Source organism: Companilactobacillus keshanensis (assembly GCF_003946205.1).
In the GTDB taxonomy this organism is placed as follows: Bacteria; Bacillota; Bacilli; order Lactobacillales; family Lactobacillaceae; genus Companilactobacillus; species Companilactobacillus keshanensis.
On sequence record NZ_RHOS01000007.1, the window covers coordinates 1 to 57,671 of the forward strand.

The 57,671-nt window shown below is 35.2% G+C and carries 58 protein-coding genes (1 of these 58 running past the window's edge); 37 read left to right on the plus strand and 21 right to left on the minus strand.

What is annotated here, in order from left to right; genetic code table 11:
- Positions 1-180: 180 nt before the first annotated feature.
- Positions 181-1,020: a MurR/RpiR family transcriptional regulator gene (locus tag EKM64_RS05330; protein ID WP_125676362.1), complete on the plus strand. Its 840-nt coding sequence runs from the start codon at positions 181-183 to the stop codon at positions 1,018-1,020.
- Positions 1,021-1,109: 89 nt separating this feature from the next.
- Positions 1,110-2,096 carry a Gfo/Idh/MocA family protein gene (locus EKM64_RS05335; protein WP_125676364.1) on the plus strand — a complete coding sequence of 329 codons (987 nt, stop codon included), beginning with the start codon at positions 1,110-1,112 and terminating at the stop codon, positions 2,094-2,096.
- Between the two features lie 104 nt (positions 2,097-2,200).
- Here EKM64_RS05335 and EKM64_RS05340 read toward each other — a convergent pair whose 3' ends face one another.
- The 8 genes from EKM64_RS05340 to hflX form a co-directional block, all read right to left on the minus strand.
- Positions 2,201-3,526 carry an MFS transporter gene (locus EKM64_RS05340; RefSeq protein ID WP_125676366.1) on the minus strand — a complete coding sequence of 442 codons (1,326 nt, stop codon included), beginning with the start codon at positions 3,524-3,526 and terminating at the stop codon, positions 2,201-2,203.
- Between the two features lie 9 nt (positions 3,527-3,535).
- Positions 3,536-4,048 carry a DUF1440 domain-containing protein gene (locus EKM64_RS05345; RefSeq protein ID WP_125676368.1) on the minus strand — a complete coding sequence of 171 codons (513 nt, stop codon included), beginning with the start codon at positions 4,046-4,048 and terminating at the stop codon, positions 3,536-3,538.
- A gap of 1,239 nt (positions 4,049-5,287) precedes the next feature.
- Positions 5,288-6,211 (minus strand): ABC transporter ATP-binding protein, encoded by a 924-nt coding sequence (locus EKM64_RS05350; protein WP_125676370.1) that lies wholly within the window; start codon positions 6,209-6,211, stop codon positions 5,288-5,290.
- The gene (locus EKM64_RS05355; protein WP_125676372.1) at positions 6,211-7,254 is read right to left on the minus strand and encodes an ABC transporter ATP-binding protein; all 1,044 of its coding nucleotides are present in this window, start codon (positions 7,252-7,254) and stop codon (positions 6,211-6,213) included. The genes EKM64_RS05350 and EKM64_RS05355 overlap by 1 nt, the downstream gene beginning before the upstream one ends.
- Before the next feature lie 23 nt (positions 7,255-7,277).
- A complete protein-coding gene (locus EKM64_RS05360) occupies positions 7,278-8,297 on the minus strand; it encodes an ABC transporter permease (RefSeq protein ID WP_125676374.1) in 1,020 nt (339 codons plus the stop codon).
- Positions 8,297-9,229 (minus strand): oligopeptide ABC transporter permease, encoded by a 933-nt coding sequence (gene opp3b, locus EKM64_RS05365; RefSeq protein ID WP_125676376.1) that lies wholly within the window; start codon positions 9,227-9,229, stop codon positions 8,297-8,299. The genes EKM64_RS05360 and opp3b overlap by 1 nt, the downstream gene beginning before the upstream one ends.
- 21 nt (positions 9,230-9,250) lie before the next feature.
- Positions 9,251-10,885 carry a peptide ABC transporter substrate-binding protein gene (locus tag EKM64_RS05370; protein WP_125676378.1) on the minus strand — a complete coding sequence of 545 codons (1,635 nt, stop codon included), beginning with the start codon at positions 10,883-10,885 and terminating at the stop codon, positions 9,251-9,253.
- A 567-nt stretch (positions 10,886-11,452) separates the two neighbouring features.
- Entirely contained in the window at positions 11,453-12,727 is a 1,275-nt protein-coding gene (gene hflX, locus EKM64_RS05375) for a GTPase HflX (RefSeq protein WP_125676380.1), read from the minus strand.
- A gap of 237 nt (positions 12,728-12,964) precedes the next feature.
- Here hflX and EKM64_RS05380 point away from each other — a divergent pair, with 237 nt between their 5' ends.
- The 18 genes from EKM64_RS05380 (at position 12,965) to EKM64_RS05465 (ending at position 27,337) form a co-directional block, all read left to right on the plus strand.
- Complete coding sequence (locus tag EKM64_RS05380; protein WP_125676382.1) at positions 12,965-13,666, plus strand: DUF975 family protein; 702 nt, start codon at positions 12,965-12,967, stop codon at positions 13,664-13,666.
- Positions 13,667-13,737: 71 nt separating this feature from the next.
- Positions 13,738-13,950, plus strand: coding sequence for a hypothetical protein (locus tag EKM64_RS05385; protein ID WP_125676384.1), 213 nt, complete (start codon positions 13,738-13,740; stop codon positions 13,948-13,950).
- Positions 13,951-14,051: 101 nt separating this feature from the next.
- Positions 14,052-14,804, plus strand: coding sequence for an ABC transporter ATP-binding protein (locus EKM64_RS05390; RefSeq protein ID WP_125676386.1), 753 nt, complete (start codon positions 14,052-14,054; stop codon positions 14,802-14,804).
- Between the two features lie 27 nt (positions 14,805-14,831).
- Complete coding sequence (locus EKM64_RS05395; RefSeq protein ID WP_125676388.1) at positions 14,832-16,619, plus strand: FtsX-like permease family protein; 1,788 nt, start codon at positions 14,832-14,834, stop codon at positions 16,617-16,619.
- Between the two features lie 504 nt (positions 16,620-17,123).
- Entirely contained in the window at positions 17,124-17,855 is a 732-nt protein-coding gene (locus EKM64_RS05400) for an amino acid ABC transporter ATP-binding protein (protein WP_191988521.1), read from the plus strand.
- A gap of 15 nt (positions 17,856-17,870) precedes the next feature.
- Positions 17,871-18,698, plus strand: coding sequence for a glutamate ABC transporter substrate-binding protein (locus tag EKM64_RS05405; protein ID WP_125676392.1), 828 nt, complete (start codon positions 17,871-17,873; stop codon positions 18,696-18,698).
- Entirely contained in the window at positions 18,695-19,333 is a 639-nt protein-coding gene (locus EKM64_RS05410) for an amino acid ABC transporter permease (protein WP_125676395.1), read from the plus strand. The genes EKM64_RS05405 and EKM64_RS05410 overlap by 4 nt, the downstream gene beginning before the upstream one ends.
- Before the next feature lie 13 nt (positions 19,334-19,346).
- Positions 19,347-20,000 (plus strand): amino acid ABC transporter permease, encoded by a 654-nt coding sequence (locus EKM64_RS05415; protein ID WP_125676397.1) that lies wholly within the window; start codon positions 19,347-19,349, stop codon positions 19,998-20,000.
- A 125-nt stretch (positions 20,001-20,125) separates the two neighbouring features.
- A complete protein-coding gene (locus EKM64_RS05420) occupies positions 20,126-20,389 on the plus strand; it encodes an AbrB/MazE/SpoVT family DNA-binding domain-containing protein (protein ID WP_125676399.1) in 264 nt (87 codons plus the stop codon).
- A 22-nt stretch (positions 20,390-20,411) separates the two neighbouring features.
- Positions 20,412-20,777, plus strand: a complete 366-nt coding sequence (locus EKM64_RS05425) for a type II toxin-antitoxin system PemK/MazF family toxin (RefSeq protein ID WP_225420963.1) — start codon at positions 20,412-20,414, stop codon at positions 20,775-20,777.
- Between the two features lie 403 nt (positions 20,778-21,180).
- Positions 21,181-22,590 (plus strand): Na+/H+ antiporter NhaC, encoded by a 1,410-nt coding sequence (nhaC, locus tag EKM64_RS05430; RefSeq protein ID WP_125676403.1) that lies wholly within the window; start codon positions 21,181-21,183, stop codon positions 22,588-22,590.
- A 189-nt stretch (positions 22,591-22,779) separates the two neighbouring features.
- Complete coding sequence (locus tag EKM64_RS05435; protein WP_125676405.1) at positions 22,780-23,685, plus strand: efflux RND transporter periplasmic adaptor subunit; 906 nt, start codon at positions 22,780-22,782, stop codon at positions 23,683-23,685.
- 11 nt (positions 23,686-23,696) lie between these two features.
- Complete coding sequence (locus EKM64_RS05440; RefSeq protein WP_125676407.1) at positions 23,697-24,368, plus strand: ABC transporter ATP-binding protein; 672 nt, start codon at positions 23,697-23,699, stop codon at positions 24,366-24,368.
- Positions 24,368-25,522 carry an ABC transporter permease gene (locus EKM64_RS05445; protein ID WP_125676409.1) on the plus strand — a complete coding sequence of 385 codons (1,155 nt, stop codon included), beginning with the start codon at positions 24,368-24,370 and terminating at the stop codon, positions 25,520-25,522. The genes EKM64_RS05440 and EKM64_RS05445 overlap by 1 nt, the downstream gene beginning before the upstream one ends.
- A gap of 8 nt (positions 25,523-25,530) precedes the next feature.
- Complete coding sequence (locus EKM64_RS05450; RefSeq protein WP_125676411.1) at positions 25,531-25,986, plus strand: hypothetical protein; 456 nt, start codon at positions 25,531-25,533, stop codon at positions 25,984-25,986.
- Between the two features lie 63 nt (positions 25,987-26,049).
- Positions 26,050-26,715 carry a hypothetical protein gene (locus EKM64_RS05455; protein ID WP_125676413.1) on the plus strand — a complete coding sequence of 222 codons (666 nt, stop codon included), beginning with the start codon at positions 26,050-26,052 and terminating at the stop codon, positions 26,713-26,715.
- 36 nt (positions 26,716-26,751) lie between these two features.
- Positions 26,752-26,967, plus strand: coding sequence for a hypothetical protein (locus EKM64_RS05460; RefSeq protein WP_125676415.1), 216 nt, complete (start codon positions 26,752-26,754; stop codon positions 26,965-26,967).
- A gap of 154 nt (positions 26,968-27,121) precedes the next feature.
- Complete coding sequence (locus tag EKM64_RS05465) at positions 27,122-27,337, plus strand: P8 family protein (RefSeq protein WP_125676417.1); 216 nt, start codon at positions 27,122-27,124, stop codon at positions 27,335-27,337.
- A gap of 55 nt (positions 27,338-27,392) precedes the next feature.
- Here EKM64_RS05465 and EKM64_RS05470 read toward each other — a convergent pair whose 3' ends face one another.
- Positions 27,393-29,087, minus strand: coding sequence for a phosphoenolpyruvate carboxykinase (locus tag EKM64_RS05470; protein WP_125676419.1), 1,695 nt, complete (start codon positions 29,085-29,087; stop codon positions 27,393-27,395).
- 340 nt (positions 29,088-29,427) lie between these two features.
- Between EKM64_RS05470 and EKM64_RS05475 the strand changes: the two genes are divergently transcribed.
- Complete coding sequence (locus tag EKM64_RS05475; RefSeq protein ID WP_125676421.1) at positions 29,428-30,150, plus strand: NrtR DNA-binding winged helix domain-containing protein; 723 nt, start codon at positions 29,428-29,430, stop codon at positions 30,148-30,150.
- A gap of 105 nt (positions 30,151-30,255) precedes the next feature.
- On the plus strand, positions 30,256-31,440 hold the full coding sequence (locus EKM64_RS05480; protein ID WP_125676423.1) for an MFS transporter: 1,185 nt from the start codon (positions 30,256-30,258) through the stop codon (positions 31,438-31,440).
- Positions 31,441-31,911: 471 nt separating this feature from the next.
- Here the strand turns inward: EKM64_RS05480 and EKM64_RS05485 are convergent, their stop codons facing one another.
- Positions 31,912-32,571: a histidine phosphatase family protein gene (locus tag EKM64_RS05485; RefSeq protein WP_125676425.1), complete on the minus strand. Its 660-nt coding sequence runs from the start codon at positions 32,569-32,571 to the stop codon at positions 31,912-31,914.
- 144 nt (positions 32,572-32,715) lie between these two features.
- Between EKM64_RS05485 and EKM64_RS05490 the strand changes: the two genes are divergently transcribed.
- The gene (locus tag EKM64_RS05490; RefSeq protein ID WP_125676427.1) at positions 32,716-33,336 is read left to right on the plus strand and encodes an NAD(P)-dependent oxidoreductase; all 621 of its coding nucleotides are present in this window, start codon (positions 32,716-32,718) and stop codon (positions 33,334-33,336) included.
- 8 nt (positions 33,337-33,344) lie between these two features.
- Positions 33,345-33,788, plus strand: a complete 444-nt coding sequence (locus EKM64_RS05495; protein WP_125676429.1) for a flavodoxin domain-containing protein — start codon at positions 33,345-33,347, stop codon at positions 33,786-33,788.
- 58 nt (positions 33,789-33,846) lie between these two features.
- On the opposite strand, the gene ilvA is transcribed toward EKM64_RS05495, so the two are convergent.
- Both ilvA and EKM64_RS05505 read right to left on the minus strand, forming a co-directional pair.
- Positions 33,847-35,118: a threonine ammonia-lyase IlvA gene (gene ilvA / locus EKM64_RS05500; RefSeq protein ID WP_125676431.1), complete on the minus strand. Its 1,272-nt coding sequence runs from the start codon at positions 35,116-35,118 to the stop codon at positions 33,847-33,849.
- Positions 35,119-35,219: 101 nt separating this feature from the next.
- On the minus strand, positions 35,220-35,465 hold the full coding sequence (locus EKM64_RS05505; protein ID WP_125676433.1) for a hypothetical protein: 246 nt from the start codon (positions 35,463-35,465) through the stop codon (positions 35,220-35,222).
- 444 nt (positions 35,466-35,909) lie between these two features.
- On the opposite strand from EKM64_RS05505, the gene ilvB reads away from it, so the two are divergent.
- The 5 genes from ilvB to EKM64_RS05530 all read left to right on the plus strand — a co-directional run bounded on the left by ilvB (position 35,910) and on the right by EKM64_RS05530 (position 41,861).
- Positions 35,910-37,613: a biosynthetic-type acetolactate synthase large subunit gene (gene ilvB, locus EKM64_RS05510; RefSeq protein WP_125676435.1), complete on the plus strand. Its 1,704-nt coding sequence runs from the start codon at positions 35,910-35,912 to the stop codon at positions 37,611-37,613.
- A gap of 44 nt (positions 37,614-37,657) precedes the next feature.
- The gene (gene ilvC / locus EKM64_RS05515; protein ID WP_125676437.1) at positions 37,658-38,689 is read left to right on the plus strand and encodes a ketol-acid reductoisomerase; all 1,032 of its coding nucleotides are present in this window, start codon (positions 37,658-37,660) and stop codon (positions 38,687-38,689) included.
- 79 nt (positions 38,690-38,768) lie between these two features.
- Positions 38,769-40,517, plus strand: a complete 1,749-nt coding sequence (gene ilvD, locus EKM64_RS05520) for a dihydroxy-acid dehydratase (RefSeq protein WP_125676439.1) — start codon at positions 38,769-38,771, stop codon at positions 40,515-40,517.
- An 8-nt stretch (positions 40,518-40,525) separates the two neighbouring features.
- A complete protein-coding gene (locus EKM64_RS05525; protein ID WP_125676441.1) occupies positions 40,526-40,861 on the plus strand; it encodes a metal-sulfur cluster assembly factor in 336 nt (111 codons plus the stop codon).
- 31 nt (positions 40,862-40,892) lie between these two features.
- Positions 40,893-41,861 carry a bile acid:sodium symporter family protein gene (locus EKM64_RS05530; protein ID WP_125676442.1) on the plus strand — a complete coding sequence of 323 codons (969 nt, stop codon included), beginning with the start codon at positions 40,893-40,895 and terminating at the stop codon, positions 41,859-41,861.
- 245 nt (positions 41,862-42,106) lie between these two features.
- Here the strand turns inward: EKM64_RS05530 and EKM64_RS05535 are convergent, their stop codons facing one another.
- A complete protein-coding gene (locus EKM64_RS05535) occupies positions 42,107-43,012 on the minus strand; it encodes a proline-specific peptidase family protein (protein ID WP_125676443.1) in 906 nt (301 codons plus the stop codon).
- A 106-nt stretch (positions 43,013-43,118) separates the two neighbouring features.
- Positions 43,119-44,336: an MFS transporter gene (locus EKM64_RS05540; protein WP_125676444.1), complete on the minus strand. Its 1,218-nt coding sequence runs from the start codon at positions 44,334-44,336 to the stop codon at positions 43,119-43,121.
- Between the two features lie 103 nt (positions 44,337-44,439).
- Here EKM64_RS05540 and EKM64_RS05545 point away from each other — a divergent pair, with 103 nt between their 5' ends.
- The 5 genes from EKM64_RS05545 to EKM64_RS05565 all read left to right on the plus strand — a co-directional run bounded on the left by EKM64_RS05545 (position 44,440) and on the right by EKM64_RS05565 (position 49,126).
- The gene (locus EKM64_RS05545) at positions 44,440-45,309 is read left to right on the plus strand and encodes a LysR family transcriptional regulator (RefSeq protein ID WP_125676445.1); all 870 of its coding nucleotides are present in this window, start codon (positions 44,440-44,442) and stop codon (positions 45,307-45,309) included.
- A 186-nt stretch (positions 45,310-45,495) separates the two neighbouring features.
- Complete coding sequence (locus EKM64_RS05550) at positions 45,496-47,394, plus strand: heavy metal translocating P-type ATPase (RefSeq protein ID WP_125676446.1); 1,899 nt, start codon at positions 45,496-45,498, stop codon at positions 47,392-47,394.
- 56 nt (positions 47,395-47,450) lie between these two features.
- Positions 47,451-47,681: a heavy-metal-associated domain-containing protein gene (locus EKM64_RS05555; RefSeq protein WP_125676447.1), complete on the plus strand. Its 231-nt coding sequence runs from the start codon at positions 47,451-47,453 to the stop codon at positions 47,679-47,681.
- The gene (locus EKM64_RS05560) at positions 47,681-48,232 is read left to right on the plus strand and encodes a ferritin-like domain-containing protein (protein ID WP_125676448.1); all 552 of its coding nucleotides are present in this window, start codon (positions 47,681-47,683) and stop codon (positions 48,230-48,232) included. The genes EKM64_RS05555 and EKM64_RS05560 overlap by 1 nt, the downstream gene beginning before the upstream one ends.
- A 201-nt stretch (positions 48,233-48,433) precedes the next feature.
- On the plus strand, positions 48,434-49,126 hold the full coding sequence (locus tag EKM64_RS05565) for a Crp/Fnr family transcriptional regulator (RefSeq protein ID WP_125676449.1): 693 nt from the start codon (positions 48,434-48,436) through the stop codon (positions 49,124-49,126).
- Between the two features lie 34 nt (positions 49,127-49,160).
- Here the strand turns inward: EKM64_RS05565 and EKM64_RS05570 are convergent, their stop codons facing one another.
- The 4 genes from EKM64_RS05570 to EKM64_RS05585 form a co-directional block, all read right to left on the minus strand.
- Positions 49,161-50,039, minus strand: a complete 879-nt coding sequence (locus tag EKM64_RS05570; RefSeq protein ID WP_125676450.1) for an agmatine deiminase family protein — start codon at positions 50,037-50,039, stop codon at positions 49,161-49,163.
- Positions 50,040-50,300: 261 nt separating this feature from the next.
- Complete coding sequence (locus EKM64_RS05575) at positions 50,301-50,732, minus strand: GNAT family N-acetyltransferase (protein WP_125676451.1); 432 nt, start codon at positions 50,730-50,732, stop codon at positions 50,301-50,303.
- A 2-nt stretch (positions 50,733-50,734) separates the two neighbouring features.
- On the minus strand, positions 50,735-51,178 hold the full coding sequence (locus EKM64_RS05580; RefSeq protein ID WP_125676452.1) for a MarR family winged helix-turn-helix transcriptional regulator: 444 nt from the start codon (positions 51,176-51,178) through the stop codon (positions 50,735-50,737).
- A gap of 130 nt (positions 51,179-51,308) precedes the next feature.
- On the minus strand, positions 51,309-51,770 hold the full coding sequence (locus tag EKM64_RS05585; RefSeq protein ID WP_125676453.1) for a VOC family protein: 462 nt from the start codon (positions 51,768-51,770) through the stop codon (positions 51,309-51,311).
- A 195-nt stretch (positions 51,771-51,965) separates the two neighbouring features.
- On the opposite strand from EKM64_RS05585, the gene helD reads away from it, so the two are divergent.
- Positions 51,966-54,272, plus strand: coding sequence for an RNA polymerase recycling motor HelD (gene helD, locus EKM64_RS05590; RefSeq protein WP_125676454.1), 2,307 nt, complete (start codon positions 51,966-51,968; stop codon positions 54,270-54,272).
- Positions 54,273-54,284: 12 nt separating this feature from the next.
- On the opposite strand, the gene EKM64_RS05595 is transcribed toward helD, so the two are convergent.
- The 3 genes from EKM64_RS05595 to EKM64_RS05605 form a co-directional block, all read right to left on the minus strand.
- The gene (locus EKM64_RS05595; protein WP_125676455.1) at positions 54,285-54,671 is read right to left on the minus strand and encodes a hypothetical protein; all 387 of its coding nucleotides are present in this window, start codon (positions 54,669-54,671) and stop codon (positions 54,285-54,287) included.
- Positions 54,672-54,758: 87 nt separating this feature from the next.
- The gene (locus EKM64_RS05600; RefSeq protein ID WP_125676456.1) at positions 54,759-55,394 is read right to left on the minus strand and encodes a GPP34 family phosphoprotein; all 636 of its coding nucleotides are present in this window, start codon (positions 55,392-55,394) and stop codon (positions 54,759-54,761) included.
- 10 nt (positions 55,395-55,404) lie between these two features.
- A complete protein-coding gene (locus tag EKM64_RS05605) occupies positions 55,405-55,989 on the minus strand; it encodes an SGNH/GDSL hydrolase family protein (protein WP_125676458.1) in 585 nt (194 codons plus the stop codon).
- A gap of 92 nt (positions 55,990-56,081) precedes the next feature.
- On the opposite strand from EKM64_RS05605, the gene coaA reads away from it, so the two are divergent.
- Together coaA and guaA are read left to right on the plus strand one after the other, a co-directional pair.
- Positions 56,082-57,008, plus strand: coding sequence for a type I pantothenate kinase (gene coaA, locus EKM64_RS05610; RefSeq protein WP_125676459.1), 927 nt, complete (start codon positions 56,082-56,084; stop codon positions 57,006-57,008).
- 65 nt (positions 57,009-57,073) lie between these two features.
- Positions 57,074-57,671, plus strand: partial view of a glutamine-hydrolyzing GMP synthase gene (guaA, locus tag EKM64_RS05615; protein WP_125676461.1) — the 5' end (the start) only. Its footprint extends 953 nt past the window's final position; only the first 598 of its 1,551 coding nucleotides appear in the window; the start codon lies at positions 57,074-57,076; its stop codon lies off the right edge, out of view.

Genomic DNA, 57,671 nt, shown 5'->3' on the forward strand with positions numbered 1-57,671 from the left:
GTATAGAAATTTGTCCATCAAAGTATTCATTTACTAGTTTGACTTTGAATTCTGAAGAGTATTTGGTCATAAAAAAAAGTGCCCCCAAAGTTGTTAGATTATGTCTAACAATTTTAGGGCACTTCAGTTGACAGTCTTTTTTTGTTCATTTCTGATAAGATGACTGTAAAGAGGATAAATATGAAAAACGAAAAGAATATTATTGATGTAATTTATGAAAAATTACCTAAAATGTCATTAACTGATAAAAAAATTGCTCAAATTATTATTGAAAATTCTCAATTAGTTGTTAATTTTACAATTGCCCAATTAGCAAAAAAGGCTGATGTCAGTGAAGCATCTGTTTCTAGATTTTGTAAAAATATTGATATAAGTGGATTTCATCAATTAAAAATAAAATTAGCCCAAATTTCTAATCAAGATGATGGATATAAATCAGTGGACGAATCTGATCTTAAAAAGTCGTTATCAAATATTATCGACAATAAATCTTTAGAAATAAAAAAGACCATAGAAAACTTACCAGAGGAAGAATTGAAACAAATTCTACAAATTTTGACTAAGGCAAGAATAATTCAATTTACAGCTGAAGGTAATACATATCCGGTAGTTGAAGATGCTATATATAAATTTAATCAAATAGGAATGTTAGCCATTGGTGATGCCGCATGGGAAACATCATTGGCTCAAACTATGAATTTGACTGATCAAGATATTCTAGTAGTTATTTCTAATTCAGGAGAATCTAGGGAACTTTTAGAGCAAATAGAAGTAGCTCATCAAAAAAAGCTTATAGTTATTTCTATGACTAATCGAGCTGATTCACCAATTGCAAGAAAATCTGAATATCATCTAACTACGGCTGTACGTCAAAGAGTTTTTCAGTCGGAATATTATTTTTCAAGAATAGCGTCAGCTAGTCTAATTGAAACATTATTTCTATTATTAGTGTCTAAAGATGAAAAGCGACGCTCTCAAATTATTAAACACGAGGGAATTATTGCTGATAGAAAAATTTAGATGTATTGACAAATTTCATGGAACGGCCTATTATGAAATTAAATTTCATTGATGTTTTAGATATGAAATAATTTTTCTAAGGAGACCGCATAATGACATATAATTGGGGAATGATTGGAACTGGTTGGATAGCACATGAAATGGCCGATGCCTTAAATAAAGTTAATGGAACTATTTATGCTGTTGCAGATTTGAATGAAGATAAGTTGCAAAAGTTTGCTTCTGAAAAAAATATTTCCAAAACTTATAAAGATCCGGACGAAATGATCAAAGATCCTGATATTGATGTTATTTATATTGCCACACCACATACTTATCATTTTGAATATATCAAAAAAGCTTTAAATGCCGGTAAGCACGTTTTTTGTGAGAAGGCAATAACTGTTAATGCCACACAATTTGATGAAGTAAAAGAATTGGCAACTAAAAATAACTTGATTTTAACTGAAGGATTCACACTTTTACATATGCCAATTTATGATCAAGTCAGAGATTTAATTAATTCTGGAGAAATTGGTGATGTTAAATTAGTACAAGTGAATTTTGGTAGTTTAAAAGATTATGATCCTAAAAATCGTTTCTTTAATAAAGAACTAGCAGGTGGAGCCTTATTAGATATTGGAGGTTACGCAACGGCATTTGCCAGAACTTTTCTTAAAGAACAACCCAATAATATTTTGACGACTGTTAAATATTTTGAAACAGGTGTGGATGAGCAATCAGGTATTATTTTAAAAAATTCATCTGAACAAATGGCAGTTATGGCTTTATCTATGCGAGCTAAACAGCCTAAACGAGGAATTATTTCAGGTACTAAAGGATATGTTGAGATAAACAACTATCCTCGAGCAACGTCTGCAGAAATAACTTATACCGAAGATGCTCATAAACAAACGACTCATACGATTACGTCTGGTAATGCTGAACAAGCCTTGGAATATGAGGTATCTGATATGCAACGTTATATTAAAGAAGGCCATGATGATGGACAATTAGCTTTATCTGGTGATGTCGCTCATATTTTAGACAGTGTCAGAAATGAATGGGGAATGAAATATCCATTTGAATTGAAATAGAAGAAATAATGCTATTAGTATATTAGCTAAACGAGTTTAAAAGAATTCTTACATAAAATAAAAACTACAAGAAATTAATGATTTCTTGTGGTTTTTATTTTGTTTTATTCTGTAATTTCGTTAATTTTAGCTTGGATCTTACTTTCATTATAGGCAAGCAAGATTAAGAACATGATTATATATAATCCCAGTGGGATTAAAGCAAAGTTTAAATTAATTGCTGAAATGGTGGCGGCCGATTGTGACTTATTAGATACATAACCTGTTAACTGTAAAGACTCGGCGGTAACTAAACCACCTAATCCCAGTCCCAGGTTAACGCCAAAGTCATCAGTTGAAGCCAAGACACCTTCAGCTTGAATTCCCATGGCAGTACCATAGCGAATCGTGTCTGCAATCATAATTGAAACTAATCCAATTATAAAGCCGTTACCAATGGAATTGACAAGAATGCCAAAGAACAACACTGGCATATTCTCACTATAGGCAGCATAAGTAATGATCAATTGACCAATAAATGCCGTGCCAATCCCCGTCAGCATGGTATTTTTCTTGCCTAAATGTTCGGAAACAAAATAAATTGAAACAACTCCGATCAGAGCGGTCAAAGTAAAACTATTAGCTAGCGAGACTAAATTTTCCTCACGGATTACGTATTTAAAATAATAAATAATCGTTTGATTCTTGATGGCGGTAGTCATCCAATATAGGAAGATAACGATTGAAATAACCATCCATGGCTTATTCTGCTTTAACATTTTCCAGACGGCGCCGAGTGGTTGATGATTTATTTCTTCATTAGTAAAACGTTCACGGACGTGGAAAAAGGTATTTAAAATTAAAGCTAGAGAAATAAATCCGAATAGTATGATCGTCAGTAGGAATCCCTTTTGTTGATCACCTTTCCCAAATAAAGCCACTAAAGGAATCGTAAAAGTAGCAACGATAATTTGAACTGAACTTCCAAAAAATTGTCTGATAACACCCAATAGGGTAGTTTCTTTTTCGTTTTCAGTCATAGTTGGTAAGATCGACGTTATTGGTAAATTAACCGCCGTATAGAAGAAACCAAGCCCAAGATAAGTTACGTATGCCCAGACTAGTTTACCAGCATGAGGTAAAAAATTTGGTGTGACAAAGGTTAGAACGGCGAAGATAACATAAGGGAATGAGAACCAGAGAAAGAATGGTCGGCTTTTACCCCATTTTGAGTGTGTATTATCGATCATTACACCAATGATCAGACTTTCAAAAACATCTGCTGCACGTGCCACCACGAACAAAACAGCGGCTTCATTAGGAGTTAGTCCAAAAACATCAGTATAAAAAAACAGCAGATACATGGTCATCATTTGGAATACTAAGTTATCTGCTGCATCGCTCAGCCCATAGCTGAGTCTTTCTGGGATAGACGTTTGCCATTTATTCATAGATAGCGCCTACTTTTTTGACGTTAAACGACGATATAATTCTTGTCCGACAACGTCATTAGTCCACATCCAAGCAATGTGTCCTAATGCTTCTGAAATATGTTCTTCTGTTGGTTGATCTTTGGCTGAAGGGACAGTCTTCATCATAGGCATGATACCAAGATGGAATGCGGCCCAAATGGCCAATCCAAAAATACTACCAGCACCCTTTCTGATAAAAGGTTTATATTCAGCTAAAACTTCATAAATGATGGCAAAAGAAGTTGAGAATCCAAAATGAACTAAATAACTGACCCAAGGTAATTTATGTCCAGAATATGTGTAAGTAGCATGAGTCCATTTGCTAGGGATGCCGAATTGTTGAAGTAGAGTCTGGGGTGGGTTAGTTTCGTCACGTTCTGCAGTTCTAGGAGGTAAAACATTTTCCCAACCTAGTTTAACAAATCCAGATGCTACTCCAGCAAGAGTTCCAGCGAGTATAGCTGATTTTAAGTTACTCTTTTGATCCTTTGATAGTTTCATAAAATTACCTCCTTAAGAATGTTTTCTTCATTATTATAGAACACCAATAATAATATCGCTGTAATTTAGTATTCTAATATTACGAGAACCTCACAATTTCTTCACAAATTATTATTTTTTTATTCGTAATTTGGCAATTAATTATTCATAAATGAAAGCTATTATTTAAGCATAGTCAAAAACAAAGAAGAGGTGACCGGATGAAATATTAGACTCCCTATCAAGTTTTAATCCCCCTTAAAACAAGATAATGTTTTTCTTAAAACTCACTTACAAAAATACAATATAAATGATTAATCCCCTATAAAATTTAATCCCTAAAAAATCCTTATTTATTATTTAATCCCCCAATTAAATAATCCTGATATAAGAGATTACACAAGTGAAAATATATTTCCCCCCCTGATATATATTTTCGAAATAAAACAGGATCTGCCTACAGCAGGTCCTGTTTTTCTGTATATTTACTGATCACCTCACAATTTCTTCACAAATTGATTGATAATTATTCCTACTTTAGGAATTAATTCTTCATAGATGAAAGCTATTATTTAAGCATAGTCAAAACAAAGAAGAGGTGACCGAATGAAATACGAGATCCTAGGTTTTAATCCCCGTTAAAGCTTAGATAGATACTTTTACTTATAAATTTAATCCCTATAAAAAATCCTTATTATTTAATCCCCTGATATAAGAAAAAACAATTACAATATATCCTCCCCAGATATATTTACAAGATTTGATTACAAGAATGAAAATAAGAGCTTGCCTTCAGGGCATGCTCTTATTTTTTTATTTGAAGATAATGAAAAATTTTTAGATAAGTATCAAATGAATTTGTGTAATTGTATATACGACATCTAGGCATAACCTCGTCCTCACAGTTTCTTCACAGATTGTTAGTTAATTAGTCGCAGTTTCAAAATAACCTCTTCATATTTTGACGTTATTATTTAAGCATAGTCAAAAAGCAAAGAGGTGAACGACCTAGTTTCTAAATGATCCCTGAAAAAATTTTCTTCATAAATTGAAAAATCCTTATTTAATCCCCTAATTAAATAATCCCCTATATATACGAATAAAATATATTTCCTCCCCAGATATATATTTTAAAAAATAATCCCGCATCGTCTAAAGATGCGGGATTTTTGTGTCATCTGGTTAATAATGATCATAGAACACTATGATAAATGGAGCTTCAAAAAAGCGTATGATCTTAAATTGATCACACGCTTTTTTTTATTTAAAGGTAGCAGCTTTTGTATCATCACAATATAGGAAATGTCCAGGTATAACTTCTTGCAACTTTTGTCCTTTGTGGAAAGAACTCTTATGGTCAAAGTCGATTCTTTGACGAGTTTTTTCTATTTCAGGATCAGGGACAGGGATTGCCGAAAGTAAACTTTTTGTGTAAGGGTGAAGTGGATGAGAATAAATCTCATCAGCATCAGCCAATTCAACGATTTTTCCTTGATACATAACAGCAATTCTATCACTGATATATTTAACCATTGAAAGATCATGAGCAATGAACATATAAGTTAATCCTTGCTCTTTTTGAATGTCCTGCATCAAGTTTACGACTTGAGCTTGAATCGACACATCAAGGGCTGAAATTGGTTCATCAGCAATAATGAATTGAGGATCAACTGCTAAAGCTCTGGCAATACCGATACGTTGTCTTTGACCACCAGAAAATTCATATGGATAACGAGTCATATGTTCTGGATTTAGATGGACCATATCGAGTAATTCACGAACACGTTTGTCACGTTCGTCATCGTTTTTGACTAATCCATGCACATCGAGACCTTCAGCAATGATATCTTTAACCTTCATTCTAGGATTCAAAGAGGCATAAGGGTCTTGGAAGATCATCTGCATTTCACGACGGAATTTCTTCATCTGTGGGCCATGGCTTTTGATCTTACTGATATCTTTACCATTGAACATGATCTGTCCGCTAGTTGGATCATAGAGCCTGATTATACTGCGTCCGGTAGTACTCTTACCAGAACCAGATTCACCAACTAATCCGAAAGTTTCACCTTTATAGATATTAAATGAAACGTCATCGACAGCTTTTACTTCGTTAGGTTTGCCAATATTAAAATATTGTTTTAAATGTTTGACTTGGACAATTGCTTCTTTATCTTCGGCCATTATTTACTGTCTCCTAACTTTTTAAATTTTTCAAAGCGTTTTTGAATACCCTTTGGCGGTGTTACTTTCGGTGCATCTGGATGTAAGAGCCAAGTTGCGGCGTAATGAGTCTTTGATATTTTAAAGAATGGTGGTTGTTCCTCGAGGTCAATTTGCATGGCGTATTCATTACGTGGTGCAAAAGCATCGCCCTTTGGAGGATCGAGCAGGTTAGGTGGTGTACCAGGAATTGAATTCAAATGATCGTCTTCACTTGTATCCAAGGTTGGCATTGAGTCTAATAAGCCCCAAGTGTAGGGATGTTGAGGATTGTAGAAGACTTCATCAACGGAACCATACTCCACAAATTTACCAGCGTACATAACAGCTACACGATCAGCAATACCAGCCACGACTCCAAGGTCATGGGTGATAAAGATGATTGCAGTACCGATTTTTTGTTGTAATTCTTTTAATAAGTCGATGATCTGAGCTTGAACAGTAACATCCAAAGCTGTTGTTGGTTCATCGGCAATTAAAATTTCTGGATAATCAACGATGGCAATCGCAATAACGATACGTTGTCTTTGACCACCAGAGAATTGGTGAGGGTAGTCATTCATTCTCTCTTTAGGGTTAGGGATGCCAACTAAACGTAGAACTTCTTCGGCACGTCCTAAGGCCTCTTTTTTGGAAACTTTGTTGTGGATCAATAATGGTTCAGCAACCTGTTTTCCGATTGTCATTGTTGGATCAAGCGATGTCATAGGATCTTGGAAAATCATAGAGATCTTATTTCCTCGGATGTTATCCATTTCTTTTTTACTTTTTTTGAGAAGGTCCTCACCATGATAGAGGATAGTTCCCTTATTTATGTCTGCGTTTTTTGCAAGTAACTGTAAGATAGAACGAACAGTGATCGACTTACCAGAACCAGATTCACCAACAATAGCTAAGGTTTCACCGGCGGAAAGATCGAAATTCACTCCTCGAATAGCTTGGACAGTACCATTATAGGTAGCAAAGTTAACATGCAGATCTTTTACTTCTAGAATTTTATCCATTGCTTATTCTTTCTCCTTAGTTATTAATCTGATGATTGTGGGTCAAAAGCATCACGTAGACCATCACCTAGTAAGTTGGTAGCAATCATGATGATACTCAAGATAATTGCTGGAGCCCACATTTGATATGGTAGGAATCTGAAGGCTTTTTGACCATCAGATAACAATGTACCTAATGATGCATTTGGTGCAGGGATACCAATACCAATGAAACTCAAGAAGGCTTCAAAGAAGATCGCATTTGGAATTGTAAACATTGTCTGAATAATGATTGTTGAAGATAAGTTAGGGATCAGATGTTTTGTAGCAATTTTAGTTGATGACTCACCTAGTGTACGTGCAGCTAGAACGTATTCTTGCTCTTTAAGCTGGAATGTCTGTGCACGGATCAGACGGGCCATTGTGACCCAATCAGTAATAGCGATAGCTAGAACAATTGAGATAAGACCAGGTTTTAAGATGATCATCATCAAAATAACCACGATCAAGTTAGGAACTGAAGAAACTATTTCAACGATACGTTGCATAACGTTATCAGTCATTCCACCTTTCCAACCTGAAACGATACCGTAAGGGATACCGATCAATAGATCAACTAAAGTAGCCAAGACAGCAACGATAAGTGAAAGACGAGTACCATAGATAATTCTTGATAAAAGATCACGGCCAAGATAATCAGTACCAAGCAGATAGTGGGTACCTTTAGGAGCGTGAACCTGGGCATAGGCATCGACCATTTTTCCACCCATGTTTTGATAACCGTTAAATCCTGGAATATTCAAGTTACCTAATTTTGGAGGAAGGTTAGATAGGGTAGCATGTTGAGCATTAGGGTTATATGGTGCAATTATTGGAGCAAAAACAGAGATAAAGACAATAATTGTTAGCAGTGTTAAACAAACGACAGCTACTTTATTTTTGAAAAGACGACGACGAACATCTTGCATATAAGTTAGAGCGGGTGTGCCGATCTTTTCTTGTTCCTTATTACCCGCATTATTTAAGAATTTGAATTTATCCTTGGGTATTTGAGGAATTTCCATTAGTCATTACCTCCATTTCCTAGTCTGATTCTTGGATCAATAAGTACATATAAAATATCAACAACTAAGAAGACTAAAATCAATAAGAATGAATAGAAGATCGTTAGTCCCATGATAGTTGGGTAGTCATTAGTTGTAATTGATTTAACGAACTGTTCACCGATACCAGGGATTGAGAAGATATTCTCAACAACCATTGAACCAGTCATAGTTGAAACAGCCATAGGTCCAATAATAGTAACGATTGGGATCAATGAATTACGTAGGGCATGTTTGATAACGACTTGCCATTCAGAATTACCTTTTGACTTAGCAAGTTCGATATAGTCACTACTCAAAACATCAACCATTTCAGTTCTCATAAACCGAGCAACATTACCTAAAGGCAACGCAGCCAAAGCGATTGTTGGTAGAACACTTGATTGGAAATTGTCCCAGAGAGCAACTGGGTAAATGTGCCATTTGTAGGCTAGATAAAATTGTAGTAAAACGGCCAAAACAAATGATGGAATGGAGATTCCTAAAATTGATACAAAAGTTGCTAGTGTATCGACCCATGAATTTTTTCTGATGGCAGCAACGGCACCAAGTAAGATACCAAGAATAGTACCAAGTACCATAGCTTGAGCACCAATTTGCATTGAAGGTGCTAAACGTTGGCCAATTAGTTGTGTAACAGGTTCGTTGTTAAATTGGAATGAAGTTCCAAGATTTCCTTGGAATAATCCACCTATATAACGAATATATTGAATAAATATTGGTTGATCCAATCCATATTGTGCTTTAACGATTGCTAATTGATCTGGTGAAAGACGATTCTGATTAGAGAACGGTGTACCAGGTAGCATCTTCATTAAAAAGAAGGTGATCGAAGCAATTATGAATAGGGTCAAAAACAGGTAAAGAATTCTTTTGAGAATATATTTTGCCATATTTAATCTCCCTAACTTTAGTTATTTTTTATAGACGGTAACAAGGTTATAACCGCCATTTGGTGAAATACGATAATTTTCAACATTAGATTTAGTCAAGTTTGCCTGGTTTAGTTGATAAAGAACAACTGCACCTTGATCTTCAGTTAAGATCTTAGTTGCATCAAGCATATCTTGCCATCTGGCACTTTCATTGTTTGCATCAGTAGTGGAACTCTTCTTAACTAAGGCATCGTAAGCTTTATTAGAGTACTTACCATCATTAATTGAACTATCAGATGTAAAACAGTCTAAGAAGCTGACAGGATCTGGGAAGTCAGCTGTCCAAGCTGAAACGACCATGTCAAAGTCACCGCTGATTGATTTATCTAAACGTGACTTGAATGGAACATTTTGCAAGGAAACTTTAATTCCAGGTAGGTTCTTTGATAATTGACCTTGAAGGAATTCATCTTGTTTCTTAGCTGCATCAGTATCATCACCCAAAATAGTAAAGCTGAGATCTTTTTGACCAGTCTCTTTTATTCCTTCTTTCCAAAGTTTCTTGGCAAGTTTAGGATTATATTCTGAATATTTATTTACTGAGTCTAAGGTCTTTTCCTTAGTAAAATCTGTACCAGTCTTAGGGTTGTAAGACATCTTCTCTGGTACTAGTGTATCCTCGATACTACCGGTCTTACCTAAGATGTTTTCAGTTAATTGTTTACGGTCGATCGACATTGAAATGGCTTGTCTGATCTTTTTATTTCTAAAGAATTTATATTTCTTTTGATTTAATTCCAAATAATAGTTACTTGCGGTTTGTTCAGAGCTGAATGATTTATAACTTGAAACCTGACGAGCAGTGTCACCACTGATTTGTTGAAGACGGTTGATACGGTTAGTATCGTAAAGATTCAAACCAGTATTTGCATCTTTTACAACGTAGTATTCAAGTTTATTCAATCTAACTTTTTTAGCATTCCAATATTTATTATTTTTAACTTCAGTCCAGTTGTTGTCAGAAACATTCCATTTAATTAACTTAAATGGACCATTTAAGACCATACCAGTACTCTTTAAACCATATTGTTTACCAGCCTTCTCGACAGCTGGCTTATATAATGGTAGGAATGGTGAATTTACCACCAAGGTATTGAAGTATGGAATTGGTGAATCTAGATCAACTTGGATCTTATATTTATTTAGTGCCTTTATCCCCAAAGTGTTGACCGGTTTCTTACCGGCACTAATTTTATCAGCATTTTTTATTCCACTATAAATGTAGGCATATTCAGAAGCTGTTTTTGGATCAACAGTTCTGCGCCATGCGTAAACGAAATCCTGGGCCGTTACGGGTTTACCGTTAGACCATTTGGTATGTCGCAGTTCAATCGTATAGGTTTTACCATTATTAGTTGGTTTAACGATCTTTTTTGCAACAGCGGGTTGCAATTTTTTACCGTCAAATCGGTATAAACCTTCCATTGTATTGGATAGATTTTGCGAACCGATGACATCGGTATTCATTGATGAGTCCATAGTTGCGATAACATCATTTGAACTGATGGCAAGTGTTTTCTTGTCATCTTTTTCGGTATTAGAACCGCAGCCAGACAAAATCAGCGCTATCGCAAAGAGCGGAAATAGTGCTAACAAATACTTTTTAAATTTCATTACTTAACCTCCCTAAAAGCATCACAATAATTAGAGTACACCATAAAACATTAAATACAAGAACTTTTTATTAAAAAACCTCTAATATTTTGTTAAAGGATAATAAAATGTTGTATAAAATGCCTAAAACATTATTTTAGGAGTGTTCCGCCGAAGGCTACGAGTGATTCCATCTGTTACGCGACCGAATCCGGTCTTGGTCTGGAGTCTCGATTTTGAGATTTGCTTTCGCAAATCTCAGAATCGTCGGTGGAGTATGAACGGGTTTACCGTTCGACTCCTTTTTCTGTAGTTATATACAATAAAATGGCCATATCCCTTTTTAATTTGAGATATAGCCATTTAAAATACCAATTTATATTCTTAGTTATTTTCTTTTATAATAGGGCAACAATCGAGCCGGAGGGAAGAGGGATTTCTCCGGCAGTAAAAATTCCGTTGGACATCGTAGACGCCTTACGGAATGGACGTATTTCGAGATTTGCGAAAGCAAAGCTCAAAATCGAGGTACGAGACCTTGGATCGGACCGGTCCTACTGCAGGCGAATACCTCTCTCCCGTAGGCGACTATTCTGAAACAAACTCTCCATATTCAGCCATTTCATCTGGACTAAGATTAGCTGTGATCAATGAGCCTTCATTTAGAAATTCCTTTTTGATAACTTGAGAAGTTCGCAATACTTGTTCGGCAATTTTTTGTTTATCGTAGGGGATCATAAGATCTACCGTTTTAAAGTCAGAATACAATTTTTTCTTGATCAGATTTACTAAGGTTTCAATTGATTTCTTATCTATTGCTGAATAGTAGATATTGTCTCCTTCGATACTTGGAAATTGTTGATCAGGTTTAAGATCGGCCTTATTGAAGGCATAAATCATTGGCTTATCTTTAACTCCAACTTCTTTAAGCGTCTTTTCAGTAACTTCAAGCATATTTCTCCAGTGTTCATCACTAACATCAATAACTTGAACTAATAAGTCAGCTTCCTTAGCTTCCTTTAAAGTTGTCTTAAAAGACTCAATCAAATTATGTGGCAATTTGCTAACGAAACCAACAGTATCTGATAGGAGAAAACTGGTATTGTCTTCTAAATCAATTTTTCTAACACTAGTGTCCAATGTTGCAAAAAGCATATCTTTTTCAAATACTTTACGATCGTCAGAATCTTCTTTGTTAAAGCTCAATATTCCATTCATAGTTGTGGATTTACCGGCATTTGTATAGCCAACTAATGAAACTAGTGGCATAGTCGTGTTAGTACGTCTTCTGCTTTGAACATCGATCGTTTGATCGACTGTTTTTAGTTGATCTTTTAGATAGGTAATACGTTTGCGGATCACACGACGATCTAATTCTAGTTTTGTTTCACCAGCACCACGGTTAGCTAGACCACCTGAGGAAGATTGCTGATCCAGCGGATTACCTGATGGATGGATCCTTGGAAGTTGATATTGTAGTTTGGCAATTTCAACTTGTAATTTAGCTTGTTTAGTATGTGCACGATTAGAGAAAACCTGTAGGATCAGTTCTGTTCGGTCCATGAAACTCAACTTAGTTTCCTTTTCGAGGTTTCTGATTTGTGATGGAGTTAATTCATCATTTAAGACGATAGTTGTAACATCATCAGCATTGGCAATTTCTTTGATTTCGGTAACTTTACCAGAACCAAAATAAGTTTTGGCACTGACACTGTTGACGTTTTGCTTGATGACGTCAGCGACTTCCATATTGTTTGCTTCAACTAATGAAGCTAGTTCTTCCATTGTATATTCGAAATCAGGCTGTAGATGACTAACCCCGGCAACAATAACGCGTTCTTTTGTATTATTTAATTCTTTCATAAATCCTCCTGGTGGCACCAAAACCCCAGGGTATTAATGCCGTTTAATTATTTGTTTGAAATATGGGTTTTTCTTAATCTCATTTCTAACCACATGTGTAAGGTCCATCCTTTCGATAGTCTGTTTAAATAATAACATGGATTTATAAAACTCACCATAATAGGAAGAAAGACGATCAACCTTTTGTTTTAAATAGCTTTTCTGTATGATTTTATGTATGGGAAGGGAGTATTAAACTTGAAAAATTATCGAACTAGAAAAGAATTAAAAAGGGAAGTTAAAATTTTATTGAAAAAAGATTTAGGTCAAGCATTAATGCTTTATTTGATAATGATCCTTTTAAGTATAGCTAATATTTTTTATTCAAAATCAGAAACTAGTGCTGCAACTTTAACTTATGATCCCGCAACTTTATATCTGCACTCATTTAAACTAGTCTCTACTGGCGGAATCATTGGCATAATTCTTATAGTTTTATTTTTATCAGTGTTTTTCAGAAGTCTTGATTGGTTAAGAAATCCAGATTTAGATTTTTCACCATTAAAGAGTAATTTTACGTATTATCGTAATCCAGACTGGTGGCATTTGATAGTTATCTATATAATCAAAAGGTTTTTCATAATTTTATGGTTATTATTATTAGTTTTCCCAGGATATATTAAGATCTGTTCTTATTCACAAGCATATTTCATTTATAAAGACGTTCAAGCAAAAGGTGATGGTGATAAATATGCTTTTACTGATTATATTACTAAAAGTCGTCAGTTGATGGATGGAAATAAATGGCGTTATTTTGTTTTACAACTTAGTTATATCGGCTGGTACCTTTTAGGATATATCACTTTTGGGATAGCCTTGATCTGGGTAATTCCTTATGTATGTATGACTAATGCTAATTTTTATAAAGATTTAGTTGAGCGAAATCCTGATATTATTTAGTTGGCTATTTGCCAATTAAAATTTTGATATTTTTAGAGGAAATATGTATTGAAAATAAGGGTAAAGAAGCAATGCACAGTTTATATAATAGTCTGTCTAAATCAAAGAATCCTAAGCTGGATAACATCAAAGAAGTACTTCTAAGGTCATATGGTAAATCTGATGATGATAAAGAAGACCCAGCCTTAATGCAAAGAGTTGCGTATTTCATTTATGCTGATGGATTAGATAAGAGAGTGCATTTTAAAAATTGGAATCTGCTTATGCAGGTTCTTTTTTTTTAAGAAGTAGTCTCTTACAAATTTGTAAGAAGTTGTAAGAAGAATCAAACGACTTTAATAGCTAATTTTCTTAAGATAGATATATCAAATGGAGGAGAGATCAAATGCAAAAAATCGTAGAAGTAAAAAATATCGAAAAAATATATGGTAAGGCAGGAGAAAAGCAATATAAAGCTTTATCAGATGTTAATTTTGAAGTTGAACCTGGTGAGTTTGTTGGCATCATGGGGGCATCTGGTTCCGGTAAAACAACTTTATTGAACATTTTATCTACTTTAGATACTCCAACAAGTGGTCAAGTTCATATTGGTGGACAAGACATAACTAAATTAAATACTAATGAAATGGCCGATTTTCGTGCCAATAAAATTGGTTTCATTTTTCAAGATTTTAACTTACTAGAGAATTTGACAGCTTATGAAAACATTGCCTTGCCATTAGCTTTACAAAATACGGATTCCAAAAAAATTGATCCAGCAGTTATGAGTATTTCTAAAAAATTAGGTTTAACTGATATTTTGAATCACTATCCAACTGAATTATCAGGAGGTCAAAAACAAAGGGTTGCCGCCGCTCGTGCTTTAGTTCATGATCCAGCAATTGTCTTTGGCGATGAGCCAACTGGAGCCCTTGATTCAAAGAGTGCTCGTGCTCTATTAGATACTATGAGCAAAATCAATCATGAAGATAATGTCTCAATTCTTCTAGTTACACATGATCCATTTTCAGCTAGTTATTGTGATCGTATCATCTTTATAAAAGATGGTGAGATCGGACAAGAATTGAAGAGGGATGATCATACTCGTGGTGAATTTTATCAAGAAATATTAGATTCATTAGGAACATTTGCAGAATAAAGAATATAAATCAAAGGGGAAAGAAAATTGTTAAACAAACTAGCATTAAGCGGCATTAAGCATCGCTTGCGAGATTATAGCGTGTTATTTTCAGGACTTATCATCGCCTCGGCAATCTTTTATATGTTTATGTCGCTTGCAACTAATAGTTCATTTTTAAAATCAAATTCACCAGCACAAGCTACTAGTTTCATTTATGGATTCGGAGCAGTACTATTAGCAATTATAACGATAGTTTATATCAATTACGCTAACGGATTTTTACTTAGTATGCGTCAAAAAGAGTACGGCATGTTCATGATGCTTGGAGCCAAAAGTAGTAAGATCTCCAAAATGATTTTCGTTGAAACCTTTACTATAGGTGCAATCGCCACTGTATTGGGAAGCGTTATAGGAATTGTAGCGACTAGTTTTGTCAGTCAATTAATCATTAAATCCTTGGATATGAAAGTTACGCACTTTAATAGTTTCTATTTACCAGCCCTGTTGATCACATTTGCATTTTTTATAGTGATATTCATTTTTTCAGCTTTAAAAAATTCAATTTCAATTCGTCGTACTAAGGTTTTAACACTGTTACATAAAGATAGCCAACCGGCGCGAATTAAAAAGAACAAAGCCTTAAAGGTATTTCAAGTTATCTTAGGGATTGTCTTTTTAGGAATTGGTTACGGAACAATGATTGTTATGGGAAGTAATCCCGTTCTTATTTACTTAGGTGTACCTGTTGCCTTGTTCACTATTGTTATCGGAACTTACTTTATGATCAATGCTGTTATTATAGCCGTTATATCAGCTTTGAAGAGAAATAAAAAATTCTCACAAAAGGGACTTAATAACTTCACCTTGTCACAATTGAGCTTTAGAATTTCTGATTACACTAAAATTCTTTCAATGGTCGCAATGATGTTTGCCTTAGCATTAGGTGCTATTACTGTTGGACTTGGATTCCAAAATCAGATTTCAACCGTAGTTGACGGTCAAAACTATTATGATGTTACAGTAAATAATATTAATAACTCTCAACAAAAAAGAATCGATAAACTTAATACTAAACAAGTTGTAACTTATTCATACAAAGCTTCTAAAGGTACTGTGTATTACCAAGCAAGTGAGTTTAAGAAAACACCATTTAAATATCAAAAATTCAATATGAAATCAATGATTGGTAAAACTAGTTCAACAACTGATCCTTCTAATGCAGATGTCTCATATGAATTATTGAATAATAATTTACCAAGATATAGAACTTCTAAGATTTCTGTAGTTGATGGTGCTAAATTCGACAGTATTGATTCTAAAGCTAATAGTCTAACTTTAGTTAAAACAAAATCGTTCAACAAGGACTTAGCTACAATCAAGAAAATCAATCAATCAGAACAAAAGCGTTATCCAGAACTAAAGGGAAGCGGAGCAAGTAAATATGATGCTTATGTAATGGTTAACGGAATTTTTTCAGGGTTAGAATTCATGGGTCTCTTCTTAGGAATCGCCTTTCTAGCAATGCTAGCAAGTTGCTTGATGTTTAAGATATTGTCCGGTGCTAGTAGCGATGTTAAGCGTTACAACATGCTTTATAAGATCGGTACTAGAACTAAAGTTTTACGTTCCAATATCAATAAAGAAATTGCCGTTTTGTTCGCAGTTCCAGCTGGACTAGGTATTATTCATGTCTTGATCGGATTGCAGATGTTTTCAAAAATTTTGTATAAACCATATATGAATATCGAAATACCATTTGGAATATTCATTATCTTGTATTTAGGTTATTACTTTGTCACACGTTACCTATATAAGAAGATCGTTCTAAAATAGTTCCCTTTAGGGAACTGGGGTCTACGGAATAAATGATTCTTTAGACCCCAGCTCCTTAAATGAGGAGCTATCCCCCGTTAAATAATGTGAGAAATCCTCAACAAATTTCCCGTAAATAAAGAGCTCTTACTTTTCCGAAATGAAGATGGTAAGAGCTTTTTATCTTTCTATGAAAATCATTTCCATACAGTTTTCTGAAATTAGGCTCATTTAATAAAAATACTTAAGATATTATTTAATTTATGTTCGGGAATAGCTATATTCTTAAAAACGAATAAAAAGTTTTAAAAAATATAAAAATTCTATTTAGAGGTTTAAATCTCATACAAATGGTGGTATCACAGTGATTAGGTGATTTAAATTTGAGGGAAGTAACCCGAACAAAGTGGGTCACTTAAACGATTTTTGTTGCTAAATGTTTTTTAAAACATTAAAATTTCTTTAATACATTTTTTTCAGTAAGGATTATATAGGGAAGAGAAGGGAGAAAAGTTTATGTCGTCAATGATTGAATTTCGTAACGTTCAAAAATATTACGGAAAGTTTCATGCACTAAAGGACATTAACTTAAAGATTGATAAGGGGGAAACCGTAGTTTTGATCGGACCCTCTGGTTCTGGTAAAAGTACTCTAGCCAGAACAGTTAATGGTTTGGAGACTATTCAAAAAGGACAGCTTATCGTCAATGGTCGTGATATTGCCGATAAAGGAACTGATATTAACAGAATTAGAACAGATGTTGGTATGGTATTCCAGCATTTTAATTTATATGCCAATAAAGATGTTCTAGAAAATGTCATGTTAGCACCTAGAATTGTTTTGAAATTGAATGAAGCCGAAAATAAGAAAATGGCTATGAACTTATTAGATCAGGTTGGATTAGCTGATAAAGCTCATAATATGCCTTCACAAATTTCTGGTGGTCAAGCTCAGCGTGTGGCAATTGCTAGATCTCTGGCTATGAAACCTCGTTGCATGCTTTTTGACGAACCTACTAGTGCTTTGGATCCTGAAATGATCGATGACGTTTTGGGTGTTATTAAGTATGTTACAAGTCAAAGTGATATGACATCACTTATTGTTACTCATGAAATGGGATTCGCCGAAGAAGTTGCCAATCGTGTTATTTTCATGGCGGATGGACAAATTCTTGAAGATGACAAGACTGAATCATTCTTTAATAACCCTACAAATGAACGTGCTAGCCAGTTCTTAGGTAAAATTATTAAGCATTAAAGGGGGGAGTTCGATATGAAAAAGTTTAAATATGTAACGCTTTTGATTACGTCCTTACTCCTTGTCTTGACTTTGGCTGGCTGTGGATCTCAACCACTGTCTTCTCAAAATGTTTTAGAAAACGACAAGCAAACTAATACTATTACTTGGGGAGTTAAGGCTGATCAAAAATTGATCGGTTTAATTGATGTTAAAGATGGCCAAGAAAAGGGATTTGAAATCGACTTAGCTAAAGCTATCACTAAAAAAGTTCTGGGTAAAAATGGTAAAGCAAAATTTGTTACTGTTACTTCACAATCCAGAATTCCATTGTTAAAGAATGGAAATATTGACGCGATCATTGCAACAATGTCCATTTTGCCAGATCGAAAAAAAGTAATTGATTTCTCCGACTCATATTTTAGCGCCGGACAATCAATTCTGGTAAAAAAAGGTTCTTCTATTAAGAGTGTTAAAGACTTAAATGGTAAGACCGTTACAAGTGCAGTTGGGTCTAATTCCGTCGAAAATATTCAAAAAATAGCTCCAAAAGCACGTGTGTTACAATTGCCGGACTTTGCTCAGGCTTTGACTGCTTTGAAATCTGGTCAAGGTGAGGCTATGACAACAGATAATGTTATCCTAGCTGGTTTAGCAGTTGAGAACCCAGGATATAAATTGGTCGGTGGAACCTTCACAACTGAACCTTATGGTATTGGTATAAATAAGGGACAGGGAGATTTCAAAAAAGCTATTAATAAAGGTTTAAAAGAAGTTATCGCCGATGGAACGTATAACAAATTGATCATGAAGTGGTTTGGAAATGTTCCTGGATTTAATTATAAGGAGGTGCTTAGAAAATGATAAAACTACTTGTAGATAATTGGTCAGCCTTTATTTCTGGATTTGGATGGACAGTCCTATCCAGTATCGTGGCCTTATTTTTCAGTTTGATCATTGGTTCCCTCTTTGCAATTTTGGAGGTTATGCCTAGTAAAACTGCCCGTGTTATTGGAAACATTTATGTTGAGATCTTCCGTAATATCCCACTGTTGGTTATTACGATGTTCTTCTATTTAGTAATTCCACTATATGTTGTTAAAATTAACGGATTCACTGCTGGAACAATCGGTTTGACGATTTATACTTCGGCCTTTATTGCTGAAACCGTTCGTTCCGGGATCAATTCAGTTGATATCGGGCAAATGGAAGCATCTCGTGCCCAAGGTATGACTTTCTGGCAAGCTATGCGTTATATTGTGCTTCCACAGGCTTTTAAATTGGTGATTCCACCACTTGGTAACCAATTCATTAATTTGGTCAAAAACTCATCAGTTTTAGCCTTTGTTGCTGGATTTGATTTGATGTATCAAGGAAACGCGATTGCTTCAACAACGTTTGAAACAGTAAATACATATATTGTAGTTGGTGTATTCTACTTGGTTATTACTTTGCCTATCAGTTACTATATGCAACATCTAGAAAGAAAATTAGCTTAGAGGGGGACGTATTATGCAAAATTGGATAGACGCTTATTCATGGATAAATATACGATTCCTACTCCAAGGGTTGGGGATCACGATTTTTATCTCCGTAATTTCGGTTGTATTGAGTTTTATTTTTGGATCAATTTTAGGAATCATCAGATATGCTAAAATTCCTTATTTTTCAAGAATAGTTGGGTTTATTATTGATGTTGTTCGTAATTTACCTTTACTATTGATCATCTTCTTTACGTATTTTGGATTACCGGCTTTTGGATTCAAACCGGATACAATTCCAGCTGCTATTTTAGCGATGACATTCTTTGAATCGATGATGATTGCAGAGATTATTCGTTCGGGTATTTTGGCGGTTGATATTGGACAAATGGAGGCTGCTCGTGCTCAAGGTATGAAGCTGGGACAAGCTATGTGGCATGTTATTTTACCTCAAGCATATAAAAAAATGATCCCAGCGTTAGTTAGTCAGTTTATTTCGTTGATCAAGGATACATCGCTTGCAACTATTATCGTGGTTCCAGAACTTATGCAACACGGTCAAGTTGTATATGGACAAAATCCTAATTACATCATTCCTGTCTTTGTAATTATGGCCGTAATGTACTTTGTGGTTTGTTATGCATTGTCATTGTTATCAAGATATATTGATCATCGTATGGCGTAATTTATATAGAATGCTTATAGCATTCTATTTTTTTAAGCAAAATCATGTACATACTTAGTATGTACATGATATGGTAAGGATACAAAACGCATTGAATTAATTTTTTTTGAAAGGTTGTTATTCTTATGAAAGAAATGGTTAATTTGGGTAAATTTAAAGTTAGAAAAAATGGAAATTCTCTAATTGTGACCATTCCCAAAGAATCAGGATTCTCTGAAAATGAGATGGTTGAAGCTGTAAGAGAACCAGATGGAAGCATCAGTTACAAACTCGCCCAACAAAACCCTTGGTTTACAGGAGAGTATGATAATTATGATTTTGAGGCAATCAAGAAGGAATTGGATTTTCCAGTAGATGGTGGTCGCGCTGTGGGTAAAGAAATTATTTAGTTAAATATTTGGAGGATGTAGCGTGATTGAACAAGGAGCAATTATATATATAGATTTTGAACCCCATTCTGGACACGAAATGGGAGGTCATGATTCAAAGAATGGCAACATACGAAGGCCAATGGTTGTAATATCAAATAATCGTTATAACGATCAAACAGGTCTTGTATTAGGGATGGGAGTCACGTCGAATTCTAAAATGTTAGAGAATAATAATCTCTTTGTGCCCTTCGCAGATCAAATCAGCGGTGTTAAAGGGATGATTTCAACAATAAATTTCTCTTGTTTCGACTTCGATACTAGAAATGGTAAGGTCGTTGGAAAAGTTAGTGAGATAGTTTTAAATAAACTTTTAAAAAATGCTAATTTTATTTTAAGCAATAAATGAAATTAGAAATTTATTAAAATAATGGCTTGACTTGTAATTTAAAGACTGTTAATATTCATATCAATCACATAAACAAATTAAGTGTTTGAACTAAGTAATGCTGTATCTGCGTGTAAGAAAGCCGGTGGTTGATGCGAATCGGTCAGGATATAGTACAGAAATACCAAACACGACTTGGTTATCCAAGCGGTAAAAAAGAGAGCCGTTATCTCTCAAGAGTGGAGCAATAGTTTTAAGACTATTCTCAAATTGGGTGGTACCACGGTAAAAGTCGTCCCTGTTATTTATATATAACAGGAGCGGCTTTTTTTATATTTAGGGGGTAATGATATGGAGACTTCAGGCGGTAATCCTCGATATTGATTCGACGATTTAAAGCAAAAAATTCGAGGAGATTATAATTATGGAAAACAAAGTAAGTTTTAGAGAATCGATGACGATTCTAATAGTTATGTTAATAGTTTTAGGTACTAGTGTTATCAAGTTTAGTCTTTCACCACAAACTCCAGTCTTGGTAGTTATCGGTCTAATAATTCTTTGGGCAAAAGTAAGAAAGAATAGTTGGGATGATATTCATAACGGTATTATGAATGGTGTCAAAAACGGAATTGTACCAATCTTCATCTTCATTTTGATTGGAGCTTTAATTGGAACTTGGATAGCAGCCGGAATTATTCCATCAATGATGGTGGCTGGTTTCCATATGATTTCCACACAGTGGTTTGTACCATCAGTTTTCTTGGTCTGTGCTTTGATTGGAACCTCAATCGGTAGTGCTTTTACAATTATTTCAACCATTGGTATTGCACTATTCGGAATGGGAGCAACAATTGGTATCAATCCAGCCTTAGTTGCTGGAGCTATTATCTCAGGTGCTATCTTTGGTGATAAGACTTCACCGCTTTCAGATTCAACTAACTTGGCTTCAGCTATTGCCGGTTCAGATTTGTTTGGTCATATCAAAAATCTTATGTGGACAACAATTCCTGCTTTCTTAATTTCTTTGATTTTATACGCTGTTATAGGTAACAGTGGTTCAGGTGCCAGCTTAGGAAAAATTGATACAACCTTAAATGTTTTAAATTCTAATTTTACAATTACGTGGTGGGCCATTTTACCAATCGTTTTATTATTTGTTTGTGCCTTTCTTAAAATTCCTGCTATTGCTACATTGATCTTAAACATCACCGTTACAATCGGAATGATCTTCGTGGAGAATCCTTCAACACCTATTAAATCAGTTGCCGGATTTATTGAAACGGGATTTGTCTCAAAAACTGGTAATACCAGTGTTGATGCTTTACTTACTCGTGGTGGCATTAGTTCAATGATGGGTACAGTTTCATTGATCTTTCTTACATTATCACTTGGTGGTTTATTGATGAAGTTTGATATTATTCAAACGGCTATGCAACCACTTGCTAAACGTCTAACAACCCCAGGTCCACTAGTTACGGCTACGATTCTTTCAGGTATCGGCGTTAATATCTTCGTTGGTGAACAATACTTATCAGTTATTTTACCTGGTAAAGCTTTCAAGGAAACATTCAACAAACGTGGCCTTGATAATTTAGCTCTTAGTCGTGTTCTTGAAGATGGTGGTACAGTTATCAACTACTTGATTCCTTGGGGTGTTGCTGGTGCTTTTGCCGCCAACACATTGGGAGTATCAACCTTAGAATTTCTACCATTCTGTTTCTTCAGTTTACTTTCACCAATTCTTTCTATTATCAGTGGTTTCACAGGGATTGGTTTAAAACGTTTGTCGAGTTCAAAAAAGTCAGTTAAGGCTTCAAAAGCAGTGACTGCTTAAAAATTGGCAAAACGTCAACGAAAACGGTGTAAATTGATATAATATTCAAAATATATAAATTTATTAATTATAAAAAGCGTAATAACGACTATATTGAGCAAATAGTTGTTATTACGCTTTTTTTGTAATTTTGATTTTAAAAGAGTGGCTGTTATCCTTAAAACTATCTATTATAGGGAGAATTATTGTATGAAGAAAATAAAAATCGTTATCTGGGGAATCAATGTTGTTTTAGTCGCTATAGTTATATTTTTAGCTCTGGGAAAAGGAAATGGAACTGAGCCAAAATATACTACCTATACAGTAAAATCTCAGAGCACAAATTATTTCACCGGTGTTGTCCAAGCTGATGAAAAAAATACAGTTAGTGCTGAACCTAAGTCAACAGATGAAGTATTGGCTTCAACACAGGTCACTAATGGTCAAAGAGTTATTAAAGGTCAGACAATTTTTACTTTTTACGAAAATATGTCTGGTGAGATCAATAGCGTTAATTTAGAAATTAGACAGATCAATTTATCTATACAAGAGGTTAATAAGAACACTACTAAGTCAGCTGATGATCAAATTGAACTGGCTAAAGATCAACAGGGCTTGGCAGATGCACAGGATAAGTTGAATAAACTTAATAAACAACAGAATCGTGTAGTTACTGCACCGATTTCTGGAACTTACTATAAAGATAGTGAGGGGAACAGCTATATTTATGGTAATCCAGTGATCTTAGGTAATGTAAACGAGTTTAGTTTGGATAAGGTTAAAGTTGGTAAGGATGTCACAGTTGTAAAAAATAACGGCAAAGAGATTGCCGGAACTTATTCACAAAAGGATGCTATTCCATACAATAAAGCCGCTGTTTCGTACTATCATTTTCAAGTAAGTACAGAAGAAACTTTGCCATATGGTATGCATGTTCAAATCAAAAACAAGTCCTTAGGATATAAGATTCCTGCCAGTGCGGTTAAAGATGAAGATACAGTATATCTTTTGAAAAATAATAAGAAGCATAAGGTCATCTTGAATCTAACTAAGCATGGCAATGATTACTACACTAAAGAAGATATCAAGGCCGGCGATAAGCTGGTTTTGTTTTAGGCGGTGATCAGATGCTCAAAGTGAATGATATTGGTAAAACATATGGCAAATTTATTGCTTTAGAAAATATCGATCTGGAAGTAGCAGATGGTGAATTTTTGGCCATTATGGGACCGTCTGGATCAGGTAAATCAACTTTGATCAATATTTTAGGATTATTGGATCAAAATTATACGGGTGAATATTTATTGAAAGAAAAGTCCTACAAAGATGCTAGTGATAACTACTTATCGAAAATTCGTGGTGATCAATTAGGATTTGTCTTTCAAAATTTCAAATTATTAACGACTTATAGTGTTTATGAAAATATCGAAGTGCCATTAATTTATAGTAAACAAAAGCAAGCTAACAAACGTGAATTAGTTGAATCTGTTATCAAAAAAGTTGGTCTGGAAGGAAAAGAAAAAAATCTTCCGTCTGAACTTTCAGGTGGACAACAACAGCGTGTAGCTATCGCTCGAGCAATTGTTAATCGCCCCAATTTAATTATCGCAGATGAGCCGACAGGGGCCTTAGATTCCAAAACTAGTAAAGAAATCATGAATATTTTTACTGACCTTAACGAATCTGGAACAACGGTCATTATGGTTACTCATGATAGTGAAGTGGCCGAATATGCAATGCGAACAGTCTTTATTCGTGACGGACGTTTATATAATGATGAAAAGAGTGTAAAAAAATAATGTTAGATAAAGTTATGATCGCACTCAAATCAATTGGTAAGAATAAGAACCGTAATTTTTTGACAATGTTAGGAATTATTATCGGTATCACTAGTGTTATATGTATTTTAGCTATTGGGGATGGCTTTACGAAGGTGGAAACTAAAGGATTGCAGGACCATAATACTAAAAATCGTGTAACACTGTCTTTTACACCGTCATCTGACGATGATACAACCAGTGGTTTTACGAGAAATGATCTGTCAGTTTTAGAGGGTATTACAGGTGTGGATCATGTTAAATTAACTAGTGTTAATCCTGAAGCTAGCGTGACAGTTCAACATCAGGCTAAAAAATCTTCTGCTGGTTTGAATAAGGTTCCTAAAAAACTGAAACTATCTGAGGGTTTTGGAACGACTTTAAATACAAATGATACAAGTGATATTTTTATCTCTAAAGATCTGGCCGATAAGGTCTTTAAAGGTAAAGCTTTGAATAAGAGACTAGTCATCAATGATAATGTTTTTGTAGTCAGTGGAATTTATAAGATCGGCGATTTTAGTTATCGTCCTGATATTTATGTTTCTAAAACGACTTTTAAGCAATTATTTGCCAGTCAGATCTCACAAGATGAGGCCAAAATTTATGTTAAAAGTTCAGCAAGTAAGAAGCGTGTTAGTAAAAGTGCTCTTAATGAGATGAAAAAATTTGGTGAAGATGCCAAATTAGGTAAATATGGAGTTTCGCATGTTGATCAAATTACTAAGAGTTTTACTAAGACACTTAATAACATTACTTATTTTGTAGCCTTTGTAGCCGGAATTTCATTACTTATCGCCGGAATTGGTGTTATGAACGTAATGTATATTACCGTGTCAGAACGAAGAAAAGAGATTGGTATCAGACGTGCTTTCGGTGCGACTTCTGGAGATATTAGGAATCAATTTTTGATTGAAAGTATTATTCTCTGCGTTATCGGTGGTTTGATAGGTATTGCTTTAGGATACAGCTTAGTATCGATCATAAATCATTTCTTACCGTTCAAGGCGGTAGTAACGGCATATGCAATTGTTATGTCATTGTCAGTTTCAACAGCAGTGGGATTGATATTTGGCTTTATTCCATCCAATAAAGCTGCTAAATCATCACTTGTAGGATTACTTAAAGAAGAATAGAGGGCGTTATGAAAAAGTTATACGGACTAGACAAAATAAGCTTAGTAGGGATATTTTTAATTTATTTCTTTTTAGAAATCATCACTTTATTTCTGGGAGATAAAAACATTTCTGGGGCACCAATGGCAGCTATGAAATTCAAGATTTTGATTTTTGCTCTTGAGGCAGTGATCTCCATCGCCATTCTGTACGGTATTTCATATTTTCTATTGAAGAATACTAAAGCCGATATGAAGGCGGTTTTCGTCAATACAGTCGTGGGATTAGTCGTGACCAGTATCTTAAGCTCATTGGCTTTCATCCTCATAACTAAAGATGCTAGTATTTGGCAAAAATCGATTATTGGCATAATTGGAGCCGGTTCAATGATCTGGCTTAATTGGAAAAATTTAAAAATCGATCAATCCAATAAAATCAAAATCACAATTTGGAATGTGATCTGGTTTGTAATAAGTATTGTTTAGATAATAAAAATACATACTGACAAATAATGGCAGGGCTATCTTAGTCCTGCTATTATTTTTTATATGAAGAGAATATTTTGGGTAATTTTGCCGATGTTACTGCTGGTCGGCTGTCAGCATAGTAAACAGCAACAGTCTGCAATATCTAAAAATAAGCAGCGCTGGAATCAACAAACTAGGAATACAAAAGTTAAATACCATCCAAGCTTTGGGATGATGGATTATAGTAATGAACCATTGAATTGGCATGATTTAAAGAAGAAAAATGATTCGATCATTTTGGGGACAGTCATTGACTATAAGAAAAATAAACGCCAAGCAATTTTTCCAACCACTACGGTACAAGTTAAAGTTGATAAAGTTCTTTCGGGAAAAGGGACCAGTCATTATATTACGACAACTTTTCCATCGGGATTCGGATTTGCCGATGAGATAGAAATGGATATCAAAGGAGATCCTTCAAAAAATATTACGCATAAAGAATACTTGTATAAGAAAAATTCATTTCCATTACCAAAGATAGGTGGAAAATTTGTCACAGGTATCGTTAAAAATCGCAGAGAATATCAGGTCAGCGCACCGTTATTTAATTTTTGGGTTCTCAGAAATACACATTTAAAATTGAATAACTTGGATCTTAGAAGTATTCAAAACGATGAAAAAGTTGATAAATTACAAGATCTAACAGAGATTTTAGATTGCAAACTAAACAGTGGCTATCGCAAATAAATCATGCTATTCTTTTCGAAAAAAGGGGATAGGGCCATGATGTTTAGTTCTTCTATTATAATAGTTCTACTTTTAGCGTTAGTTTGGTACGCATTTTCTAAGGATAATAATAATAAGTCTTTCAAATTTAATAAAAATAGAGCTCCCGTCATTATTGGTATCGTTGTTGCAGTGCTAGTGATTTTTACCGTTATACCAGCGTTACACATGTTCCCATTCACTCAGGGATATAATTTGAATTGTTTCAGATAAATTAAAGTTAGTTGCAGATAGTCGCAATAACGATTATCTGCTTTTTTTTATTCTATTAGTATTTTTAATTTTAAAATTAACAGGTGCAATTGCTAAACAATTTAACTTTTGTGACCTACAATGGTAATTGTAATAAAGAAAGGAAGCTTTAATAATGGCTGTATCAGTAGATAAAACAAGTTTATTAGATATGAAAATGAATGAAGTTTTTGATTGGAGTGACTCGACACTTCCAGTTAGAGATGCTATTTGGGACCACTTTATGGAAGCCTCAAATCATAACACTGATAAAACAACGGTAGAAGCTAAGAAGTATGATGATATGAGCGAAGCCGATTTGAAACCAGCAGTTGAAAAGCTACTCAAATAAAAATAAGATTTAGGATAATAAAAAAAGCAGATCATGCGATCTGCTTTTTTGCTGTCTAATTATTCATTAATTGATTTAATAATTCTTTAGCTGATTCTTGTAAACTGTCTTTTGACTTGTCATAGCCAAGATGAGTATAAATTTCACCAACATAAACTTTGTCTTTATAAAGTTTGTTGAAGACTTTGTCGATAACAGGACGAGTCCTTTCCTCTTCTTGAACAGGTCCAAATGGATTTGCAAAGAAGGTCGTACTCATACCAACTTCATCAGTTGTACCTAGAGCTTTTCTCTTACCGGCGATAAAGGTTGCTTTAGCCTTATCTTCATCAGGGAATTGATGTAAACCGATCTCAGCATCATAGTTATTTGCGTAAACCCACATATCTATATGATGATGTTCAACAACACGTTTATAAGTATTAGCTGGCAAAATAACACGAGCATTCTTTAATTCTGGATTCAAGTAGATGCCACGATCCATGTTATTGAATGCGACAGAACTACTTAAGTCATCCAAACGAACAAATGCACCAGTTTCGGTACCTTGAGCGTAGATGTTACCTTTATCGTCAAAGGCAAAACTACCCATATCATCAAAAATCGTTTCGATATTTAAAATCTTATCATCAGCGATTTCCTGCAAGGCTTCGATAGATTCTGACTTCCCAGCACCTGAGTCACCAAAGAAGACAACTGACTTGGTTTTACCATTTGAGAAACTGATCCTAACCATTGAACCATGAATTGGAAGGCGATTTTCATAAATCATGTGTAAGTTATGAAGTGTTAAACACATCTTCTTCATGTAGCCAAAATAAGTAGTCTTATCATTGTAAGGAACTTCACCGACCCAAAGGTCATTTTCCTCATCATGATAGTAGTGGCAGACGTCACCTTCTGTTTTATCCAAACCGAATAGTAAGATCTCGTCTGGTTTTTTGCCTTCAATACTTGCTGTATCGGCTACTTCAAACAAGTTGGCTAGAGCAATTCCGCTAACAAAATAGTCACGATGGAAGTAAACATAGGCTAAACTTTCACCGATTTTAGCAGGGAAACAGAACCAATCCTTTTGGTCTCCGTCAAATTTAGCGATCGGATTGTCTTTAACAGCATCAAAGACACCTTCACGTTTATTACTCTTAGTGTGCATCATCATTGGTGGACGTAACATAAGTGTATCTAAGAATCTGATATTTTGTAGTGCTTCGTATCCCTTAGGAGTAGGCCAAGAGATAGATTGTGTAAGGACACATGCGTTAGTACCGGCATTAACTTGACGATATGCACGGTTAGAGAATCCTTGCAATTTTTCTTCAATGGCACGGTATAATTGTAAAACAATTTCGTTAAAGCGATTATCAATATCCATAAAGTTATTGCTTACGATATCACTATTGTGTTTGTTGATTAGAGAAACTCTAAAGTATGAACGATAGAATGAATAAAAATCTTCAATACTTTTTAGTATCAAACTTCGATCATGGTTTTCATATCCAGCTTTATTATCTACTAAGATAGCTTTCAAAGTATTTGTATAAGTTTCAGCATCCAATTTTTCAAAAGCATTAGTGGATGTTTTTTGAACCTCTTTTAGATAAAGCTTTACTAAGCTGGCAAAACTGTCTGAGTTGATCAATTGAAAAATATCGCGGACATATTCTTCATTATAGTTGATTACGGCGACGGAGCGATCTGGATTCATATAGAACCCGTCCGTTTCAACTGCGTTTGATGGTTTCAACATTTATAAAATTTCCCCTTTCAAGTTAAAGACTTAAACTACATTCTAAAACATTTTACTGAAAACTTATATACTAAGTTAGACGAAAATGAGATTTTTTTAATAAAAATCTAAAATGGAAACGTTTTTTCTAATTTTTGTGATCAAAATAATCTCATTTAAATCAATGCCAAGTTGAATGATTTTAACATGTAGAGTCTTATTTCTAATAATAGTAGTGCGAAAGCAATTATTTCTTTTTTTATTAAAATAATCACAATACAATTATAATAATGTCAGTCAATTAAACATAGTTAAATGCTTGGTCCTTATTGTAGAATAAAGGAATGGGGGGTAACAGAATATGGCTGATATCAGTATTACTAATGTTATTTGGAGTTTCAATAATAAAACTAAGGAATTACTAGTTCTGTTACTAAAGAATTCCGAAGAACAAATGTGGGGGTTACCGACAACCTATTTGCGGAAGACTGAGAACGCAGAAGAATCTTCTTTACGATTAGTTCGAGAAAAAATCGGAGTAGATCTTCCGTTAGTCAATACTGAACAATTGGCAACATTCACGGATATTCATCGTGCTAAAAAGCGTGAATTGGCATTAACTTATATGATTTATTTACCAGATATGCCAGGACTTGTGCCAGGGTACGGAGCCGACGATGCACAATGGTTTAGCATCAAACCCAGTTCTGAAAACTATTTGCTACAGCATGGTAAATTATCCTTTGAAACCTTAGATGAAAATATTGATCGAAATGAATTTTATTTGCAAAGTGATTTGTTTAAAAATTCTAATGGTTTGATATCCGATCATGCGTTGATTTTACGTACAGCATTCAATCGAATTAGGAATCGTCTTGACTATTCGCCAACAATATTGCGGATCTTAGGTCCGACATTTACCTTAAAAAAGGCTCGGATCATTTACTCAATACTTTTACGGGTATCACTGACTGAAATCGATAATTCAAATTTCCGTAAGACTCATAAGCGTTTATTCTTAGAAGTAGGAACCGAAAACATAAAAGGGGCCGGTCGTCCAGGTAAAGTATACCGTCTAAAGTAAGTAACTTGACATGACTTTTAAAGCCATGTTATTCTTTTGAGGCTTTAAAAGTAAAAAGTACCTAAATAACTTTTTTTATAAAAAATATAAACACGGAGATGAAGTATGCAAAATGTTTTAACCAAGAGTAACAAATTGTTATTTGTTATTGGTACTGCCTGGCTATTTGATGCCATGGATGTTGCGCTATTATCCTTTATTATGCCGATCATTGGAGCAGAGTGGAAACTGTTACCTACACAAATCGGTTATGTTAGTGCCGTTACCTCATTGGGTATGATTTTTGGATCATTGGGTTGCGGATATTTGGCTGACAGATTCGGTCGTAAACACGTTATGATCGGAACATTGATACTGTTTTCAGCCGGGAACCTTTTATTAGCATTTACTCAAAATGTGAATATGTTTATGCTAGTGAGATTCATTACCGGAATTGGATTAGGTGGAGAATTGCCGGTTGCTGCGACAATGTTGGCCGATTCATTCAGCGGAAAGAAGCAATCTAGAATGCTTGTTTTAGCCGATAGCTTTTGGGCAATTGGTTGGATCTTAGCCTCATTATTGTCATTCTTAGTTATGCCGATTTTTGGTTGGCGTGTAACGGTGGTCTGTACTTTTTTCGTTTCATTATATGCTTTTGTTATGAGAAGACATTTGCCAGATGAATACGAAAATACAAAGCACGAACGTTCAAATATATTTCACTCGATCAAAGAAATTTGGTCAGGTAAGTATCTACAAGCTACCGGTGTTCTAACGGTACTTTGGTTTGTAGTTATGTTCTCTTATTATGGAATGTTTCTATGGTTACCAAGTGTTTTGATTGCAAAAAATATACCTATGATCAATAGCTTTGGTTACACTCTTTTAATGAGTTTAGCTCAATTACCCGGTTATTATTTAGCAGCTTGGTTAATGGGAAAAATCAGTCGTAAGAATATTCTGGTTATCTATCTTTTGGGAACATTAATCAGTGCATTTATTTTTGGAACAGCTAACGATTTGCCAATTGTACTTATTGGTGGGGCATTATTATCGTTCTTTAACCTAGGAGCCTGGGGAACATTGATTGCTTTTACTCCAAGTCATTATGAGGCCCAATATCGTGGAGTTGGAGTTGGATTTACACAATCAATTGGACGAATTGGCGCAACACTTGGTCCATTCCTGATTGGTGCATTGTTGGGTATGGGATTAAGCATTCCAATGGTATTTATGATGTTTGTAGTTGTATTAGCTGTCGGTATTTTGGTTTTACTATTTGGGATACATGATACTGTTGGTGAATAATAATTTTTGAATCTCGATTTAGAGCTTTGCATAGTTCGCAAATCGCTAAATACGTCCGTTACGTAAGAACGTAAACCATGTTCTAACGTAACTTTAACTGCGGGCAGACTCTCTTTCGGTCTCCGGCTAATATCCGAGTGAAAAAAATATTACATGAAAATTAATTTACAAAGTATGATTTCGATATTAAATTGGAATCATACTTTTTTTAAAATAAAAATACCTCTTTAATACAGATTTATAGAACATCCGTATTAAAGAGGTATATATACTTATTTATAAAATAGCCGGAGGGTTCAAGTAATGTAACCAGTTGTGAGGGTGTTGAACGTAGTTCATACAGCACCGACGATTCGAAGATTTGCGAATTGTGCAAAGCTTCAAATCGAGTTCCCAGACCAAAGTTGGGAACGGTCGCACAACAGGTGGAATTACTTGAACCCGCAGGCGGCAGCTTAAGATTTTTACAAACTAAATAATCATCTGATTATAACTTGTAACAAGATTCTTACCATTGTCACGTTCAAGCATTGTAAGACTGGAGTTTCTAGGACTATCTGTTACATCAAACTTACCATCACTGTATCTATCAGTGATAGATCTGATTGTTGTTCCGTGTGAAACAAGTAAGATCTTATCGCCATCTTTAGCAATTTTATCAATTGCATCAAAACCGTGACCAATTCTCGTCCAGTATTCTTCCGCATTTTCAGCGTCGTGGAATGGGTCGGCTTCTTTCATGAAATCTTTAGTTGCATTAAGACCATACTTATCGATGATCTCACTAAATCCTTTGGCACCATGTGGTTCACCAACCATAAACCAGGCCTCTGGTGAATTCATTCCCTCAAAGTAGCCATAAAACTGTTCTCTGAATTCCATCAATTTGGTTGGCTTCAACTTATTTTTGTTCATATTGGCGTCGACAATAAATTTACATGTGTCGATCGCACGTCTAGCATCTGATGAAAATGCAGCACTGAAGTCTACATCTTTGAGTGCCAAGGCAGCCTTTTTAGCTATTTCTACTCCATCTGGAGCCAATGGTGTATCAGACCAGCCTTGCATTTTATTATAACGGTTAAACCAAGTACGTCCGTGACGAATTAAATAGATTTGGTATTTTGCCATTCTCTTCCTCCTAAAGGTTTATCACCTTAATGATACTACATGTGTAACCGATACCGTCAAATTAAAAAAATCATAATTTTGAGCCGAATATTTAGGAATTTTCATAGTTTTTGTGTACAGTAAAAAGTAGTGGGAGGTACTTTTATGAAAGTAGCTGTGATTGGAGCAAATGGTAAGCAAGGATCAATGATCGTTGAAGAAGCATTTAAGCGAGGATTAGATGTGACTTCGATCGTTAGAGATGAAAAAAAATCCCCAACTGAGAAATTCTTAGTTAGAGATGTCTATAATTTAACGCATGATGATATAAAAGATTTTGATGTTTTAGTGGATGCATTGGGCTTTTTTGGTGACAGTGTAAAAGAATTCGTTCCTTCTACACAACATCTTATTGATGTATTAGAAGAAACTGACATCAGATTGATGGTAGTCGGTGGAGCTGGATCGCTTTATGTTAATAAAGAACATACTCAAAGACGATTTGAACAAGCTGATTTTCCAGATTTTGTTAAACCTTTGAGTTTGGAAATGGGTAAGGCTTTGGATCTTTTGCGCCAAAGTGATATTAATTGGACTTATCTTAGCCCAGCTGACGATTTTGACTTTGATGCTGAAAAAACTGGGGAATATGTATTAGCTGGTGAAGAAATGACCTTTGATAAAGATGGTATAAGTAAAATAAGTTACGCTGATTACGCGGTAGCCATGGTAGATGAAATAATTGCTGCCAAACATAAAAAAGAACGTATCAGTGTTAGATGGTAGGTGTTTGAATGAGTAAAATATTTTTAGGATACACTAGTATGTCTGGTCGCAATGAAAAAATTGCTGGAAATTTAAAAAGCTATTTAGAGGAAAAGGGTGCAGAGGTAGATTTAGAACAGTTAGTTGATGCTGACGCCTTCAGATTACCCGAGTATGACGCCGTTATAACTGTTACATATACATATAACGATGGTGACATACCTGATGAAGCTCAAGACTTTTTTGAAGATCTACAGGATGTCGATTTAGCTAAAACAAAATTTGCAGTATTAGGATCCAGTTCAAAATCACATATTCATTTTGGTCGCGCCGTTGACTACTTTACTATGGAAATGAATTCCAGTAATGGTGATCAAGTAGCGGATTCAGTTAAAATTAATGAAGATCCAGATGACGATGATTATGCACGTATACATCAACTGGCAGACTATGTTTTGAAGAGTTTGGACTAAAAAATAAACTAGTTTCTACTATTATATAAGCACATCTTTGGATGTACTTTTTTGGTATCTAAACTAACATTCTGTAAAGAGCTTGATTGTCCTCAAGATTGAGATAATTAGGATCAAACTCGTTCAATCGATATAATAGTTGATCAAGTTTTTTTGCTTGTCCCAAACGTACACCAATCAGAACAGGACCAGTACCACTATTGACCTTTTTGGTATATTCAAATTTGGTTATGTCATCGTCCAAATTAAGTACGCTGTTGATGAACTCACGAAGAGCACCTGCCCTTTGAGGGAAACTAACTAGGAAATAATGTTGTAACCCTTGATAAATTAACGATCTTTCTTCCATATCGTGCATCCGATTGATATCGTTATTACCACCAGAGACTACACATACGACCGTTTTACCAACTAACTGATTTGTATAAACCTCTAAAGCGGCAATACTTAAAGCTCCAGCAGGTTCTGCAACTAAGGCCAGTTTACTATAAACATCTAAAACCGTTTTACTGTCTAATCCTTCGGGAACTTGAACTAATCGATCGACATATTTTTGACAAGTACTATAAGTCAGTTGACCAACTTTTCTCACGGCCGCACCGTCAACGAAGGTATCTACATTATCAAGATTTACTGGATGTCCGACGGAAAAGGCTTTGGCCATTGAGCTTGCTCCTGTAGGCTCAACTCCGACAACCATTGTTTGCGGGCTTACCGCCTTGGTGTGAGTACTGATACCGCTGATCAAACCACCACCACCGATTGCAGCAAAGAGATAATCAATTTTTAGATTGTTTGCCTTAGCATCATCGAAAATTTCAACTGCTAATGAACCTTGTCCAGCCATAGTACGTAAATCATCAAATGGAGCAATGAAGGTTTGATTATTTTTACTACAAAATTTGTTGGCAGCATCGTTAGCTTCATCAAAAGTATCGCCGATCATTTTTATAGTGACATTTTTGCCACCAAATAATTTAACTTGATCGACCTTTTGCTGTGGGGTAGTAGTTGGCATGAAGATAGTTGCTGGGATATCCATTTTTGAACTAGTCCAGGCAACACCTTGAGCATGATTACCAGCACTGGCACAGACGACACCGCGTTTTCTATCTTTATCGGAAGTTTGAGATATAGCATAATAGGCACCGCGGATCTTAAATGATCGGACTTCTTGGAGATCTTCTCGTTTTAAATAAACTTTACAGTTATATTTTTGTGATAAATAATCACTGTATTGTAAAGGCGTATGTACGACGACGGTTTTTAGTACGTCATAGGCTTTTTTTACTTCTTTATTGGTTAAAACTTCTGTTGTAGTTGTTGTCATAGTGATTTTCCTCGTTATTTTTTTAATTTTGGTAATAAAAAAAGGGTTATCTGCTTAGCAGATAACCCTTTTGACGTTTAGATCCTAATTATTCCTGTAATTTACAGGATGGAAGATAGGTATCCAAAATGTTTGGGTAAATTCCACTGAGCATTATTGTCTAAAACAAATAGCAGACTAATCAAGACCGTTGTAGCGACGGCCTTAATAATGACAATAATAATTTCAGCATTGGCCAAAACATTTTGAGCAAGCACAATAAGACCATCGTTTGCGATGGCCTTATTGTTTTGGGCGGCTGATAAATCATACATTAAGTTTTTGGATTCGGTTTTAGTGTCTGACATATTCAGCACTCCCTTCATAGGCTTTTTTAATTTGCCTTTAATTTATTTAAATTTAACACTTTGTCAAGAATTGTCAATATAGAATCTTCAAAAAATTATTTTAAAAAAATATCACGAATAAATATCGTAAAAACTACCTATATAGGGCCAATAAATCTTGCTCATCTTGGATAACATAATCCGAAAGATTACCGCTTGACAATTGATTTGAAGGCGTTTAGATTAATTGGCATCAGCAAATCAAGAAATCACATGGCCGTTATGACGGTGAGCTATTTAACAAAAAAAGATTTTAAGAATTAAAAATATGTGTTGAAGCTGAAATTGTATTAATTGGTGATAATCAAGGTAAATTAAAGAAAAATTAGAAAATATAGTCAATATATTAATTCTTATATAATTTGACCTAAAAAATGAGAATCACTTGTGGAAGGAGGATCTATTATGTTAGCAAAACAGTCGGATGGTGAACAAAATCGAATTAGCGGAGCCGAATCTTTGATTCAATCGTTAGTCGATCATAATGTAGAAGTTTTATTCGGTTATCCGGGTGGGGCTGTTTTACCCATTTATGACACATTTTATACTTCGGCATTTAGAAATATCTTAACGCGTCATGAACAAGGAGCGGCACATGCTGCCGAAGGATACGCAAAAGTCACGGGGAAAACAGGGGTCATTTGTGTCACAAGTGGTCCCGGTGCATCCAATGCTATTACGGGAATTGCGGATGCCATGATGGATTCCACTCCGATGGTAGTTTTGACTGGTCAAGTTAGTACAGAGTCTATTGGTACACACGCTTTTCAAGAGTTAGATGTTATCAGTATGACTAAGGTCGTTACTAAGGAGAATTTTCAAGTAATAAATAGTTTTGAACTATCGAAGACCTTGGATAGGGCTTTTGAAGTTGCACAATCTGGTCGAAAAGGTCCTGTTTTAGTAGATCTTCCTAAAGACGTTATGGCGGCCGTATATTCTGAAGAATTACCGACTAAAGTGGTCAAATCTGAAAAATTAAAACTTTCCGCTGAACAAAAGAATCAACTTAATACGATTTTAGTTAAATTGAGACAGGCTAAGAAGCCTCTATTATTATTAGGAGCCGGTGTGGGAGCGGCTGATGCAGGTTTATTAGCTGCAGAATTTTCCTATCAATGGCAAGTTCCAGTGGTTTCAACTTTATTGGGATTAGGAGTTTTGAAAAATGACGATCCACTATTTTTGGGAATGGGTGGTATGCATGGGTCATATGCAGCAAATATGGCTTTTCAAGAATGCGATTTCTTATTAAATATTGGTTCAAGGTTTGATGATCGCTTAGTACCAAATGTCGAAAAGTTTGCGCCGTATGCTGAAGTTGCTCATGTTGATATCGATCCCCAAGAAATTGGAAGAATCGTTCATACAAAGTATTCAGCAACTGTTGATGCAGGGTTAGCTTTGGAATATATGACGTCAATACCAGCCGAAAGTCGATCAACTAGAAAATGGTTGGAAAGAACACAAAAAAATGAAACCCGTCATCCTTTTAAATACGATCAGGATGAAGACTTGTTAAAACCTCAAGAGGTAATTGAAGCAGTTGGCAAAGTCACACATGGTCAGGCAACGGTTGTAACTGATGTTGGTCAACATCAAATGTGGGCCGCCCAATTTTATCCTTTTCATTATCCAAGACAACTAGTTACTTCCGGTGGATTAGGAACTATGGGATTTGGATTACCCGCCGCAATTGGTGCTAAATACGCCGATCCAGATAAGGATGTAGTTTTGTTTGTCGGTGACGGTGGCTTGCAGATGACTAGTGAAGAATTAGAAGTTTTAGCAGCTGAAAAATTAAATATCAAAATCGTTTTACTAAATAATAAAACATTAGGAATGGTTCGCCAGTGGCAAGATGAATTTTATGATCAGCGACGTTCACAGACAGTCTTCTCTCATCAACCAGATTTCGAGAAGTTAGCTGGAGCCTATGGAGTTTCCTATTATGATCTGAATAAAACTGACGATTTAGAGTCTAAATTACAGAAAATTTTTGATAAAGATGAACCAGCATTAGTGAATGTGAAGATCCCAAGTTTGGAACAAGTTTATCCGATGATCGCACCGGGTTGTTCTAATGATGACATGTTGGGGTTGGATTAAAAATCAAAATATAAAAAATATTTAAATTAAATGGAGAATTTATTATGAAAGTAGAAATGTTATATGACGATGACGTAACAACAAATTATTTAGAGGGAAAGACATTAGCATTTGTCGGTTATGGCTCACAAGGACATGCTCAAGCAAATAACTTACGTGATTCAGGATTCAACGTTGTAGTTGGGGTCCGACCAGGAAAATCATTTGATAATGCTAAGCGAGACGGATTTGAAGTGTACTCAGTTGCCGAGGCGGTTAAAAAAGCTGATTGGGTCCAGATGTTAACACCTGATGAAGTCATGTCAGACGTATATAAGAATGAAGTTGAACCTAATTTAAAACCAGGTGATGTCTTAGGATTCTCACATGGATTCAATATCCACTATAAGGAAATCGTTCCACCAGCCAATGTTGATGTTGTCATGATGGCACCTAAAGGCCCAGGTAACCTTTGCCGCCGTACTTACAAAGAGGGTTTTGGTGTTCCCGCACTTTATGGTTACTTCCAAGATTATTCTGGACATGCTGAAGATCTATCAAAGGAATTTGCCAAAGGAAACGGTGCCGCACGTGCTGGATTGTTAAAAACTAGTTTCAAAGAAGAAACTGAAGAAGATCTCTTTGGTGAACAAAACGTCCTAATGGGTGGAATTACAGCCTTGATCGAAACAGGATTTGAAGTTTTGACAGAAGCCGGGTATTCACCGCAATTAGCCTACTTTGAAGTTGAACATGAAATGAAACTTATCTGTGATTTGATCTACGAAGGTGGTTTCAACAAAATGTACAAAGATTGCTCAAATACTTCTGAATATGGTTCTTATGTAGTTGGGCCTAAAGTTGTTGGACCAGAATCTAAACAAGCCATGAAAGATTCACTAGAAAATATCCAAAATGGAAAATTTGCTAAAGAATTCATGAAAGATTATCGTGCCGGGTTCCCCGAACTTTACAAGATGCGTGAACGTTCAGAACATTCACTATTATCTGAAGTCGGTGAAGGTTTACGTGAAAGAATGCCATTTGTTAAAGAAGCGGATAAATACAGTACACCTAGTACACCTCAGGAGGCTTAGGGGATTATGACCAATATTTTGAAATTATCAACGTAGGTAGCTATGTATCCTAAGGCAAAAAATAGAAGAGGATGATGAGATGAGCGATACATTAAATTTCAACGTTAGCGGCAAGGACATGCAAAAGAGAAGTGATGAGATCAAAGTTGGTGTTGATCGAGCTCCAGGACGCAGTTTATTATACGCAACAGGACAAGTGAAGAATCCAGAAGATATGAAGAAGCCATTTATCGCTATTTGTAATTCATATATTGAGATCGTACCAGGACATGTTCACTTGAGAGAACTGGCCGATATTGCTAAAGAAGAAATCAGAAAAGCCGGCGGAATTCCTTTTGAATTTAATACTATCGGTGTCGATGATGGAATTTCTATGGGCCATATCGGAATGCGCTATTCACTTCCTAGTCGTGAAATTATCGCTGATTCTGCTGAAACTGTAATCAACGCTCATTGGTTTGATGGTGTCTTATACATGCCAAATTGTGACAAGATCACACCAGGAATGTTTATGGCATCAGTAAGAACTAACGTCCCTTGTGCTTTTGTCTCTGGAGGTCCAATGAAAGCTGGTGTTGATCCTAATGGGAATGCCGCTACATTATCTAGTGTCTTTGAAGCAGTTGGAGCCTTTAAAGATGGCAAAATGACAAAGGAGGATTTTCTTGAATTGGAGCGTAACGCCTGTCCCAGCTGTGGATCTTGTGCAGGAATGTATACAGCCAATTCAATGAATTCATTAATGGAAGCATTCGGATTAGCTTTACCTTATAACGGTACTGCTTTAGCAACCTCTGAAGAACGCCGTGAGCTAGTTAAAAAAGCTGCCCGACGCGTTATGGAGAATGTCAAAAATGATCTCAAGCCACGTGACATTATGACAAAAGATGCTTTTGACGATGCATTTGCATTAGACATGGCCATGGGTGGATCAACTAACACAGTTTTGCACGGATTAGCTATCGCTCATGAAGCAGGAGTTGAGTATAGCGAAGAAGAAATTAATAAAATCGCTAAACGTACACCACATTTGGCAAAAATTGCTCCATCATCTGCTTGGACTATGGAAGATGTACATCAAGCGGGTGGAATCCCAGTATTGATGAACGAATTGATTCAAAAGGGTGTCTTCCATCCTGATCGAATTACAGTAACAGGTAAAACGATTCGTGAAAATGTAGCTGGTGCTGTAACTAAGAATTCAGAAGTTATTCGTCCCTTGGATAATCCCTACTCAGAACAAGGGGGGTTGTCCATTCTTTATGGAAATGTTGCTAAACAAGGTTCAGTTATCAAAGTTGCTGGTGTTGATCCTGATATTCACAAATTCACTGGTAAAGCTATCTGTTTTGACTCACATGATGATGCAGTTGAAGGAATCGATAATGGAACTGTTAGAGCTGGTCATGTCGTTGTTATTAGATATGAAGGTCCCAAAGGTGGCCCAGGAATGCCAGAAATGTTGAATCCTACTTCAGATATTATTGGACGTGGATTAGGTAGAACCGTAGCTTTGATCACTGATGGTAGATTTTCAGGTGCTACTCATGGTATCTGCGTTGGTCACGTATCTCCAGAAGCAGCATCTGGTGGTGAGATCGCCTTGATTCATGATGGAGATGAGATCACGATCGACCTCACTAATAGGACTTTAGACGTTAATGTCTCCGATGCTGAATTTAAAGAACGCAGAAAAGAGTTAAAACCATTTCAGCCTAAAGTTAGATTTGGATATTTAGCAAGATATCAATATTTGGTTACTTCGGCCAATACTGGTGGCGTCATGTTAGGTGCCGATCAGTTATTTGGTAAGGCAAACGGAAAGTAGGAATTTAAATGGTAGATGAGATGAGAAAAGAATCAGCAGTGACTGATTTACAGGACAGGATGTTAGAACAATTATCGAAAGTTATTGATCCAGAATTACGGATTGATTTAGTCAATCTAGGCCTTATTTATGGATTGAGTATGGATGATAACGTCGTTACGGTCACGATGACTTTGACAACAATGGGTTGTCCGATCTCAGCTGTACTGGAACAAATGATTCAGTCATCTTTAGAAAAACTACCAGAAGTTGATGAAGTCAAAATCAATATTGTTTGGGAACCGGCTTGGAGTCCGGATAAGATGAGTCAGGTCGCACGAATGACATTGGGCTATTACAATTAAATCTATTTAAAATGAAAAAAAGCGTGATTATATGGGAAAAGTAGAAGCACTTGGTAAATGGATCGGTCGATGGTTTACAGTTTTGGTTGTTATTTGGGCAATTTTTAATTATTTATTACCACAAACAAGTAAGTGGGTAATTCCCAACACATCGTATCTATTAGGAATCATTTTGTTTGGTATGGGGCTGACATTACGTGGCGAAGATTTCGTCAGGATCGTTAAACGTCCTTTACCAGTTATCTTAGGAACTGTGGCACATTATGTTATCATGCCATTAGTTGCCGTTGTATTATGTAAGATTTTCCATTTAACAGGAGCTACTGCAGTTGGAGTTATCTTAGTTGGATCTTGCCCTAGTGGTACATCATCAAGCGTTATGGCATATTTGGCCGGAGGGGATGTTGCCTTGGATGTTTCCATCGAAACATTGTCGACACTTCTTGCTCCACTAGCTTTACCAGGTCTATTGATGTTATATGCTGGACAATACGTAACGATTCCTACACAATCACTCTTTATGAGTACTATCAAAATAGTTTTAGTTCCAATCATCTTAGGTGTTGTTGTCCATACCTTATTTGGTAAAAGAATCGATAACTTAACACGTGCATTACCTTTAGTATCACAGACAGCGATCCTTTTGATCATCGGTGCCGTTATCTCAGCTAACCACGCTGAATTATTCACTGCTACAACAGCCTTAGTAATTCCCGCTGTTATCCTTCACAACCTTTCAGGATATGGACTAGGGTTCCTGTTCTCTAAGTTGATCCGTCTAAAGGACCCTCAGAGAAAAGCAATTACCTTTGAAGTTGGTATGCAAGACTCTAGTTTAGGTGCAACCTTATCAATGTTGTACTTCTCACCAGCAGCAGCCATTCCATCTACTATCTTTAGTGTTTGGCACAATATCTCTGGATCGGTTCTTTCATCATATTGGAGAGGTCACACCGAAAAGAAAGCCAGAGTTCAAAAGACTTCAGCTGTAATGGGGTAAAGGTTTTCCGTCGCTAGGTCTGAGAATAATCTCAGACCTTACGATTCATTTAATATCTAAAAAATAATTGAATCCTTTAGTTTGGATATAAAATTCAAATTAAAGTTTTTCTTGGAAAATAGGTTAGAATCTGATCATGTTTTTCATATTGTGGAAGTACAAAAAAGCCGATCTATTCAGTTATACACTGAATAGATCGGCTTCATTAATATTTAAAAGGTTTTATTTGTTATAACTTAATTAATCTAGTCGTTAAAATTATCTGATTCAACATCTTTGATGAATTGTTCCAAATGATCAAAGTAGACTGGAGCGTTATCGATCATATGATGATGTCCACCATTTGGTGTTGTGACCAGTCTTGCGTGTGGAATTTCCTTTTGCATGATTTTGGCCGTTTCGACGGGCATTGTTTCATGTTCACCGAATGTCAAAAGTGTTGGAACAGTGATTTCTTTTAAATGTTTTCTGAAATGCCAATCCTTTAATTTACCTGTGATAACAAATTCGTTGTCGCCTTGAAAGACATTATAAACGCCTGTTGAAATTGTGCTGATCAAGTGAGAAATGGCAACAGGTTGCTTACGGTCAACATATTCTGCATTTAGTACGTCAACATAACTTTGATAAGTGGCATCATCAAGGTCGTTTTCGGCCTCCTTTTGTTCCATATATTTAACTTTTTCAGGACCTAAAGCATCCATACGACATTGATTGATATGTTTAACATAATCGTCAATTTCATCAACCATACTTGAGATGATGGCACCTTTTAAATGTTGTCCGTATTTAGCAGCATACAGTTGAACTAAAAGACCACCCCATGATTGTCCGATAAGATAGAAGTTATCGAGACTAAGCTTTTGTCTAACTTCTTCAACTTCCTCTAAGTAATAATCATATGTTAAGTATTTTTCGGCAATTTTTGGATCATTATAGTCGGGTTGGTCTGAGTACCATGAACCCAATTGATCGTACATAGTAACTTGAACGCCGAGATCAGCCAGTTTTTCACCAAAATTTTCCCAGTATTCGTGGTTTCCACCAGGTCCGCCGTGTAGGCAAAGCAATTTAATATCCCCGTGGCCTTGGGTATTTGTCCATAAGTGGTAGCCATTATCTAAAGTGATAATAGTAGTTCCTTGTTTCATATAAGTTCACCTTCCTGCAAGTATATGAATAACAGTATATCGCTAGTGCAGTTTTCATATCAAATTATTTGTAATAATCCTTTAATATATTTAAGATACAATTCATTTAGAGTGATGTTTTGTTAGAGAATATATTGCTACTATGTCGCTTAGTCATTGGTACTAAAGTAAGTCCAATGATTTCTAAAATTACAACTAATAAGAACATTTGGGAATATCCTAAGTAAGCGGAGACAATGCTGCTGAGAGTCATCCCCAAAACATTTCCCATTGCCTGAAATGTTTGATTGTAACTGAAAATTCTTCCTAAAGATTTATGATCAGTTTCCAAAGTTAAAATTGCTTGCGCTGCAGGAAGTAGAGCTGCAATTGAAAATCCAGTCAAAAATCTTAAAAATGAAAACACCCAAATATTAGTTATGAAAATTTGAGGTATATAAGTTAGAATTCCTAATATTAATGCTGCACTTAATAACTTTGTTTGACCATATCGATCGCCTAAGTGACCAAAATATGTTGCTGACATAATAGTGGCTATACCTGGAATTGAAGAAATAATACCGCTTATTAAAGTAAGATTACTGGGGTTATGCAATATATCAGCAAGATACAAGCTAATGATTGGATTTACTGCATTGTTGGTGGCCTGAATGATCATAGTTATTATAAAAATTATTATTATTATTTTAGGGAACTCTTGCTCACGCATAGTTTCTAAAATTCCAACAACTTGTTTTTTAGGCAATGGCTGAAAATTCTCTTTAACCAGGATGAGACTCAAAAGAAATACTAAGCCCATTAATAACCCGGCAATTATAAAAGTTCCGCGGAATCCAAAACCGGTTGCTAAAATTCCACCGATGATAGGACCACAGAGCAAGCCTGCCGTGTCACCAGTGGCTAAAGTACCTAACGCAAAACCATTTTTATTATCAGGTACTTGGGCGGCAATCATTGATTCAGAATTATTTATGTAACCAGAAAAAACGCCTTGGATCGCTCTAGCTAAAAAGATAATCCAGATGTTTGGTGCAATCGATATAAGAAGACAACAAAAAGTCAATCCACCGGCGGCCTTTAATAACATCGGCTTATGACCTTTTTGATCGGATATTTTACCCCAAAGTGGTGAGATTATTGCTTTGATCAAAAAGGTTATCGAGAAAATCATTCCAGTTAATAAATTGATTTCTTTATTTGAATAATTTCCTAGGGTTTTTAAAAATAGTGGCATGATCGGAACAATTAATGAGATTGCACCCTCCGACATAAATGCGCCAAACCATAAAATTATTAAATTACGATGCCAAACTTTATCATTCATATATACACTTCCATTATTAATAAATATAATGGAGTAAGACTATCATTGCTTATAAAATATAGTCAAAATACTAATTACCATTACATTTACTTATGAGGCTAATATGAATATTAAAGATTTACAGTATTTCCAACACGTAGTTAAGTCACAAAGTTTTACCCAGACGGCTAGTGATTATCAAGTTAGTCAACCAACAATATCGCAGGCTATCAAACGATTAGAAGATCAATTACAAACCAAATTGATCATTCGCCAAGTTCATTCTAAAACATTGATTTTGACACCCAGTGGACAGCAATTATTGATGACATGTAATGAAGTTTTATCCAGTTGGGATAACGGGTTGAAATTAATCGAGCGTCTAAAGACTAGTCGAATAAAATTAGGAATTGAGTCATCGATAAGCGAACGTTATTTTCCAGTAATTGCTAAGAAATTATTGGATATTAAACTGTTAAATAATGTCCAAGTTAATGAGGAAGGTTCTAAAACTTTATTAAAGTTAGTTAATGATGGAGATATTGATTTGGCTATTATTGGAACGATAGATGATATTAATAGTAGGGAAATAATCACTAAACGATTAAAAAGCTTTCACTTCAACATTTTGCTTCAAAAGGATCATCCTTTATTAAAGGATGTATCCACCCTAGAGAATGTTTTTAAATACAATCTGGTAACCATGAATCGTTACCATCTTAGTTATCAGGTATTTCATGAAATATCTAAGTCATTTGCTCCCAAGGTGGTTTTTGAAAGTGATAACACAGATTTAGTAATGAAGCTTATTAGTGATAATAATAATTTGGGATTCACGTCAGACCTGATAGAGTTAAGTGATGATTTAACAACATTGAATTTACCTGATAAAACATTTCCAACAGCATATGTCAGTTTGGTTTATCGAAAAAACAATATACGTACAGATAATATGGAAAATTTAATTAAAATAATCGAGGATTCATGTAGGTAATTTGTTAGGTGTATACCTGATGCTAGATAATTTGAGTAATTCCATCTGTTGTGTGGACCGTCCTCAGCCGTGGCCTGCTGTTAATTAGTAAACAAAAAACAAATAAGTTTCAAAACTTGATCGTCATCAAGTTGTATCTTTCAAAAACCTAATACAATGTATTTGTGCTTAAGGAGGAAAGAAAATATGAAATTTAATATATGGGTTCAGAAACATCAAAATCAAATGACTGCGGCAATCGCAATCTTAATCGTAATCAGTTTAATCTCGGACTACTTATTGAAATTACCAATCGTCGCTACGACGGCCATGATCATCGCAAGTATCATCGGTGCCATTCCGGTATTCTTACATGCATGGACGGCCTTAATGAATAAAGTTATCAGTATTGAACTACTTGTAACGATTGCTGTAGTTGGAGCTTTCGTTATTGGTGAATATGAAGAATCAGCTGTCGTTACATTCTTATTCTTATTCGGAAGTTATTTGGAACAAAGAACTTTACAAAAGACCCGTTCCTCAGTTAAGAATTTGACAAAAATGGCTCCAACAACTGCAGAAGTTGTTGATGAAGATGGAAATATTGAAACAGTTGACGTTGATGACGTTGATGAAGGTGACCACGTTATTGTTAAACCAGGTGGTCAGATACCAGTCGATGGAAAAATCATCGAAGGTAAAGGTTATATGAATGAAGCTTCGATCACTGGTGAATCGACACCTGTTGAAAAAACTATTGGTGACAAGGTCTTTGCTGGATCATTAACGGATAACGGGACTATCACGATTGAAACAACTTCGGTCGGTGAAGATACAACTTTTGGTAAAATCATTGAACTTGTTGAAGAAGCTCAAGATAGTGCTTCCCCAGCAGCTAGATTTATTGATAAATTTGCTACATATTACACACCAGCAGTATTAGTTATCGGGATTTTAGTATGGATCTTTACAAGAGACTTCCCATTAGCAATCACTGTTCTAGTTCTAGGATGCCCTGGAGCCTTGGTTATCGGTGCTCCAGTTTCAAATGTTGCCGGAATTGGTAACGGTGCTAAAAATGGTATTTTGATGAAGGGTGGAAATGCCGTAAATACCTTCTCTAAAGTTGATACATTAGTACTTGATAAGACTGGTACTTTAACAACTGGTCAAATGAGCGTTACAGAATTATCCCATTTTGGAAATGATAAGGCCTCAGACATGGCATTACTTAGTGCCGTCGAAGGTACATCAGATCATCCGTTGGGTCGCGCAATCGTTAAATATATTGAATCAGAAAATGTTACAGCAACAAAAAATTTACCAGAGCTTGATACTGTTAAGGGTCAAGGATTACAAAGTAATGATGGAGACATTTTAGTTGGAAATGAACGTTTAATGAAGGCCAATAACGTTGAAATATCAGATGCCGTTAGACAAGCTATGAATGATCGTGTTAACCAAGGTGATTCAATTGTGCTTATGGCCGTGGATAAAGATTTGAAATTAGTTGTTGGTGTTAATGATCAATTAAGATCAGATGCCTTTGAAGGATTAACAGCTCTAAAGAAGGCTGGTATCAAACGTGTTGTCATGCTTACCGGTGACAATAAGGCCGCAGCTCAACATGTTGCTGACAGATTACCAGTTGATGAAGTTCATGCTGAATTATTACCAGAGCAAAAAGTTGATTTTGTTAAGAAATTTACTGATGAAGGGCATCACGTAGCCTTTGTTGGAGATGGTATCAATGATTCACCATCACTAGCTACGGCCGATATCGGAATTGGTATGGGTACAGGTACAGATGTTGCTATTGAAACAGCTGACGTTGTATTAGTTAAATCAAGCTTTGACGCTTTGGCACATGCATACGTACTAGCTAAAAAGACAGTTGCTAATACGCAGGAAAATATCATTATTGCCGTAGGTACCGTTGCACTATTACTATTAGGTTTATTAGTCGGAGTTATCCATATGGCAAGTGGGATGTTTGTCCACGAATTCAGTATCTTGATCGTTATCTTTAATGCTATGAGATTATTAAGAATAAAAAGTTTCAATAAATCTTCAAAACTTGATTTAAATCAAGTGAAGACTGCATAAAAAATACTAATATAGGACTTGTAAGATAGTTAAAGACATTTAGGAGGAAATCAATTATGGCAAAAGTAGTATTACAATTAGGCGAATTAACATGCCCATCATGTATGACAAAGATTCAAAAAGCAGTTCAAAATCAAGACGGAGTTTCAGATGTTAAGGTCATGTTCAATGCCGGTAAAGTAAAAGCCAACATTGATGAATCAAAAGTTTCAGGTGAAGATTTAGGTAAAGTTATTACTGAATTAGGATATGAAGTTAAAAAAATCAAGACAAAGGAAGTTGCATAATGACAGAATTAACAATTGACGAGAAATTTGCTGAAGAGCAAAAACAAGCCGATGCAGATCATCATAAACCAACGGCCGGCGCCATGACGGGACATATTGTTTCAAATCACGCATATATCAATGTTAAATTGCATCAATTAAAATGGTTTGTTAAAGGTCCCAATGCTGAAAACTATAAATCAGTTTTAAATGACACTATCGACGAAAATAACGCTTGGTTTGACAAAATAGCCGATCAATTATTGGATGAAGGTGAATTACCACCATCAACAATGAAAGAATATTCAGACTACACAATGATCGAAGAAAACGGTGCAAATAAATACTTGGATTCAGAAGCCATGATCCAAACAGTTGTAAATGACTTCGCAACTGATAATATGTTTGTGACACGTGCAATCAAATTAGCAGGAAATGAAGATCGTCCATTCATGGCTCAAGTATTAGTAGAATTGCTTGGCTGGAATAATCACCAGATCCGTATTTATCAAGCTTTACTTGGCAATAGTGCTAAAGAAGGATTCGAAGATGATGAGGATGACGAAGACTAGAGAGTAAAACGAGACGTTAAACTTTTGAGCATTACCTAGAATAACGAGTATGGCTATTTCTGCCATACTCGTTATTCGTAGTAAGCGCAGGAAGTTGTCTCGTGTAGCTCGTTTCAGTAAGCGCAGAGGGTTGCCTTTCTGGAACTCGTTTCAGAAAAAAATTCAAAGCCAAAATAAATCAACAGAAAGCAGGATAGACAAATGACAAAAGTTCACGGACATGATGAAGAAACAGCAGATGACTGTTTAGATCTAGTAACGATTTTTCAATCACTACCAGAAGAAGACTTAGCAAAGATTTCTACATTAGTATCTGATCGCCATTTCAAAGCTGGAGAATATATTTTTTCAGCAGGAGATGCCGCTGATACTTTGACGATCGTGGCCCATGGTCAGGCCAAAGTTTTCCAAATTTCTGCCAATGGTCGTGAACAGATGTTACGAGTCCTCCAAACTGGAGATTTTGATGGTGAGGCAGCCTTGTTTACTTCTAAAGATAGAACAAGTTTTGCCCAAGCTCTAATGGATACAAATGTTTGTCAGATACATCGCTCTGATTTCCAAAATATGATGAAGGCTTCACCTGATTTAGCACTAAACATGATGAATGCCTTTGGCAAGCGTCTAGTAAAGATGGAGCAACAGACAACTGAGTCGGCCGCTTCTAGTGTTGAAGGAAGATTAGCTAACTATTTGCTGGAAACAGGTGCTGGATTAAAGCAAGCTCAATTCGTTTTGCCTTTGAAGAAGAAGGATATTGCAACTTATCTAGGTACTACTCCGGAGACGATAAGTCGTAAGTTAACATCATTAGATAAGCAGGGCTTGATCGAAAAGAAGACTAATTCCGAGATTAAGATTCTTGATTCTGATGGGTTGGCAATGGTTGAATAAAAAAACAGTATTCGCAAAGTATGCGGATACTGTTTTATTTTTTAATTAAGAATCTTGAAGGGACTTCCCAGGTTAGACAATGTATCGATCCACCAGTGGTGGCTAATTTGCCTATTCTAATGGGGATGATTTTCTTGTTAGTATTCTTTTTAACTATTCTCATTGCCTTAGTATCATTTTTTAAACCGTATTGAGGGAAATAAATATTATCTTTGGTTTCTAGCATATTAATGTATAAACCTTTTGCAGAAGCAATATGTTTATCATATTGGCCTTTGGCAGTATAAGAGGAAGGGACAGTTATGAATTTTATTTGTGGATCTTTAGTGATTATTTCTTTTTTAAGTTTTTGAAGAAGACCAGGTTCATAACTAAAATCACTTATTAATAGTTTATTAGGTGCAATGAATTTTACCATACCATCACTATGACCTAGTACGTCTCCAGGTTCTTTGGAAATAATAATGACTTTGCTTATATTCAATTTATCTTCTAGTTCTTGAATTACTTCTGTATGTGACCAATCTGGATTGTCTTTGAATATTTGATTAGTGGCGATAATTGTCTCCTTGCCGTTCCATTGGATATTACCACCATCGACTATAAGATCAGATTTTATATAATGATATTTCCCTTTTAAGAATCTAGTGAATTGACGGTTTAAGTAACTACTGTCGCTTTTCTTTAGATAACTGGGGGAATATTTGAATTTAACCATCTTAGTAGTTATAACCGGTGCTACATCACGTATCCAAATATCTGGATAATTGAAATTTTTTGTTTGAAGGTTCGGATGGTTATGAGATAAGGTATAAAAATTATCAGTCGAGCTGCTTTTCATTTGAAGATTTTTATTGAAGTTCAATAGGCTTTTTTTAAATGGTTGATAGTATGTATCTTTTGGATCAGGCATACTTGTAAAAATTGTTTCTGCCTTTGCAGTTATTTCTAGGCTTTGAGATAGCCCTAGAATTAATAGTGCTATCGTTAAAATTTTCTTTTTAATAGTTTGCTCCTTTGGCTAAAAAGAGTATAACAGCACCTTTTTTATTATATTTTTATAAAAAATATAAAGCCGGTATTAAAGCATAAAATCATTCTTGACAGACTTTGTTTAATAAATTAATTAAATATTTATATAAAAAAGCAGGGCCAACTTAAGTTGGCTCTGCTTTTACATTTGTAAGATCATTTTTACATGAGGTGTAGTGTTGAATAAAAATTCTTCACCAATACGTTCGAATTTAAATTTTTCATAGAATTCTTGGACGTAAGATTGAGCTTCAATTTCAATTCTTGAACCAGGAAAGTTACGTTTGATAAATATCAATATCTCACGTACCAATGATTTACCCAAACCAGTTCCACGTTGAGAATTATCAGTCACAACTCGGCCAAAACTGATGTGATCGTTTTCTTTGAACACTCTGGCATAGGCTACTAATTCATTATCGAGATATTTAAAGATATGAAAGGATTCAAGATCAAGATCGTCCACTTCTTTATATAGTCGAGTTTGTTCTAGAACAAAAACTTTTTGACGTAGTTTATAAATATCGAATAATTCTCTAGTTGATAATTCTTTAAATGTTTTGATTTCCCACATGATTAATCCTCACTTTCATTCTCAAATAAAATATCGTAGGCGGTAGTGAGCGACTTATAAAGCCGTTCTTGTTGATTTACGGATATATTTGCCACTAATTGCTGAATTTGTTTATTAGAGTCATCATCAATTTGATCAAATAAATTTTGTCCAGCTTTTGTTAGTAGTAGAAATTTAGAACGAGCATCCTTTTTTGAGTCATGCTTAGTTACTAAATTTAGTTTAACTAGTTTATTGATGATCCGGCTAGTATAACTGGCATCCATATCTAAATTGTTGGCAACTTCCATAGGTGTCAATTCATCGTGACTACCGATTTCTAGTAGAACGCGTGATTCTTGAAAACTAAAGTCAGTATTGAATACTTGCTTGTTTAATAATCCTAATCTATCAGTGTATTTTCGATTGAAAGAACGTATTTCGTTGATTTCTTTTTGTGAAAGCATAAGCGATCTCCTTTACTGGACAATGTCCATTATAGTTATTTATTGGACTTTGTCCAGTACTTTTTTGCAAAAAAATAAAAGAACTTAATAAGCTCTTTTATTTATTAGTTTGGAGCACTAAAATTCATTTTTAACTATGATCTACACTTTTTGACCAAGGCGATGTGTGTAACATCCAATTAATTCCGTACTTATCAGTGAAACCGCCCATTTTTCCACCCCAGAATTGTTCTTCGAAAGGCATAGTGATTTCTACATCATCAGATTTTTCTAATTTCTCGTAAAAATCATCTGCGGCCTTAGCACTTTCTGGATCTTCACTGTTGATATCAAGTAACAGTGAAACTTGTCCTGATGGTTCAGAATTTCCTGTAAAAGCATCAGCACATTCAACTTTCATACCTAAGATCGTGAATCCAGCATGCATGGTTAAATCATCTAAATTAACGCCTTCAGGAATATCGAATTCTTTAGCCTGTTCAGGTTTAGGACTTAATCGATAAACTTCAGTAGCACCAAAGACTTCCTGATAGTATTCAATAGCTGATTTAGCATTTTTAAAAGCAAAATATGGATAGATTTGTGATTGCATATGTCCATCTCCGTATTCGATTTGATGGCTAAATTGTATCAGATTATTAGGCAAGAATTATCATAATGTTTAATAAATTTTGGAAAAGTTTTTTAAGCTCATATTCGTGTTATACCAATGGATTGATAAGCCTCTATTTTTGAATTATGCCTATAAAAATGGTAATATTATATAACTAAAAATTTCGAGGTTAATATGACAGAAAAATCTGAAATTAAGCAATTAGATGAAAAACAAATAGAGCAAGCACATTTAGATGATGTGGTTGAAAAAATAAAAGCTTCTGAAAGCAAATTGGAAGAACATATCAATGTGGCCGAGGAAGATTTGAAAGTCATTAATGATGCTTTTGATGATATCCATGTAGGTATGGATGGCGATGCTATTTCGATGGATGCAGCTTTATCTATTCATGCACAGCAACAAATGCTTGATGAGCGTAATAATAGTTGGCATCAATCACAACAACGTTTAGGCGTCTTAAAGCGTCTGGAAAAAACACCGTTCTTTGCTAGATTGGATTTTCAAGAAAAGGGTGAACCTAAGAAAGAAAAAATCTATATCGGTCTAACTTCGTTCACTGATAAAGCAGATCATTTCTTGGTTTATGACTGGCGTGCACCAATTTCTTCTATCTATTATGATGGGAAACTTGGGGATGTTGAATATCAGACACCTGATGGATTGCAACATGTTGAGTTATTCTTAAAACGTCAATTCTTAGTAGAAAATGGTAAAATTCAAGCCTATTTTGATACCCAAGAAACAATTGGCGACCAAATGCTTTTGGAAGTTTTGGATGGTAAGTCCTCAACTCACATGAAAGGTATTGTTAAGACAATTCAAGCCGAACAAAATAAGATCATTCGTGATACTAAGTCACGACTCTTGTTTGTACAAGGTGCAGCCGGATCAGGTAAGACGTCTGCCATTTTGCAACGAATTGCCTTCTTATTGTATAGATATCGTGGAACTTTGACATCAAGTCAGGTCGTTATGTTTTCACCAAATATGTTATTTAATGACTATATTCAAAACGTTTTACCTGAAATGGGTGAACAAAATATGGTTCAGATGACATATGGTCAATATTTGGCTCGTCGTCTACCTAATATTTCAATGGAAAGTCTCTCACAGAGATTTGAGAAACAAGATAATCCAGTTAATAAAAATATTTCGAAATTTGTTTCCGATATTGAATTTTACAAAATTTTGACTAATTACGGTAAGCTACTGAATGAAAGTGGAGTTAGTTTTAAAAACATTAATTTCAAAGGCAAGGTCTTTATTTCAAAAGAACGAATTGCAGAAATTTATTATAGTTTTGGCGAACAATATAATTTAGGAAATCGTTTGGATGCTACAGTGGAACGTCTACAAAAGATGTTGCGTCGTAAAGTTGGCTCAGAGATGCGTTCAAAGTGGGTTGAAGAGCAGATCGAAGATTTGAGTCAAGAACAATTGAAGATGCTTTATAATACATCTGATCAAGAATTTAAGAATGGCGACGAGGAGCAAAGATTCTTAGCTCGTAAGATAGTTATGGCAGCAATGCAAAAAGTTTATAGCCAAATTAATCATTTGAGATTCTTGAGCGTTTCGACTAATTACTTAAACTTTTTGAGAGCTGTACCTAAAATCACTGATTTGAGCAAACAGGGGATTACTGAAGAACAATGGAAAAACTATGTCGATGAGTTCATTGAGATGTTTAATGATAAGCAGATTTCGATGGATAATTTGAGTCCCTATTTATACTTATATGACTTGGTAACTGGTAAACATGGTGAACTTGATATGAAGTTTGTCTTTATTGATGAAATTCAAGATTATACACCATTCCAATTGGCCTATTTGAAGTATAAATTTCCTCGTGCACGTTACACTATGCTGGGTGATTTGAATCAATCGATCTTTACTAAGAAGAATAGTCAAACCCTATTGTCAGAGGTTCAAGGATTATTTGATCCTGATGCTACTCGAGTAGTTCAATTGACTCATTCATATCGTTCTACTAAACAAATTACGGATTATACCAAAGCAATTCTGACTAATGGGCAAAAAATTGAACCATTTAATCGTGATGGTGATTTGCCCAATGTTATGATTTCAAATAATGAAACAGAAGCCCTGGATAATGTTGTTGGACAATTAAAAGAAAATGATCAAAGTCACTTTACAACAGCGATTATTACTAAGAGTTTGAAAGAATCAGAAGATGTGCAGAAAATGTTATTGGATCAAGGTATTGAAGCCACTTGGATCCGTTCTGAAAATCAACGTTTAGCCACAGGTACAATTGTTTTACCATCATATTTAGCTAAAGGTTTGGAATTCGATGCAGTTATTATGTGGGATGCTTCCGAAAAGAAATTTGATGAAGATGAGCAACAATTGGTTTATACAATTGCCTCACGTGCTATGCATAAGTTGACGATTACTGCTATTGGTGAACTATCAGAGCTATTACAACGAGTACCAGAAAAATATTATAGGAAATAAAAAACGCAACTGTCAGGCGACAGTTGCGTTTTGCATTACTTGAATTTTATTCACTCGCAGAACTGGGTTGAAGTCATCCATACGATTATTTGGTGAGGCAAATTTAATATAGATTCTTATCAACTTATTATTTTTGGTTTGACCAATGAAGTACTCTCCTTGATCGTCAACACCTTGGTTGTCGGTGATTTTTTTCAACGACAGATATGGGTGAGACTTTAGGAACTTCTTGCTTTTATTATCATAACCATACTTTTCAGAATCGCTCTGTTTCAAAACAGTTGAAGTTTCGTTTAGAACGCGATTGCGTATGGCAAGATTTGAAGATAGCAATGAGGCCATAGGGATAAAAGCAATCAAAAAAACTGTGGCGATTGTTGACAGAATTATTTTGTTCAATTCGATCCTCCATAGTTAGTGCTTCCAGCTAGATGATACCACCAAAAGAGGATTGAAAATTATTTAAGTTTTTCTGAAAAATATAGTCTAACTTAATAATGTCAAAATAACTCTGCTTAATCTTTTTGATAACTCAAGTAATTTTTCGTAAGTTGGATCATCTTTAGATTTTTCAAGTTTAGTTTTGATCTGTTTTTGTTCAAAGGATGAGAAATAGGTCTTTAAGTCATGATTTCCATAGAGTACGACTAATAAGGCAAAAGTTTCTGGAGAAATTTTGTCCGCAGTTAGAATCTCTTTTCTGACTTCGGATACTAATTCTTGTTTGACTCTGATATCGGGAATATAGTTGTTAGTTTTGAAAACTAGGCCAGTAGTAGCCTTAGTTACATCAACTTTTGTAACTAATGAATCACCGATTTCGTTATAGATCTGTTTAGTGATATTTTCTTTAGTCGCCATCGCTCTGAGTACGTGTGTCACACTCTTACCCTGATTACGATTGATGATCTGGAAAAATTCATTTAGATATGTCTTATCGTCTGGCAAAACCTTATTGATGATGACACTATTATCGGTTAGATCAATAATGTCGTTTAAAGCTAGATCAAAAAAGGAACTCGCAGCCAAGTAAGCACGTCGTCTAGTATTTTTGAAAATGCGAATGCTGCCTTTTTCATTGCACGATAAAATAAAATATTTTTGAGGAATATTTAAATTCATATGGTGCTCCTTAATTAGATACTAGCTCAGACTGTTTGGCTAGCGTCAGTTTGATTTGTGGTACTAATAATTCTTCTAATAGGTTGTAACCTTTGCTGGTGAAGTGCAAACCATCAGTCTGCAATAGTTTTTGAACTGAATTGGAATTAGACATTTCGTGCAATAGATCAATATAAGCAATATCTGACTCTTTTCCAATGTGTTCAGTGACTAAATCAAATTGCAATTGTCTGGTCCAAGGACGACTAGGTACTTTGTGCCAATCTGTGTATGGCGGTGAAAGTAAAACGATTTTATCTTTGCCAACGGTATCGATGATAGTTGATAGGTTTGAAGCAAACTTTCCGGGCTTGATCTCGTCGCTAGTTGAGATATCGTTAGCGCCAAAGCCAAGAATCAATAAATCGGGATGCAGATCCAAAATATTCTGTTGAATATTTGAAACAGCATTACTAGTCTTATATCCTGGGATCGATAAGTTTATCACTTTGTCTTCAGGAAAATGCTTACTGATACGATCGGTCAATGCATCAGTGATTTTTCCGTCTGAATAACCGGCGAAAATCGAATCTCCGAATAATACTATTTTTTTCATATGTGTTCCTTCTAAAAAATGTTCTATACTATACTAGAATACCAGAAAATTGGTAAAAGTTAATTAACTATTAGGTAAGTAGGTTCATAATTATGAAAGAATTGTCGAACTATAACGAATTCTCCCGTGAGGAATGGAAGCACTTCCATGGCGAATATAATAAACAGGCTATCACTAACGGCGAATTGCGCAAGATTAAATCACTTGATGATGAAATCTCAATTGAAGATGTTAGGTCTGTTTATGCTCCCGTCCGCCATCTACTTCATATCTATTTGAAGAATTATCGAAAATTAACTAAGCTAAAGAATGACTTTTTGGACCACTCCAATAAAAAAGTTCCCTTCATTATAGGAGTCTCTGGATCAGTTGCTGTCGGTAAAAGCACTACTGCCAGATTGTTGAAAATCATGCTTGAGAGGGCTTATCCGCAATATACAGTCGCCCAAATGACAACGGATGGTTTTTTGTATCCTAGTAAAGTCTTGAAAGAAAAGGGCTTGATGGATAAAAAGGGCTTTCCACAAACTTATGATATGCCAAAACTCTTGAAGTTTTTAAGTGATGTTAAAACACAGAGCGGTCCAATTCGTTATCCATTATACTCACATAATATTTACGATATTATCCCTGATAAATATGAAGAGATCGATAGTCCTGATATTTTGATCGTTGAAGGTATCAATGCACTGCAATTGACTCAGAATACCAGAATTTTTATGAGTGATTTTTTTGATTTCTCCATCTATATAGACGCTGACGTCAAAAATATCGAGAAGTGGTTTTTAGCTCGTTTTGAAATGCTGTTGAGTTTGGCAAGGAATGATCCAAATAGTTACTATTATCAATTTACACAGCTTCCTGAAAAAGAATCACTGCAAATGGCAAAGGATGTTTGGCAAAATATTAATTATCCAAATTTGTTGAATTACATCCGACCTACCAAAACACGAGCCGATTTGATCTTACATAAATCAGATGATCATCAAATTGATAAAATTTATTTACGTAAGTACTAGTAAAAAGTGACATGAGGTAGGATTTTAGATACAATAAAATAAATCAAACTAGGGGGAAATTGGATTTGAACAAACAATGGCCAGATGCAGACAGCATCATTGTTTTGGATTACGGTAGTCAATACAATCAATTGATCACTCGTAGAATCAGAGATATTGGCATATATTCTGAATTACTTCCAAACACAATCACTGCCGCTGAAATTAAAGAAATTAATCCAAAAGGTATTATTTTATCAGGTGGACCAAACTCGGTTTATGATAAAGAAGCCTTTTCAATTGACCAAGATATCTACAAACTAGGCATTCCTATGCTTGGTATTTGTTATGGTATGCAACTAATGGCTTACAACTTGGGTGGTAAGGTAGAATCAGCTGATAATCGTGAATACGGTAAAGCTGACATCGAAGTGACTGATGAAAATGCAGCTATTTTTAAGGACTTGCCTAAGAAACAATATGTTTGGATGAGTCATGGTGACTTAGTTCGCGAAGCTCCTACAGGCTTTAAAGTTACCGCTACAAGTAAGAATGCACCAATTTCATCAATCGCTGATGATGAACGTAAAATGTACGGTGTTCAATTCCATACAGAAGTTAGAAATACTGAATACGGTATGGACATTTTAAAGCACTTTGCTTTTGATGTTTGTGAAGCAGAAG

Coding starts and splice junctions, on each gene's coding strand:
- EKM64_RS05330 (WP_125676362.1), top strand. CDS start 181: ATGAAAAACGAAAAGAATATTATTGATGTAATTTATGAAAAATTACCT.
- EKM64_RS05340 (WP_125676366.1), bottom strand. CDS start 3,526: ATGAATAAATGGCAAACGTCTATCCCAGAAAGACTCAGCTATGGGCTG.
- EKM64_RS05345 (WP_125676368.1), bottom strand. CDS start 4,048: ATGAAACTATCAAAGGATCAAAAGAGTAACTTAAAATCAGCTATACTC.
- EKM64_RS05350 (WP_125676370.1), bottom strand. CDS start 6,211: ATGGCCGAAGATAAAGAAGCAATTGTCCAAGTCAAACATTTAAAACAA.
- EKM64_RS05355 (WP_125676372.1), bottom strand. CDS start 7,254: ATGGATAAAATTCTAGAAGTAAAAGATCTGCATGTTAACTTTGCTACC.
- EKM64_RS05360 (WP_125676374.1), bottom strand. CDS start 8,297: ATGGAAATTCCTCAAATACCCAAGGATAAATTCAAATTCTTAAATAAT.
- opp3b (WP_125676376.1), bottom strand. CDS start 9,229: ATGGCAAAATATATTCTCAAAAGAATTCTTTACCTGTTTTTGACCCTA.
- EKM64_RS05370 (WP_125676378.1), bottom strand. CDS start 10,885: ATGAAATTTAAAAAGTATTTGTTAGCACTATTTCCGCTCTTTGCGATA.
- hflX (WP_125676380.1), bottom strand. CDS start 12,727: ATGAAAGAATTAAATAATACAAAAGAACGCGTTATTGTTGCCGGGGTT.
- EKM64_RS05385 (WP_125676384.1), top strand. CDS start 13,738: ATGCACAGTTTATATAATAGTCTGTCTAAATCAAAGAATCCTAAGCTG.
- EKM64_RS05390 (WP_125676386.1), top strand. CDS start 14,052: ATGCAAAAAATCGTAGAAGTAAAAAATATCGAAAAAATATATGGTAAG.
- EKM64_RS05400 (WP_191988521.1), top strand. CDS start 17,124: ATGATTGAATTTCGTAACGTTCAAAAATATTACGGAAAGTTTCATGCA.
- EKM64_RS05405 (WP_125676392.1), top strand. CDS start 17,871: ATGAAAAAGTTTAAATATGTAACGCTTTTGATTACGTCCTTACTCCTT.
- EKM64_RS05410 (WP_125676395.1), top strand. CDS start 18,695: ATGATAAAACTACTTGTAGATAATTGGTCAGCCTTTATTTCTGGATTT.
- EKM64_RS05415 (WP_125676397.1), top strand. CDS start 19,347: ATGCAAAATTGGATAGACGCTTATTCATGGATAAATATACGATTCCTA.
- EKM64_RS05420 (WP_125676399.1), top strand. CDS start 20,126: ATGAAAGAAATGGTTAATTTGGGTAAATTTAAAGTTAGAAAAAATGGA.
- nhaC (WP_125676403.1), top strand. CDS start 21,181: ATGGAAAACAAAGTAAGTTTTAGAGAATCGATGACGATTCTAATAGTT.
- EKM64_RS05435 (WP_125676405.1), top strand. CDS start 22,780: ATGAAGAAAATAAAAATCGTTATCTGGGGAATCAATGTTGTTTTAGTC.
- EKM64_RS05440 (WP_125676407.1), top strand. CDS start 23,697: ATGCTCAAAGTGAATGATATTGGTAAAACATATGGCAAATTTATTGCT.
- EKM64_RS05445 (WP_125676409.1), top strand. CDS start 24,368: ATGTTAGATAAAGTTATGATCGCACTCAAATCAATTGGTAAGAATAAG.
- EKM64_RS05450 (WP_125676411.1), top strand. CDS start 25,531: ATGAAAAAGTTATACGGACTAGACAAAATAAGCTTAGTAGGGATATTT.
- EKM64_RS05455 (WP_125676413.1), top strand. CDS start 26,050: ATGAAGAGAATATTTTGGGTAATTTTGCCGATGTTACTGCTGGTCGGC.
- EKM64_RS05460 (WP_125676415.1), top strand. CDS start 26,752: ATGATGTTTAGTTCTTCTATTATAATAGTTCTACTTTTAGCGTTAGTT.
- EKM64_RS05465 (WP_125676417.1), top strand. CDS start 27,122: ATGGCTGTATCAGTAGATAAAACAAGTTTATTAGATATGAAAATGAAT.
- EKM64_RS05470 (WP_125676419.1), bottom strand. CDS start 29,087: ATGTTGAAACCATCAAACGCAGTTGAAACGGACGGGTTCTATATGAAT.
- EKM64_RS05475 (WP_125676421.1), top strand. CDS start 29,428: ATGGCTGATATCAGTATTACTAATGTTATTTGGAGTTTCAATAATAAA.
- EKM64_RS05480 (WP_125676423.1), top strand. CDS start 30,256: ATGCAAAATGTTTTAACCAAGAGTAACAAATTGTTATTTGTTATTGGT.
- EKM64_RS05485 (WP_125676425.1), bottom strand. CDS start 32,571: ATGGCAAAATACCAAATCTATTTAATTCGTCACGGACGTACTTGGTTT.
- EKM64_RS05490 (WP_125676427.1), top strand. CDS start 32,716: ATGAAAGTAGCTGTGATTGGAGCAAATGGTAAGCAAGGATCAATGATC.
- EKM64_RS05495 (WP_125676429.1), top strand. CDS start 33,345: ATGAGTAAAATATTTTTAGGATACACTAGTATGTCTGGTCGCAATGAA.
- ilvA (WP_125676431.1), bottom strand. CDS start 35,118: ATGACAACAACTACAACAGAAGTTTTAACCAATAAAGAAGTAAAAAAA.
- EKM64_RS05505 (WP_125676433.1), bottom strand. CDS start 35,465: ATGTCAGACACTAAAACCGAATCCAAAAACTTAATGTATGATTTATCA.
- ilvB (WP_125676435.1), top strand. CDS start 35,910: ATGTTAGCAAAACAGTCGGATGGTGAACAAAATCGAATTAGCGGAGCC.
- ilvC (WP_125676437.1), top strand. CDS start 37,658: ATGAAAGTAGAAATGTTATATGACGATGACGTAACAACAAATTATTTA.
- ilvD (WP_125676439.1), top strand. CDS start 38,769: ATGAGCGATACATTAAATTTCAACGTTAGCGGCAAGGACATGCAAAAG.
- EKM64_RS05525 (WP_125676441.1), top strand. CDS start 40,526: ATGGTAGATGAGATGAGAAAAGAATCAGCAGTGACTGATTTACAGGAC.
- EKM64_RS05530 (WP_125676442.1), top strand. CDS start 40,893: ATGGGAAAAGTAGAAGCACTTGGTAAATGGATCGGTCGATGGTTTACA.
- EKM64_RS05535 (WP_125676443.1), bottom strand. CDS start 43,012: ATGAAACAAGGAACTACTATTATCACTTTAGATAATGGCTACCACTTA.
- EKM64_RS05540 (WP_125676444.1), bottom strand. CDS start 44,336: ATGAATGATAAAGTTTGGCATCGTAATTTAATAATTTTATGGTTTGGC.
- EKM64_RS05545 (WP_125676445.1), top strand. CDS start 44,440: ATGAATATTAAAGATTTACAGTATTTCCAACACGTAGTTAAGTCACAA.
- EKM64_RS05550 (WP_125676446.1), top strand. CDS start 45,496: ATGAAATTTAATATATGGGTTCAGAAACATCAAAATCAAATGACTGCG.
- EKM64_RS05555 (WP_125676447.1), top strand. CDS start 47,451: ATGGCAAAAGTAGTATTACAATTAGGCGAATTAACATGCCCATCATGT.
- EKM64_RS05560 (WP_125676448.1), top strand. CDS start 47,681: ATGACAGAATTAACAATTGACGAGAAATTTGCTGAAGAGCAAAAACAA.
- EKM64_RS05565 (WP_125676449.1), top strand. CDS start 48,434: ATGACAAAAGTTCACGGACATGATGAAGAAACAGCAGATGACTGTTTA.
- EKM64_RS05570 (WP_125676450.1), bottom strand. CDS start 50,039: ATGCCTGATCCAAAAGATACATACTATCAACCATTTAAAAAAAGCCTA.
- EKM64_RS05575 (WP_125676451.1), bottom strand. CDS start 50,732: ATGTGGGAAATCAAAACATTTAAAGAATTATCAACTAGAGAATTATTC.
- EKM64_RS05580 (WP_125676452.1), bottom strand. CDS start 51,178: ATGCTTTCACAAAAAGAAATCAACGAAATACGTTCTTTCAATCGAAAA.
- EKM64_RS05585 (WP_125676453.1), bottom strand. CDS start 51,770: ATGCAATCACAAATCTATCCATATTTTGCTTTTAAAAATGCTAAATCA.
- helD (WP_125676454.1), top strand. CDS start 51,966: ATGACAGAAAAATCTGAAATTAAGCAATTAGATGAAAAACAAATAGAG.
- EKM64_RS05600 (WP_125676456.1), bottom strand. CDS start 55,394: ATGAATTTAAATATTCCTCAAAAATATTTTATTTTATCGTGCAATGAA.
- EKM64_RS05605 (WP_125676458.1), bottom strand. CDS start 55,989: ATGAAAAAAATAGTATTATTCGGAGATTCGATTTTCGCCGGTTATTCA.
- coaA (WP_125676459.1), top strand. CDS start 56,082: ATGAAAGAATTGTCGAACTATAACGAATTCTCCCGTGAGGAATGGAAG.